We start from the raw sequence: 56474 nt of genomic DNA on the forward strand, positions 1-56474 counted from the left end.
TGCCGGGGTGCAAGTCCCGGCTGCCATTCCATAGTTCACGCATCGTACCCATTACACGGGGATATTATTCAACGTCATATCTGACTCAAGAAAACTGTATAAAGGCGCCGTCCATAGTTGCGACGCACAAACTATATTGAAACAAGTTTTTACGCGAGAGGAGGGACGTTCTAATCGCCTACTAGGAGGTGGAAGAATGCTAAGAACCGCTTTATTGCTTGCTTTGACAAGTTCTGCGCTCGCCGCTGGTGCGGCTTATGCGGCAGGCACCGCGAAACCGGACGTTTACACCGATGGCTCCAGCGTGATGGGCCCGCGCGACCCGTATACGGATGGGGGCAGGGCCATCACTGACAAGAGGGATGTATTCACCGAGGGTGGCCGAGTCATCGACAAGCGGGATACATTCACGGATGGTTCATAAATTTCGCGACGACACACACGCTATCTATAGTGAGGCGAGATGCCAACTGGCCTGGGATAGCCAAAGCGACTAGCTCCCACCTCCTTGAGCCCCCTTTCGGGGGCATTGTTTTTTTGGGATTAATGGGGAAGGGTTGGTGCTTGGCAGGCGCCGCTGTTTCGCCGGCGTAGCCGGCGACCTACTTCTTGTCCGAGCGACAAGAAGTAGGCAAGAAGCGCGTCGCCTGGCGGCTGGCCATCAACGATACGCTTCTTGTGTTCAAGGGGCTTTGGTCTCGCGAAACGTGGTTGCCCGTTCGAGCCTGCTACGCATAGTGATTCAGAACCTGTGCCTCCGATAACCGGCTTGTGTACGATCCCCATGTAGGGCTCGGGTACAGCGTTCCAATAGCGCCAGTGGTCGGACGCCTTCGGCTGCGCTGCGCGCGCGTCCTAGTCGGTTTGCGACGGGCATCATCGTCGCCAGTGCCGACGGTTCGGTTTCTCTGCTTCGCTGCGGCGCGGTTTGCCTGCGGCCTAGGTACTCAGACTAGGGCTCTGCGCGTAGCGCTGCCGAAGGCGATTACACGATGTCGGTAGCAGGAGGGACCACGGACAGTTTCGGGGCTCGTTCAATCATTGCTTGAAAGGGGCCTGTCCGTATTTTTGTGTGCGAGGCGGTTTTGAATTCTGTCAGCTTCGAGCGGCAGTAAATCGCTCGCCATACAGAATAGCAAACTGATTCATGGCGGACTTCCAGTCATAGGTCGTGCGAACGGACTTGGTCAGCACGTTGCGCAGCGCCAGCCACAGCAACTTGATCGCAGCTTCATCCGAAGGGAAGTGGCCCCGGGTCTTGATGATCTTGCGCAACTGCATGTTCAAGCTCTCAATGGCATTCGTGGTGTAGATCACACGCCGGATGTCGGGCGGGAACACGAAGAACGGTATGACGTGCTCCCAGGCGCGTCGCCACGACTGCACGATCATCGGGTACTTGGCTCCCCACGGGCCGTCGGCGAAGTCCTGCAGCGCCTGCCCGGCCTCTTGTTCGCTGGCCGCGCTGTAGATCGGACGCAGCGCCTGTGCCAGCACCTTGCGGTCCTTATAGTTGGCGTATTCCAGGCTGTTGCGGATCAAATGCACAATGCAGGTCTGCACCGTCGTGCGGGGATAGGCCGTGGCAACGGCCTCCGTCAACCCCTTGAGGCCGTCGACCACTGCGATCAGGATGTCCTGGCAGCCTCGGTTCTTGAGTTCATTGAAGACCTTGAGCCAGAACTTGGCGCCTTCGGTCTGCTCGACCCACAGGCCCAGCACGTCGCGCTGGCCATCTGCCTGGATTCCCAATGCCAAATACACGGCCTTATTGCTGACGATGCCGTCACTGCGGATCTTGACCCGCAACGCGTCGAAGAACACGACCGGGTACATGGCCTCAAGCGGACGGTTCTGCCAGGCGATGGTCTCGGCCATGACCTCGTCGGTGACCGAGCTGATGAAGTCCGGGGAGACTTCGGTGCCGTAGCTCTCGGCCAGAAACGCCTGGATCTCGCGCACGCTCATGCCGCGCGCGTACATGGCGATAATGCGCTCATCGAAGCCGGTAAAGCGCCGTTCGTGCTTCGGGATCAGAACCGGATCGAAACTGCCATCGCGGTCGCGTGGCAGTTCGACCCGCACCGGGCCGCGGTCGGTGATCACGGTCTTGCCGCTCAGACCGTTACGCGCATTGGACTGCTCGGCCGGCTTGGGCTCGCCTGGCTTGTAGCCCAAATGCATGCTCATCTCGGCGCTCATCGCCCGCTCGATGATGGCCTTGTTGAACGCCAGCATCAGATCCTGGACCTCGCCGGGCGTCATCGGCCCTTTAACCAACTCATCAAGCAAGCCGTCAGGCAAGGCAGGCAGCGGGCCGCTGCCTGAGACGCCACCGTACGTTTCTTCTTCATCGGCATATCCATGGTCATTACCTCTCATGATATGCCTCGTACACAAATTTCCGGATAGGTCCCTTGAAAGCCTACCGGCGGACGCGCACCACGCGGCAGGCAGCCAGGCACACTCTGAAGCCCATACCCGTACAACACCCGCAGCACACTACGATCAATATTCGCCCGCTAGGGCAAGTCAACGCGCTTTTTGGTTACTTTTTGTCGCTCGGACAAAAAGTGACTCGCCGGCTACGCCGGCGAAACAGCAGCGCCCGCCAAGCACGACAACCCCACCCCTACCCCATTCCCTCATTCTGTAGAAGAACCTCATAGCCCCAGGGTCTGTGTAATGCCCTCGCAGCCGCTTCCTCTCGCGGCCCCAGCCGAGACACCCATGCAGCCTCCGGGCTGCTAGGGAAATCCACTAGTCCATTCCAACGATTCCCCCGCGACGCGCCATCTCTACGCTGTCAGCACCGACACACGCCAACGCGTGGCTGGTCCATCCCGGCAAACAGCGCAGCGACCCGGGCACATCGGCCCTGCCCCTGCCGGACGATGCGGGCGACTTCCGTTCCGGCGCAGGCGTCGCCGGCAATTCCCCTTACAAGGAGCGAGACTTCAATGACATCCACTACACATCGGCTGCTGCGCGGCAGCGTGCTGGTCACCAGCATGGCACTGGCCGCGGCAGCGTGGGCAACGGTCACCCCGGAAGAACTCAAGCAGCTTGACGGCAACCTCACGCCCATGGGCGCGGAGCGTGCCGCCAGCAAGGACGGCGATGTCCCCGCCTGGACCGGCAAGTGGCAGGGCACCCCTCCCCACGTCAAGTACCAGCGTGGCGACCGCTATCCGGACCCGTATGCCGACGAGAAGCCGCTATTCGTCATTACCGCGCAGAACATGGCGCAGTATGCCGAACGGCTCAGCGAAGGCGAGAAGGCGCTGTTCAAGAAGTACCCCGACACCTTCAAGATGCCGGTGTACCCCAGCCATCGCGACTTCCGCTATGAGGACGCCGCCTACAAGGACATCCGCACCTACGCCACCACCGTCAGCATGACGAGAGATGCCAATGGCCTGAAGGATGCGGGCCCCCAGGTGCCCTACCCGATCCCGAAGACGGCCATGGAACTGCTGTGGAACCAGCGCTTTTCCGCGGCCATTGGCACCGAGAAGGCGCAGTACGACCAGGCCGTGGTCTATCCGAACGGATCGATCGCCTGGGGCCGCGTCTCCTACAGCATCTTTTCGCCGCGCAACAACGGCAAGTTCGACCCCAAGAACCCCCTCAACGAGCGCACCTTCTTCCGCACCGCCACCGACCTGCCCTTGCGTGACCGCGGCCAGGTGATCGTGGGCTATGCCGTCTGGGACCAGGAAGGCTCGGACACCAACCGCACGTGGATCTATAACCCGGGCACCCGCCGCGTACGCCAGGCGCCGGAGTACGGCTTCGACCAGCCCCAGGGCCCGGGCGGCTTCCGCACGGTGGACGACGACCGCCTGTTCAACGGCTCGGGCGAGCGCTACAACTGGAAGATCGTCGGCAAGAAGGAGATCTACATCCCGTACAACAGCTACAAGCTGATGAGCACTTCGGTCAAGTACAAGGACCTGCTGACCAATGGCCACGCCAACCCGGACGTCATGCGCTACGAGCTGCATCGCGTATGGATCCTGGAGGCAACGCTGAAGTCGGGCTTCCGCCACCAGTATGCGAAGCGTGTGCTGTATCTCGATGAGGACACCTGGCAGTCGCTGGCCGCCGACAACTACGATGGCCGCGGCCAGTTGTGGCGCACCAATCTCCAGGCCCTGGTCTACGCCTATGATGCGCGCCGCTTCTCTGCCGCCACCGCGTTCTACCACGACCTGATCTCCGGCGCCTACCTGGCCGACCGCCTGACCAACGAGGGCCCGATGGCAAAGCTCAACAGCAACCCGGAATTCAGCGAGGCACTCTTCTCGCCGGACGCCGCGCGCGGATCGGGCACCTGATCGTAGTGCATTGCGGGGCCGGGCAAACCCTTCGCCGGCCGGTTCTTCCCACAGCCGCCCTTGCCGCACGGCGAGGGCTTTTTTTGCTCGATTGCGGGGGGAGTTTCCTTGGCATGCGCCGCTGTTTCGCCGGCGTAGCCGGCGCGGGTTTTGTGGCTGTGACTGGCTCATCGTGCTTGGCATGCGCCGCTGTTTCGCCGGCGTAGCCGGCGAGTCACTTTTGTCTCGCGACAAAAGTAACCAAAAACGCGTTTTCGTGGTCGACGAACGGGCCGTGGTGGTGAAGACGGTACAGGGCATAGCCAGACTGCCTGCCGCGTAGATGATCAGGATAGAGACGTCAGATGAGCGAACCCGGATTACTTGGTGGCCCCTGCTAAGGGCGCCATCGGTCGGACGCCTACGGCTGCGCTGTGCGCGGCTCAGTGAGAAAACCGAAAAGGCAAACGGCGAGGGGGAGAAGCACCGCGCCAGCGACATGATGCCGCGCGCACACCGACTAGGAAGCGCGCGCAGCGCAGCCGTAGGCGTCCCACCACTGACCTCGTTGGAACGCTGTACCCGAGCCCTACATGGGGATCGTGCAAGAGCCGGTTATCGCAGGCACTGGTTCTGAATCACTATGCGTAGCAGATTCGAACGGGCAACCAAGCCTCGCGAGACCAAAACCGCTTGAAAACAAGAAGCGCATCGTTGATGGCCAGCCGCCAGGCGACGCGCTTTTCTGCTCTTTTGTCGCTCGGACAAAAGAGTAAGTCGCCGGCTACGCCGGCGAAACAGCGGCACCTGCCAAGAACGCCACGCCAATCCAGAATGCGGCGTGCAGCGTGCGACATGCGACGGCTATCGATACTCCCTCCGTATCGTTGCAAACCCAATCAGTATTGGACGCAGCCAGGCAGCCGCCCATACGATGCAAGCGAGTTGTCGACCGATACGAACGAGGACAGCGCCAATCCGGCGCAGAGGCCGCCTTCCCGGTGCCAGACAATGCCCCCCCGCCCCCTCTACCTGATCTACTGAAATCGAGCATGAACAAGCCTTGCATCATCTCTGTTGCGATCACGGGATCACTGCCGCGCAAGAAAGACAATCCGGCTGTGCCGATCACAGTGAACGAGCAAGTGGAATCGACCCAGGCGGCATTCGAAGCCGGCGCGACCCTGGTTCATCTCCACGTACGCAACGATGACGAAACTCCTACGTCAAATCCCGATCGTTTCGCGCTGGTGCTGGAAGGCATTCGCAAGCACGCGCCGGGCATGATCACGCAGGTGTCCACCGGTGGCCGCTCCGGGGCCGGCAATGAAAGAGGTGCCATGCTGTCGCTGCGGCCTGACATGGCATCCCTGGCAACCGGCTCGGTCAATTTCCCGACCCGGGTTTATGACAACCCGCCGGACCTGGTCAACTGGCTCGCCGCCGAAATGAAAGCCTACGGCATCAAGCCCGAAGTCGAGGCCTTTGACCTGTCGATGATCTTCCAGGCCGCAGCCATGCAGGCGGCGGGCGCGATTATCGGGCCCCTGCATATCCAGTTTGTCATGGGCATCAAGAACGCAATGCCGGTCGATCGCGAAGTGCTTGAATTCTACGTTCGTACCCTCAAGCGCCTTTCGCCTGATGCGACATGGACCGGCGCCGGCATCGGTCGCGATCAGCTGACGATGGCTCGCTGGTCTCTCGAACTCGGGGGGCACTGCCGCACCGGCCTCGAGGACAATGTGCGGATGGACAAGAACACGCTCGCCCCGTCCAATGCCGCGCTCGTGCGCCAGGTTGCCGAGCTTTGCGCTGAGTATGGCCGCCCTGTCGCCACCGCAGCCCAGGCTCGCCAGATCCTGAGTCTGGGCTGAACGCCATTCCCGCATCGCTCACCGTGGAGGTGACCCGCTTTTTCGGACAGTGCCTATCTTGAGTAAGCAGGAGGTGCACCATGCCGAAAACGCGCCCACCGTACAGTGCGGTCTTCCGTCAGCAAATGGTTGACTTGGTCCATGCAGGTCGCCGTCCGGAGGATCTGGCCAAGGAGTTCGAACCCACGGCCCAGACGATCTACAACTGGGTTGCCCAAGCGGATCGCGATGCCGGCGTTCGTCAGGACGGCCTGACCACGGCGGAGCGCCAGGAACTCACGCGGCTGCGCCGTGAGAACCGGCAACTCAAAATGGAGAGGGAGATACTTGCAAAAGCCGCGGCCTGGTTTGCCCGGGAGACCGACACGCTGCCCGACAAGGGTTCGAGTTCATGAAGGCAAATCAGGACCGCTTTCCGCTGTCCACCATGGCGCGGCTGCTTAAGGTCTCGCGCAGCGGCTTCCATGCATGGATGGAACGACGTCCGAGCGCTCATGCCGTGAGTGACAAGCTGTTGCTCGCGCAAATCCGTGAGATTCACGCCCGCTCGCGCGGTACCTATGGGATGCCACGTGTGCATGCCATGCTGCTGCGCCAAGGTATCCACGTCGGGCGCAAGCGCGTGGCGCGTCTGATGCGTGAGGCCGGCCTGCGCGGGGCTTGCCGGCCGCGCTTCATTTGCACCACCCACCGTGCGCCAGCGGGCAGACCCGCGCCCGATCTGGTGCAGCGACACTTCTCTGCCGATGCGCCAAATCAGCTGTGGGTCGCCGATGCGACATACATTCCGACCGTTGCCGGCTTTTACTATCTGGCTGTCGTGTTGGACGTGTACAGCCGGCGCATCGTAGGTTGGGCCATGGGTAGTCATCTGCGCACCGCACTGATGCTGCAAGCGCTGGACATGGCGCTGGCGCAGCGACATCCCAGCGCAGTGATTCACCATTCGGACCAGGGCTGCCAATACACGTCTGTTGCCTTCGGGCGACGTTGCCGCGAGGCCGGCGTTCAGCCTTCGATGGGCTCGGTGGGCGATGCCTACGACAACGCCATGTGCGAGTCCTTCTTCGCAACGCTCGAATGCGAGCTGCTGATGCGTTCGCGCTTCGCCACGCACGACGACGCCCGTCAGGCATTGTTCACCTGGATCGAGGGTTGGTACAACTCGCATCGCCTGCACAGCGCACTGGGATATCGGTCTCCGCAGGAGTTTGAAAAGCTTCCCGTCAATGGCATGAATCCGGCGCTACACCGGGCATACACTGCCCCATCACAAGGAGAAAACCCATCGACATAAAATTCCAATGCGAATCTGTCCGATGAAACGGGGCAACCCCACCGCACCTTTTGCCCCGAGCCCTCCAGGTCCCGCCGGTCCGAAGGACGGATTCCGACGTGCGCTTCAGAACATCAGTGGCCGCTGCGCGGCATCGAGTCCACCGTCGATGAACACCACGTTGCCATGCAGGTAGGCAGCATCCGGCCCGCACAGGAAGGCAATCAGCGCGGCCACCTCTTCAGGCCGGGCGCGGCGGCCCAGCGGCGGCACGAAATCGCGGATGGCATCGCCGTAGCGCGGATCCTTCAGCCCTGCCTGCAGCAGCGGCGTTTCCACCGCGCCCGGCGCGACCACGTTGAGGCGCACCCCCGCCTGGCCCCATGCGGCGGCGCGTTGCCGCGCGGCCGCCGTGACCGCGTGCTTGGAGCTGGCGTAGGCGATATAGCCCGCCTGATCGCGCGTGGCCTCGGCCTGCGCGGCGGCAGCCACCATGGCCAGCACGCCGGCCTCGTCGCCAGCAAGATAGGCATCGCGCAGCGGGCTGCCTTCCCACGACTGAAGCGTGGACGAGTTCGACGACACCACTACCGCCCCAGGGTCCGAGCCCTGGCGCAGCGCTTCGAACAGGCCGTCGAGCAAGGCCACCACGCCGAAGTAGTTGACCGATGCCACCAGCGTGGCAGGGTCGACATGCGGGCCCAGCCCGGCACAGCACACCAGCTGGTCGATGCGGCCGCCCGAGCGCGACAGCACGGCATCGAGAGCGCCAGCGCGCCCCTGCTCGGTAGACAGGTCGGCAAGGACGTCCGCGTCGCGCAGGTCCACGCCGATCACCCGGCAGCCGTCGGCCAGCATGCGCGCGCGCACCGCCGCGCCCATGCCGGACGCGGCGCCGGTAACCACCACCGTCCTCATGGTCAGCCCTCGAACACGTGCCGCAGCACCGGCGGCTCGATGTTGGCCAGGTTCATCTCGACCACGCGCCGCGCCACGCTGGACGGGCGCACCTGTTCCACATCCGTGTAGAACTGCTGGTACCAGTCGCGCATCTGGTAGATCGGCCCGTCACCTTCGCACAGCAGCGGGTTGTCGATGCGGATCTTGCTGTCCCAGATCGCCACGTCTTCGTAGAAGGCCGCACGCGCCTGCTCCACATAGGCTCGCGCCATGGCGCGGTTCTGTTCGTCGGACAGCCCGGGGATCTTCTTCACCAGCACGCCATAGCGCAGCACGAAGCTGTTCAGGTCGATCGGCACGTGGCAGTTGAGCAGGATCGAGTGGATCTGCTGGTCGCCCATCTGGCCGGTCATCTCGGTGATGTGGTACGCCGGCCCGAAGTAGGTGGACAGCGCCGTCAGGCGCGCATCGCCGGACAGGCGCGCACTGCGCCCGATCATCAGCTGCGTGGCCTTGTGGTCTTCGAACAGGTTGCCGAAATAGTCCACCGGCGCGCCATGCACTACGCCGAAATGCGCCATGTCGGAGATGTTGTCGACCAGCTCGCGGCAATTGGTGCGGATCAGCATGTCGTCGATGGCCCAGTCCGACCACTCCGGCGAATAGCAGGCGTCGATGCGCGGGATGGCCACTTGCGGCGGCGCCGGGCGGCCCTCGGGATCGTTCCAGATGAACAGCAGCCGGTTCTGCTCGCAGGTCTCCCAGGCGCCGACACGCGCCTTGGGCGGAACGCGCTTGCAGTAGGGGATGGACTTGCAGCCGCCGTCGCCGCCCCACTGCCAGCCGTGGAACGGACACACCAGGTTGTCGCCCTGCACGGTGCCGGTGCTGAGGTCTGCGCCCATGTGCGGACAGTGGCCGTCGATCACGCGGATGGCGCCGGTCGAGTCGGCAAACGCGGCCAGGCGGCGGCCGAAGATGTCCAGCGTGTGGGGCTTGCCGTCGCGGTAGGCGTCGGCCAGGCCCAGGCAGTGCCAGCCGCGCGCGTAGCGGTCCGCGGGCGGGCGTGATTCGATCTTGTAGCCGCTGATGCCGTTCGTGCTCATGGTGTCTCCTTGAAATCCCGTGGGAACTTCAAGATAAGAGCGTCCGGGCGGCGGCTCATCGTCCCATCGGACTACTGCAATGCGACCAGCAGCGCCAGCGCCGGGTCGTTGCCGGGGCCATGCACGCAACTGACGCCGGCGGGGTCGTAGATGCGGGCCACGCAGCCATTGCAGCTGTCGCAGGCCGAGCGCTGCACCGTGCCGCGCTGCCAGTTGGCCACCAGCGCGGGGTCATGGATCAGCACGCGTGCCAGCGCGATGCCGTCGAAGCCCTCTTCCATGAGCTGGGCCACATTGCCGATCGACTTGACGCCGCCGACGTAGGCCAGCGGCATGCGCACCGCCTGCCGCACCACGCGCGACGCCTCAAGGAAATACAGCTCGCGGAAGGCCAGCGCGCGCGGCGTGCGCTTTTCCAGCATGGTGATGCCGAAGCGGGCCAGCGCGGTCGGCGCGGCGGCCTTCATCTGCGCCGTCGGCATCGGGCTGCCGAACAGCGCCCACGGGCTTTCCACGTTGCGCCCGCCACTGAGCGTCAGCAGGTCGGCCCCCTCCGCCTCGAGAATGCGCGCGGTCACGGCGGAGTCCCCGGGCTGGTTGCCGCCCGGCACGCAGTCGCTGACGCTGAGCTTGCAGCACACCGCCAGCGCGCCACCGACGGCATCCTTCACCTGCCGCAGCACCGCCGCCGGGAAGCGGGTCCTGTTTTCCACGCTGCCACCGAACGGATCGCGCCGCCGGTTGCTCAGCGGCGACAGGAACTGGTTGAGCAGGTAGCCGTGCCCCATGTGGAGTTCGACTGCATCGAAGCCGGCCTCGCGCGCGAGCCGCGCCGCCTCGGCGAACTGGCAGGCGACCCGCGCCATGTCGGCCTCGCGCAGGGCGCGCTGGAAATACACGCCGTGCATCATGCCGAAGGCATTGAGGCCGGGCGAGGCACTGCCCGGCGCGCGGCTGCCGCCGTGGCGCATGGTGGTGAACGAGCCCGCGTGGGTGATCTGCAGGCAGGCCGCCGCGCCTTCGCGATGCACGGCGTCGGTCAGCACGCGCAAATGCGGCACCTGCTCCGCGCGCATGCTGATCTGGTGCGGGAAGGTCAGTCCGTCGTCGGCCACGGCCGCGTAGGCCACCGTGGTCATGCCCACGCCGCCCGCGGCAAGATCGCGGTGATGCCTGACCAGCGCCTGCGTGGGCAGGCCATGCGGGGTCATGCCTTCGTTCGCGCCCGCCTTGATGAAGCGGTTGCGCAGCGTGAGCGGGCCGATGCGCAGCGGCGTGAAGGCCGTTGCGGCGGCTGCCTGGGTATCGCGCATCATGTCTCTCCGGGTATTGCTTGCGTGGCTCAGGTTGCGTCCGATTTTAGCGCGGGCGCCGGCGCCACCGACTGGCCGCTTTCCGCCGACGCGGCAGTGCTGGCAGCGGCGCGCGCACGCTCCTCGTCCTCCACCCCCAGCCACGCCGCCAGCGCCGGCAGCAGCGATACCGCGCCGAACAGGTTCACCAGGAACATGAAGGCCAGCAGGATGCCCATGTCCGCCTGGAACTTGAGCGCGGCAAAGGCCCAGGTGCCCACGCCGATGCACATCGTCAGCGCCGTGAACAGCGCCGCCGAGCCGCGCTGGCGCATGGCCTCGGCAAAGGCCTGCGGCAAGGACTGCGCTTCCTCGCGGATCTGGTGCTGGATGCGCTCGTACAGGTAGATGCCATAGTCGACGCCTACACCAACGCCCAGCGTGATGACCGGCAAGGTCGACACCTTCAGGCCGATGCCGAGCCGCGCCATCAGCGCATTGCACAGCACCGACACCAGCGTCAGCGGCACGATGATGCACAGCACTGCGCGCCACGAGCGGAACGTCAGCAGGCACAGCAGCGTGATCGCGCCGAAGATCGCCAGCAGCATGGCCACCTCGGCCTCTTCCACGGCTTCGTTGGTCGCCGCCATCACGCCGATATTGCCGCCGGCCAGGCGGAACGCCACGTTGGGCGTCTTGTCGGTGGCGTTGAAGCGGCGGATCTCGCGGATGATGTGGGCAATCGTCGCGCCCTCGTGGTTGGCGGTGTAGATCAGCACCTGGATGGCCTGGCAGTTCGACGTATTCATGCCATTGTCCGGGTCGTAGGCCTTGGCGCCCTGGCTCAAGCCGTCGCTGCTGCGCGGCAGCGCCTCCCAGCGCGGGTTGCCTTCGTTGTAGGCGCCGATCACCACCTTGGCCAGCGACGACACGCTGACCACCGACTGCACGCCGGACACGCCGCGCATATGCATCTCGAAGCGTTCCACCGCGCTCATCACCCGGTAGTGCAGGCAGCCGTCGTCGAAGCCGGTCGGCTCCACCACCACCGTAAGCGCATCCGAGCCGATGTTGTACTGGCTCACGATCTTCGCGCTGTCGTGGTTATAGCGAGAATCCACGCGCAGCTCCGGCGCGCCGGTGCCGACATCGCCGATCTTCAGGCCGCGCGACTCGATGGCGCCGGCCGCCAGCAATGCCAGTGCAGCCACGAACACGCCGAGTGCGGGCGCCGGACGCGCCAGCGCGCCAAATTTCTGCCACAGCCCGCCATTGCCCTGCCCTGTCTCCCGCGCACGCCGTGCCTGCGCGCGCGCCAGCGCCGACGGCTCCAGCCGCGTGTACGACAGCAGGATCGGCAGGAATACCTTGTTGGTCACGATCATCAGCAGCACGCCCAGGCAGGCGGTAATGCCGAGCTCGCGCACGATGTCGATCTCGATGCGCATGATGACCATAAAGCCCAGCGCATTGGTCAGCAGCGCCACCGTGCCGGGGATGAACAGCTTGCTGAAGGCCGCGCCGGCGCTGTCCAGTGCATTGAGGCCCTGCACCACCTCCTGCTTCCAGGCATTGGTCATCTGCACCGCGTGCGAGACCCCGATCGAGAAGATCAGGAACGGCACCAGGATCGACATCGGGTCGATGCCGTAGCCCAGCAGCGGCAGCAGGCCCAGCAGCCAGCACACCGGCAGCAGCGCCACCGCCAGCGCCAGCACCGTGATGCGCAGCGAACGCGTGTACAGCCACAGCAGCAGCGCCGTGACGGCGAAGGCCAGCGCGAAGAAGCCCATCACGCCCGCGATCCCTTCCTCGACATCGCCCACCAGCTTGGCGAAGCCGACCACATTGATCTCGACATCGGTGCCGCTGAACTGCGCGCGGATCTTCTCGAGCTGGCGCGCCACGGAGCCGTAGTCGATGGTCTTGCCAGTGGCGGGATCGGTCTCGCGCAGCTCCGCGCGGATCAGCGCGGACTTCAGGTCGTTGCTGACCAGCCGGCCGATCTGCCCGGAACGCGCCACATTGCGGCGGACCTTGTCGAGTTCGTCCGGCGTGCCGGAGAAGCGCCCCGGCACCACCACGTCGCCGCGAAAGCCCGCTTCAGTCACCTCGGTGTAGCGCACGTTCGGCGTGAACAGCGAGAACACGCGCGAGCGGTCCACGCCGGGGATGAAGAACACTTCATCGGTGGCGTGGCGCAGCTTGTCCATGAAGGCGGCGTTGTAGATATCGCCATCGCCCTTCCAGCGCAGGCTCACCAGCACGGTATTGGCACCGGAGAAAGTGCTCGCGTACCTGGTGAACACCTGCATGTACGGGTGCTGCAGCGGGATCATCTTGTTGAAGCCGGGATCGAGCCGCAGGCGCGTGGCGGAGAGGCCAAGCGCCACGGTCACGGCCAGGCACAGCAACATCAGCAGGCGGCGCTGGCGCATCAGCACGCCGGCGCAGGCATCGACGAAACGGCCCAGGCGGCCGGGGGAGTGGGGGCGGGTCATGATCGTTCTCGCGTCCGGTCGGGCGGATTCAGTGATTGGCGGCGAGCGTGGCGCCAGCCAGGCCGCCATTGCCGCCGAGTGCCAGCGTGTCCTTGCCGGTCGGGGCCAGCGCGGCCAGGGTCTGCGGGCTGCCGGCCGGCAGCGCCGCGAAGTGGCGCCCGCCATCGGCGGACATCACCAGCATGCCGCCCTGCCCGGCCAGCACGATGCGGCCATCGGCCAGTTCGGCGCCACCGAAGAACGAAGTCCTGAGGCCGGTTTCCGCGGCCTGCCAGGTGGTGCCGGAGTCCTCGCTGCGCAGCGCGTTGCCGCGCATGCCGAAGGCCAGCCAGGCACCGTCGCGCAGCGGCAGCACGCCGTACAGCGAGCCGTCGTAAGGGGTCCTGAGCGGCTCCCAGTGGCTGCCGCCATCGGTCGAGCGCAACACCAGGCCGGCTTCGCCGACCAGCATCAGGCGCCCCTGCCCGTCGGCAGCGATGGCGTTGAGGTGGCGGTCCTGCATGGTCTTGTCCGCCGCCGCCTCCCAATGCCTGCCCTGGTCGTGCGACACCAGGAACCGGCCGAAGCTGCCCACGGCGAACCATGGGCCGCTGGCCTGTGCCAGGGCGCCGAGCAGGGGGTCGGACGATTGTTCGTCGAAGGCGACCTGCTGCCAGTGCGCGCCGCCGTCTTCGGTGCGCAGGATCAGGCCGCTGTGGCCGACCGCAATGCCCTGGCGGCCGTCGGCGAAGGCGACTTGCGTCAGCGCGGCGCCCTGCGGCTTGTCAACCGAGGCCTGGCGCCAGTTGCGCCCCAGGTCATCGCTGAGCAGGATCTTGCCGCGCTCGCCGACCGCGACCAGGCGGTCGCCGGCGCGGGCGATGCCGTTGATCTGCAGGCCGTCGGGGCGCAGCGTGGAGGCCGGGAATGGCGGCAGCGGGCGCGGCGCGAAGGCCCACACCGCGGTGGCCAGCACGGCCAGCGACATGGCGATGCCGATCAGTCGTTTCATGATGTCTCCTCCGTGTGGAGTGGTGGCAGGCGGCCTCGTGGCGGGCCGTCCATGCCGGGGCTGCCTTGCGCAGCGAACTGTTTCCTCCCCTCCCCAGCTTTCGGGAAAGGGGAGAAAGCAAGCGGCCCTTGTTACAGGACGTCGAACAACGCAGCGGCACCCATGCCGCCACCGATGCACATCGTCACCACTGCCTGCCGCACGCCGCGGCGCTGGCCCTCGATCAGCGCATGCGCGGTCATGCGGGCGCCCGACATGCCGAACGGGTGCCCGACCGAGATCGCGCCGCCGTTCACGTTCAGCCGCGCATCGGGAATGCCCAGCTTCTGCTGGCAGTACAGCACCTGCGAGGCAAAGGCCTCGTTCAGCTCCCACAGCCCGACATCCGCCACCGTCATGCCATAGCGCGCCAGCAGCTTCGGCACAGCGAACACAGGACCGATGCCCATCTCGTCCGGCGCGCAGCCCGACACCGTCATGCCGCGATAGCGGCCCAGCGGCCGCAGGCCGCGGCGGCGAGCTTCGTCGGCGCTCATCAGCAGCACCGCGGCGGCGCCGTCGGACAGCTGCGAGGCATTGCCCGCGGTGATGTACTCGCCCTCGGCCACCGCCTGCCCGCCGCTCCAGACCGGCTTGAGCGCGGCCAGGCTTGCGGCCGTGGTATCGGGCCGGTTGCATTCGTCCTGCGCCAGGCGCACGGTCTCGTGGCCGGTCAGCGCGCCGGACTTGTCGAACAGCGCGCGGCGCGTTTCCAGCGGCACGATCTCGTCGTCGAAGGCGCCGCGCCGCTGCGCCTCGGCGGTGCGCTGCTGGCTGCGCCAGGCGTAGGCGTCCTGCTCGGCACGGCTGATGCCGTAGCGGCGCGCCACCACCTCGGCGGTCTCGATCATCGCCATATAGGCGGCCGGCTGCCGTGCCAGCACCGCTTCGGACTGGGCGCGGTAGCTGTTCTTGTGCTTGTTCTGCGTGAGCGAAATGGATTCCGCGCCGCCGGCCACGATGATGTCGGCCTCGCCGCACTGGATCGCGCGCGCGCCCGCGGCGATCGTCATCAGGCCCGAGCCGCACATGCGGTCCATGGTCATGCCCGGCACGCTGTCGGGCAGCCCGGCGGCCACCGCGCACAGGCGGCCCAGGTTGTAGCCCTGGGTGCCCTGCTGCGCGGCCGCGCCGATCAGCACGTCGTCGATCTCGGCCGGGTCCACGCCCGCGCGCTCGACCACCGCGCGCACCACGTGGCCGCCCAGCACCGGGGCTTCGGTATCGTTGAAGGCGCCGCGAAAGGCCTTGCCGATCGGGGTGCGCGCAACGGCGACAATGACTGCTTCATTCATGCTTGATTCCCTATGGTCAGAAGTAGTAGCGGCTGATGGTGTCGGCCACGCAGGCGGGCTTGGCCTCGCCTTCGATCTCCACCGTCATGCGCACCACCGACTGCACGCCGCCTGGCAGCGTCTCGGCGCGCACCAGTTCGCCCACGCCGCGCACGCGCGCGCCGACGCGCACTGCCGCCGGGAAGCGGACCTTGTCGCAGCCATAGTTGACGCCAAACTTCATGCCTTCGACAGTGACCAGTTCCGGCAGGAACTGGTTGACCAGGGCCAGCGTCAGGTAGCCGTGGGCAATGCAGCCGCCGTAGGGGCCCCGCGCGGCGCGCTCCGGGTCGACATGGAGCCACTGGTGGTCGCCGGTGGCATCGGCAAACTGGTTGACCTGGTCCTGGGTGATGCGGGTCCAGGCGCTCTCGCCGAGGTGCTGGCCGACGGCGGCGTGGATGTCTTCGGCGGAGCGGAAAATACGTGGCATGTCTGGTTCCTACTCTTGTTCCCGATTCCGGCTGTGCTGCCCGGTCTTGCTTCCGTTCAGGCGCGCTGGCTGCTCACCGGCAGCACCTCGCCGGTCATGTACGAGGCATAGTCGCTGGCCAGGAACACCATCACGTTGGCCACCTCCCACACTTCCGCCGCGCGCCCGAACGCTTCGCGCTCGCTGAGCTGGCGCAGCAGGTCGGCCGGCGCCGACTTCTTCAGGAAGTCGTGCAGCGCGATGCTGGGCGCCACCGCATTGATGCGCACGCCGAACTCGGCGGCCTCCATCGCGCTGCAGCGCGTCAGGGCCATCACCCCGGCCTTGGCCGCGGCGTAGTGCGACTGCTCCTTCTGCGCGCGCCAGCCAAGCACCGACGCGTTGTTGACGATGGCGCCGCGCCGGCGCGCCTGCATGTGCGGCAACATCGCGCGCGTCATGCGGAAGGTGCCGGTGAGGGAAATATCGAGCACGCGCGACCACTCGGCATCGTCCATATCAACTAGGCGGCGCGAGCCGCCCAGGCCGGCGTTGTTGATCAGCACGTCGGTGCCGCCGAGCGCCTCTTCCGCGGCGGCCACGAGCGCGCGTACCTGTGCTTCGTCGGACACATCGCAAAGCTGGCCATGGACCGCCTGCAGGCCGGATTCCGCACGCAGGCGCGCTACCGCCTCGTCCAGCCGCTTGGGATGGATGTCGGAGATCATCAGCGCGCGGCAGCCCTCCTCCGCACACCGGCGCGCGGCGGCAAAGCCGATGCCGACGCCCGCGGCCGCGGTGATGAGTACGCTCTTGCCGGCAAGCAGCTGGTGGCCGGGCACATAAGCCGGTGCGGAGGGAGCTTGGTGGGCTTCGTGATTCAGGGTCATGACTGTCCTCGTGCTTCGCGCGGCATGCCAAGGCCGCGTTCGGCGATGATGTTGAGCTGGATTTCGTTGGTGCCGGCGTAGATGGTGTCGGCGCGCGAGAACAGCGCCATCTGCTGCAGGCGGGTGCGGCGTGCGTCGGCGGCATCGAGCACGTTGGCCAGCGGGCCCAGCACGTCGAGCGCGAGCTGGCCCAGGTCGCGGTGCCAGTTGGACCAGTAGTACTTGTAGATCAGCGCCTCGCGCTGCAGTGCGGTGCCGCCGTCCTGGCCCGCCTGCGCGGCGCCGGCCAGCATGCGCAGCGCATTGGCGCGCATCACGCGCAGTCCGGCCCAGGCGCGCGCGATGCGCTGGCGCACCAGCGCGTCGCGGCTGCTGCCGTTGTCGCGTGCGGCCTGCGCCACCCATTCCAGCTCGTGCGTGAACTGCATCTGCTGGCCGAGCGTGGAAATGCCACGCTCGAACCCGAGCAGCGCCATCGCGATGCGCCAGCCGTCGCCGGGCTCGCCCAGCACATCGGCCGCCGCGGCGCGCGCGCCGTCGAAGAACACCTCATTGAATTCCGCGCCGCCGCCCATCTGCCGGATCGGACGGATCTCGATGCCGGGCTGGTCCAGCGGCAGCATCAGGAAGATCAGCCCCTTGCTGCCGCGCGAGCCGGGCTCGCAGCGCGCCAGCACGAAGATCCAGTCGGAATCGTGCGCGAGCGAGGTCCAGACCTTCTGGCCGCTGACCAGCCAGTCGCCGCTGGCGGCATCGCGCACCGCGCGCGTGCGCACATTGGCCAGGTCCGAGCCTGCGCCGGGCTCCGAATAGCCCTGGCACCAGAACGTGGTGCCGTTGCGGATGCCGGGCAGCAGGCGCGCCTTCTGGTCCTCGCTGCCGAAGGCGATCAGGGTCGGGCCGATCAGGCCTTCGCCGATATGCCCCATGCGGCCCGGGCCGCCAGCGCGCGCGTACTCCTCGTGGAAGATCACCTGCTGCATCACCGGCAGGTCACGTCCGCCATGCGCGCGTGGCCAACCGAGGCCGGTCCAGCCGCCCTCGGCCAGACGCCGCTCCCATGCCTTGCACAGCTCGGGAAAGGCGTCTTCGTCGCCAGGACCGCCGCGGTGCTTCAGGCAGGCGAATTCGCCGGCCAGGTTGGCGGCCATCCACTGCGCCACCTCGGCGCGGAATGCCGACTCTTCATGGGCGGTCATGCTGTCCTCCAGGCTTGCGGGCCGTGGTCCGCGAGATAGGCGAGCGCGGCGCCGGCACCGCCCAGCCAGTGGCTGGCGGCCTGCGCGCGCTTGAAATAGAGCTGGGGGTCGTATTCCCAGGTGAAGCCGACCCCGCCATGCAGCTGGATGGCTTCCTGCGCGCTGAAGCGCAGCGCTTCGTCGGCCGCGACGGCGGCGGCGGCGATCTCAAGCCGGGCGTCGGCCATGTCCGCCGATTCCCATGCCGACGCCGCGCCGTACACTGCCGAGCGCGCCGCCTCGACCAGCACCATCATCTGCGCGCAGCGGTGCTTGACCGCCTGGAACGAGGCGATGGCGCGGCCGAACTGGATGCGTTCCGAGGCATAGGCAACGGTCAGGTCCAGGCATTGCTGGGCCGCGCCGAGCTGCTCGGCCGCCAGCATGAGCTTGCCGTGCCACCACGCCTGCGCCAGGCCTTGCGCCGCGGCGTCCCCGCGCGCCACGCAGGCGCTTGCGGGAACGATCAGCCCGTCCAGCCGCAGCGACGCCAGCGGGCGCGTGCGGTCGAGCGTGTCGAGAGGAGCCAGTGTGAGTCGTGCATCCTGCGCCAGCGCGGCGGGTTCCAGCATGAACAGCGCGGGCTCCTTGTTCTCCAGCCGGGCCGGCACCAGCAGCCAGTCGGCGCCGGCGGCATCGGCTACCTGCGCGGCGCTGCCGCGCAGCGCGAATCCGTCCGCGCCGGTCTGTGCAGTGATGGCAACCCCGTCGTAATGCCAGCCGCCATCGTCCGGCAGCACCGCGGCCGCACGGCACTCGCCCACAGCCAGCCGTTCCAGCCACGGTGCGCTGTGCGCGAGGCTGGCCTGCAGCCAGGGCGCCGCCACGCCGGCGTTGGACCAGAACGGCACGCAGGCCAGGCGCTGGCCCAGTTGCTCCTGCAGCAGCACCAGCCCGGGTGCGCCCAGGCCGGCACCGCCCACCGCTTCGGGCAGCGCGATGCCGCACCAGCCGAGTTCGCCCGCAAGGGCATGCCACAGCGCGTCATCATGCGCCGGCCCCGCCTCGGTCACGCGCCGCACCGCCGCCGAATCGCTGTGCCCGGCGAGGTAGTCGCGCGCGCTGTCGCGGACCATCTGGTGTTCGACAGAAAGGGAGAAATCCATGGCCGTCGTGCTCAGGTGCCGTAGACCGCCTGGGGCGGCTGCGCCTGCGCCAGCAGCCCGGCCACCGCAGCACCCAATTCGGCAGGCTGCCAGCGCGCGCCCTTGTCGGCCTTCGGGCCGGTGCGCCAGCCATCGGCCACGGACACCATGCCGCCGGCCGCCTCGAACATGCGGCCGGTCACCTGTGCCGAATCCGCACTGCCCAGCCACACCACCAGCGGCGCGACGTTGGCCGGATCGTAGTAGTCGAAGCCGTCTTCCGGCGCCTTCATCATGTCGGCGAAGACCTGCTCGGTCATGCCGGTGCGCGCGGCCGGCGCCAGCGCGTTGGCGGTGATGCCGTAGCGGCCCAGCTCGGCCGCCTGCACCAGCGTCAGCGCGGCGATGCCGGCCTTGGCCGCGGCGTAGTTGGACTGCCCGACCGAGCCTTGCAGCCCCGCGCCGGAACTGGTGTTGATGATGCGCGCGTCGACGGCGCGCCCGGCCTTGGCCGCGTCGCGCCAGCGCTTGGCCAGCAGGTTGGCCAGGCAGAAGTGGCCGCGCAGGTGAACGCGCATCACGTCGTCCCAGTCCGCCTCGGTGAGGCTCAGGAACATGCGGTCGCGGCAGATACCGGCGTTGTTGACCAGCACGTGCACCTCGCCGAAGGCTTCGACCGCGGCATCGACGATGCGCTGCGCGGTGGCCAGTTGCGTGATGTCGTCATCGCTGGCGAGAGCAGTGCCGCCGGCTGCGCGGATCTCCGCGCAGACCGCCTCGGCTGCTTCGCGCCGGATGTCGTTGACGACTACATTGGCGCCCTCGGCGCCGAACGCCAGCGCGTAGGCGCGGCCCAGCCCGCCGCCGGCGCCGGTGATGATGACGGTGCGTCCCTCGCAGATTCCCATGGCGCTCTCCTTACAGCCGTTCGATGATGGTGACGTTGGCCAGGCCGCCGCCCTCGCACATGGTCTGCAGGCCATAGCGCCCGCCGGTGCGTTCGAGTTCATGCAGCAGCGTGGTCATCAGGCGCGCGCCGGTGGCGCCCAGCGGGTGGCCCAGTGCAATCGCGCCGCCGTTGGGGTTGGTGCGCTCGGGCGCGTAGCCGGTCTCGGCCAGCCACGCCATCGCCACCGAGGCAAAGGCCTCGTTGATCTCGACCGCGTCGATATCCGACAGGCGCAGGCCGCTCCGTTCCAGCGCGCGCCTGGTCGCCGGAATCGGCGCGGTCAGCATCCACAGCGGGTCGTCGCCGAGCACGCTCATGTGCGCGATGCGCGCGCGCGGCTTGAGCTGGTAGCGCTTGAGCGCCTCTTCGGAAACGATCAGCAGCGCGGCGGCGGCGTCGGCGGTCTGGCTGGACACCGCCGCTGTCAGCGAGCTGCCCGGCATCAGCGGTTCGAGCGTGGCCATCTTTGCCAGCGTGGTATCGGGGCGCGGTGTCTCGTCCTTCTTCACGCCTTCGCACGGCACGATCTCGCGCGCAAAGCGACCGTCCTCGGTCGCCGCGGCCGCACGCTGGTGGCTTTCCAGCGCGTAGGCTTCCATGGCCTCGCGCGACAACTTCCAGTGGTCGGCAATGCGCTGCGCGGCGTGGAACTGCGATACCGGCGCATCGCCGAAGCGCGCCTGCCAGCCCTTGCTGCCCGAGAACGGATCGGGAAAGCCCAGAGCCTGCCCGGCCAGCATCGCCGACGAGATCGGGATCTGCGTCATGGTCTGCACGCCGCCGGCGATCACCACGTCCTGCGCGCCGCTCATCACCGCCTGCGCGGCAAAGTGCACGGCCTGCTGCGACGAGCCGCACTGGCGGTCCACGGTCACGCCCGGCACGGTCAGCGGCAGGCCGGCGGCCAGCCATGCGCTGCGCGCGATATTGCCGGCCAGCGGGCCGATGGTGTCGACGCAGCCGAACACTACGTCGTCGTAATCCTCGGCGGGAATGCCGTTGCGGCGCACCAGCTCGGCCAGCACGAAGCCGCCCAGGTCGGCGCCGTGCATGTGCGACAGTCCGCCCTTGCGGCGCCCGGTGGGCGTGCGCAGGGCATCAACGATATAGGCGTCTTTCATGATCATGTGCTCTCAATGGATTCAGGCGAAGATCGCTCCGGCGCCGATGTCATGGGCGCCGTCCAGGATGTGCGCGCCCACGCGCGCCTTGTGGAAGGCACGGTCGCCCCAGCTTCCGGCCAGCGCCCAGGCCCGTTTGGTGAAGATCTGCAGGTCCAGCTCCCAGGTGTAGCCCATCGCGCCATGCACCTGGATCGCCTGGCGCGCCGCGCTCCATGCGCAGCGCGCGGCCGCCACGCGGGCATGCGACACATGCAGGCCGGCATCGGGCCGGCCATGCGCCAGCGCGGCGGCGGCGCGCAGCAGCACCGGCTTGGCGAACTCGAGCTGGATCGCCACGTCGGCCAGCAGGTGCTTGACCGCCTGGTAGGCGCCGATGGCCTTGCCGAACTGCTTGCGCTGGGCGCTGTAGTCGATCGCCAGGTCGAGCATGCGCTGCGTGAGCCCCAGCTGCTGCGCGGCCACGCCGAGCGCGCCGCGGTTCAGGGCCGCGTCCCACAGGCCGGTGCCGGCGGGGATCAGTTCCGTGTCCGCGGCCGGCGTCCACGCCAGCTCGAACAGCCGGCGTGATGGATCGAGGCCGGTGCGCGCGGTCAGCGTGGCCTGGTCCGGCCGCAGCAGGTGGACCGCGCCTTCGTGCGCGCACAGGATGGCATCGGCGACATGGGCATCGGCCACCAGCCGCTCCTGCGGGTGCGCAACCGCAATGCGGGCATCGCCGGCGGCGATGCGCTCCAGGAGCGCGGCGCAGCGCTCGCGCGCCGAGACGTCCGGCGCAGCGGCCAGCGCATCGCGCAGCAGGCCGGCAGCCACCAGCGCAGTGTCGAGCAGCGGCTCCGGCAGCGCAAAGTAGCCGCATGCCTGCGCCAGCGGCGCCCATTCCACCTCGCCCAGGCCCAGGCCGCCCTGCTCCTGCGGCACCGTCACCGCGGTCAGCCCCTGCTCTGCAAGCTGGCGCCATAGCGCGTCGGAGCGGCCGCTCTCGGTGCCCCAGAGCTCGCGCGTCAGCTCGGGCGTCATCTCGGTCATCAGGAAGCGCCGGATCGCCTCGGCAAACTGTTCCTGCTCTTCGGTCAATGCGAAATCCATGGTGTTTTCCCCGGTGCCGTCATGCGCGCGGCATGCCGAGCAGGCGCTCGGCGACGATGTTGCGCTGGATCTCGTTGGTGCCGGCATAGATCGGCCCGGCCTGCGAGAACAGGAAGCCGTCCAGCCAGTGGCCAAGCGAACCCGGGGCCTGCCCCGCGGGCGCGACCTCGGCCGCCTGCCCCAGGATGGCCAGCGCGGTATCGTGCATATGGATGTCCAGCTCGGACCAGAACACCTTGTTCGTGCTCGACTCCGCGCCGATATGGCCGCCGCGCACCAGCCGGCTCGCGGTGGCATAGGTGGACAGCGTGTATGCCTCGGCGTCCATCCAGGCGCGCAGCACCGCGTCGCGCAGCGAGGGATCGCGGTCCGCCGCCTCGCGGTTGGCCTGGTACAGCCTGACCAGCGCGCGCGCGGTTTCCTGGAAGCGAGCGGGCGAGCGCAACATCAGGCCGCGTTCGAAACCGGCCGTGGCCATCGCCACCTGCCAGCCCGCGCCTTCGGCGGCCAGGCGGTTTTCCACCGGCACGCGCACGTCGTCGAAGAAGATCTCGGCAAAGCCGGTCTGGCCGTTGAGCTGGCGGATCGGGCGCACGGTGATGCCCGGCGTATTCAGCGGCACCAGCACGAAGGTCAGCCCGTGGTGGCGCGTCGAGGCCGGGTCGGTACGGAACAGCCCGAACAGCCAGTCCGCCCACACCGCGCGCGTCGACCAGATCTTCTGGCCGTTGATCACATAGTCGTCGCCATCGCGGATCGCGGTGCAGCGGATTGCGGCCATGTCGGAGCCGGCGTTCGGCTCGGACCAGCCCTGGGCCCAGATATGCTCGCCCGAGGCCATGCGCGGCAGGAAGCGCGCCTTCTGCGCCTCGGTGCCGAACTCCATCAGCGTGGGCCCGAGCAGGAAGATGCCGTTCTGGTTGACGCGCATCGGCGCGCCGGCGCGCCAGTACTCTTCCTCGAAGATCAGCCACTCGATCAGGTCGCAGCCGCGCCCGCCCAGCTCGGCCGGCCAGGTGACCATGCTCCAGCGGCCCTGGTTGAGCGTGGCTTCCCAGGCGCGGTGCTGGGCGAAGCCTTCCTCGGTGTCGAAGCTGGCCAGCGGCGTGCGCGGCACGTGCGCGGCCATCCAGTCGCGCACCTCGGCGCGGAAGGCGCGCTGGGCGTCGGTGTATTCAAGCTGCATCGCGCGCCCCTTGTGCGAAGCTCGCTTCGCGCCGTTCGACAAAGGCGGCGCGCGCCTCGCCGGAATCCGCGCTCATGTACGCCTGCAGCGTGAAGCCCTGCTCCCAGCGGTACTTGTCCTCCAGGTTGCCGTCCTCGACGCCGTTGAGCGCTTCCTTGGCGAGGTGCAGCATGGCCGGGCTCTTGGTGGCGATCTGGCGGGCCAGGGTCATGGCGGCATCGCGCAACTCCGCGCGGGACACCACGCGCTCGACCGCGCCAAGGCGATACGCCTCGGCGGCATTGATCATCTCGCCGGTGAAGTACATCGCCCTGACCTTCTGCACGCCGAACATGCGCTGCAGGTGCGCGCCGCCGCCCATCGCGCCGCGGTCGATCTCCGGCACGCCAAAGCGCGCGCACTCCGACGCGACGATGATGTCGGCGGCGCCGCAGATGCCGATGCCGCCGCCCAGCACGAAGCCGTGCACGGCCACGATGACCGGCTTGGGATTGCGGTGCACGGCGCGGAAGGTGGCGTAGTTGCCGGCGTTGACGTCAACGATGCGCTCCGGGTGCGCCGACAGCTCCTTGATGTCGACGCCCGCGCAAAAGCCACGGCCTTCGCCGCGCAGCACGATCACGCGCACGGCGGGGTCGGCGCCGAGGCGGTCGATGGCGGCGGCCAGCGCGTGCCAGCCGGCGTTGTCGAGCGCGTTGACGGGCGGATGGTCGATCACCAGTTCGGCAATGCCATCGGCGGTGTCGATACGGAAAGGCCCGGTCTTGTGATTCGTTTGCATGGTTTCCTCTGTCTCTAGATCAGGCCGCTGCAGCCAGTGCGGTCCCCGCCAGCGCCGCAAGCCGTGCCTGCGCCTGCGCGGCAATGCCGGCCACGATCTGCTCGCACGATTCGATCGCGCCGATGGCGGCAGCCGCCTGGCCGCTCGGCAGCACGCCCTCGTCCGGGCATCCCTCCACCATCGCGCGCTGGATCAGCACCGGCGCGTTGGCGGCCATCAGCGTCTGCGCGGCGCTGTAGTCCTGCTCGCGCATGGCGCGCCAGGCGGTGGCCAGCATCTGCGCGCTGCGCATACCGGTGCGCGCCTGCCATTTGCGCGCGGCCGCGAGCGCCAGCCAGGTGCGCCGCAAGGGACCTGCCTTCTCCAGTTCAAGCAGCAAGGGGTTGTCGATCATCCGCTGCGGCAGCCCGTCGATGGCCAGCGACACGCGGATCTGGCCCGGGTCGCGCACCTTGACGTAGCGCTCCAGCGTCTGCGCCGGCACCGGCGATTCGGCCGACATCAGGAAACGCGTGCCCATGGCCACGCCGGCCGCGCCGTATGCCAGCGCCGCGGCCAGCCCGCGGCCGTCGAAGAAGCCGCCCGCCGCCACCACCGGCACGCGGACGCTGTCCAGCACCTGCGGCAGCAGCAGCGTCGTCGGCGTGCCGCCGGTATGGCCGCCGCCCTCGCCGCCCTGCACGGTGACCACGTCCGCGCCAAGCTCGACCGCCTTGGCCGCGTGCTTGGCGGCGCCGACCGTCGGCATGCAGACGATCCCCGCCGCCTTGAGCCGGCCTACCATCTTCGCGTCCGGGCCGCGGCCGTAGCTGACCGCGCGCAGCCGGTGGCGGATCGCCATCTCGATGACCTCGTCCGCGTTGGGCTGAAACATGTGGAAGTTGATGCCGAAGGGCCGGTCGCTGAGTGCCTTGACGCGCAGGATCTCCTGCTCGACTTCGCCGGGCGGAATGGTGGCGCCGGCCAGGAAGCCGAACGCCCCCGCGTTGCCGCTGGCCGCGACCAGCTTTGCATCGGCCACCCAGCCCATCGCCGTCTGGACGATCGGGTAACGGCAGCCCAGCAGGTCGCACAGCACCGTGTGCAGGCTCGCGTTGCTCATGCCGGCGCTCATGCCTTCTCCTCGCCGCCAGTGCGTTGCGACGCCGCCATCGCACGCGCGTCATAGCCGCCGAGCTTGTCGCCGCTGACGAGTTCATTGTGCGCATGGGCGAAGTGGTGCCAGGCAAAGACCGCATCCATCGCCGTGCGCTTGCCCTGCAGGTCTTCCACATGGTTGACCGCCTGCTTGGTCAGCGTCAGGCCCAGCCGGGGCATCTGCGCGACCTTGGCCGCCATGCCGTAGGCCGTTTCCTCCAGCGCATCGCGCGGCACCACGCGGTTGACCATGCCCATGCGCTCGGCGCGTTCGGCGCTCATGCGCTCGCCCATGAACAGGAATTCCTTGGCGATGCGCGGGTGCAGCTCGTAGGGATGCGCGAAATACTCCACCCCCGGAATGCCCATGCGCACCACCGGATCGGCAAAGAAGGCATCGTCCGAGGCCACGATCAGGTCGCACACCCAGGCGAGCATCAGCCCGCCGGCGACGCACGCGCCGTGCACCATCGCGATGGTGGGCTTGGGCAGCTCGCGCCAGCGCCGGCACATGCCGAGGTAGACCTCCTGCTCGCGCGCATAGAGAAATTCGCCGCCGGGCTTGTTGACGTGGTCGTACCAGAGCGAGGCGCGCTCGAACGACTCGTTGATGTCGCGCCCCGGCGTGCCGATGTCGTGCCCGGCGGAGAAATGCTTGCCCGCGCCGCGCAGCACGATCACCTTGACCGCATCGTCCGCGGCGGCGCGCCGGTACGCGTCGTCCAGCGCATAGGTCATCTTCGAGTTCTGCGCGTTGTGGTACTGCGGCCGGTTCATGGTCACGGTGGCGATGCCGTCCGCGACGCTATAGAGGACTTCGGCGTTGGGGCCCAGGCCGACAGGATCGACGGCTGCGGCGGGTTCGATGGCTGGCGTTGTCATCTCGGCGTGTTCCCTTTCAAGCGCGTCCGGAAGGGTTGCCGCGCACGATCGTGGCGCGCAGGTTGTGCGGATCGAGCAGTGCGATCAGCTTCAGCTCTTCCGCCGTCGGCGGCGCCGTCTCGGGCAAGGCCTCGCCAGCGGCATTGGCCAGCGCAAAGCCGGTGGCCGCCTGTACCTGCCCGAGGCTCACGCCCGGGTGCAGCGAGCGCACGCGGATGGCATGGCCAGGTCCGCCGAAGTCCATCACGCACAGGTCGGTAACGATCACGCGCAGGTCGACAAAGCTGCGCATGCCCTCGATCTGGCGCGCGGGGTTGTACCCGGCGCTGCAGACCATGTCGACTTCGCCGCCGACAAACGCGCGCGTGCTGTGCCCGGGCACGAAGAAGGAATTGGCGTGGTGGATGCTGTTGCCGGGAAAGCCGCGCGCGCCCAGCAGCTGGGTCTTGGGCTGCGCATGCGTGCCGCCGAGGCACGAGATATTGGCCTGACCGAAGCGGTCGATCTGCGTCGGCATCACCAGCGCGTGGCGCCGTCCGCCCCACAGGCAGTCGAACACGCGCGAATAGCCCATCCAGCCGCTGGCGCGTACCTTGTAGCCGGGCTCGCGCGGGCCCAGCGGCACCGGCGTCTCGACCAGGTAGGCTTCGCCGTCGGTCATCAGCAGGCCCGGGTTGTGCGCAAGCCGCGCCAGGCCGGCGGCGATGCGCGGGCCGGTGCCGATACCGGTGGCCAGCACTTCGCCGTCGTCGGTCCAGGCGCGGGCGGCGGCGGCGATCATCAGCTCCGCGCGGGTGAATTCATAAGTGGCGCTCACGGTCGCTCCTTGGGTTGGCGGGTTCAAACGGCGGTTCAAAGGACGGGCAGCGGCAGGTCATGCACGTGGCCGAGGCCGCCGATGCGCTCCAGGTAGGCCGCCTCGCTGGCGCCCACCACCTCATCGCGATACTTGCGGAAACCGTCGTCGGCCTCGGCACTGGCGCAGTACGCCTTCAGCGCGGGCAGGTCCCAGCCATACGCGGGCGCGCAGGAAGTGGGATGGGCACCGGCGGGCGCGTGCACCACGCCCGTCACCAGCGAGCGTTCGAACGGGTTGTTGCGAGCGTGTGCCAGGTCTACTTCCTCGAGGCGGGGGTGCAACGTTTCGCAGCTCACATAGCAGCGCTGCGCAGCGCGCGCGAACCATTCGTCGAAGAACGGATCGGGGCCGTCGATGCGGGTGTTGCCAAGCACGTCGCTCTCGTTCACATGCAGCAGCGCGGCGTCGAGCGCGATGGCGGGCATCGCCACCAGCACCTCGCCGTCGGCATAGGGCGAGCGCACCGTTTTCAGCTGCGGGTTCTTCGCCAGCACGTCGGTGCCCAGCGCAGTGCGCGTCGGCAGAAACGGCAGCCGCGCCGCGGCCGCGCGCAGGCCGAGCTGCAGCATGCCTTCGTCGAGTTCGGTCACCTCCAGCAGGCCGCGCTCGCGTGCCTGGCGGAAGTACGGCTCCAGCGGAATCACGTCGAGCGAGACAAAGCCGAACACCAGCCGGCGCACTTTGCCGGCCGCGCAAAGCATGCCCACTTCAGGGCCGCCGTAAGCGACCACGGTCAGGTCTTTCAGCGGCGAGCGCAGGATCTCGCGCACCAGCGCCATCGGCTTGCGGCGCGGGCCCCAGCCACCGATGCCGATGGTCATGCCATCGGCGAGCTGGCCGACCACGTCGGCCGCGCTCATGGTCTTGTCGATTGTCTTGGTCATAGCGGTGTAGCGTTGTCTGGCGCTCTTTAGCGGTATCCGATGTTGAAGTCGTGTCCCCACAGGCTGACGCGCGTGGCTTCGTAGGCGGCGTGGTGGCCCCAGTCCACCACCAGCCCGCCGTGGCCGTATTCGAGGTCGAAGCCGCCGGGGGTCTTCATGTAGAACGAGGTCATGCGGTCGTTGCAGTGCTGACCCAGCGTGGCGGACAGCTTCACGCCGTGCTGCTGCACGCGATCGAGCGCGCGGCCCACCTCGGCCATGTCCGGCACCTCGGCCATCACATGGATGCAGCCGCGCTCGGACGGCATCTCGAAGATCGCCAGGCTGTGGTGGCGGCCGTTGGCGCAGTGCAGGAAGTGGATGCGCTTTTCCGGCTCGTCGGGATCGCTGGTAAAGCGCACGCGGAAGATGTCGGACAGGCCGAAGCCCATCACGTCACGCAGGAAGGCGTAGGTCTCGTCGAACGCCGGCGCCGGCAGCACGGTATGGCCGGCGCCCATCGGATCGGTGATGAAGCGCGGCACGCCGACCGGCGAGACGAAGCGCAGGAAGTCCGAGCGCATGCCCCACGAGATCTCGTGGCGGTTGCCCGACGGATCGGCGAACCAGGCCATTGCCTGCACGCGGCGCTGGGCCACTTCCGCGGCGCTGGCATGCATTACTTCCACGCTGGCCTGGCGCAGTGTCTCGAGCGCGTGCCGGTAGGCCTGCTCGTCGGCCAGTTCCCACCCGGACGCCAGGTAGCGGTCGCGCGCGCCCGGCACCACCAGGTAGCGGTAATCGCGTTCGTCCATCTTCACGTACAGGGCACCGCCGGGGGCACCGGAGCAGGTCATGCCGAGCACCTGCTCGGCATACTGCCGCCATTGCCCCAGGTCGGTGGACTCGACCACGATGTAGCCAAGCGCACGGATATCCAACATGCGGGTCTCCTCAGGTTCGTTGCCACTGCTGGCTGATGAGACCTATTCTTCCGTGCGCGGCTACCCGGCACATCGTCCAGTGGGACTAGCCGATCCGTTGCCGGATTCAGGCGGCGGCGGGGCGGACGATGTACTGGCTGGTGGGCACTACGTCGATCTTGTCGAAGTCGATGAAGCGCTCGCAGCTTGCCATCATGGCCTGCAGGTTGCGCTGGAACTTCTCTTCATCGCCAACTGCGTCGAAGAAGGCCTGCGGGTCGGTCATGGCCGCATCGGGAAAGCATTCCTCGACGATGGCGTCGTAGAGCGGCGCGGCGTAGGTGAGCGGCCGCACCACCATGTTCTGCACGTAGAGGAAGTTGTCCTGCGTCTCGACGGCCACCTCTGTGTGATCGTTGTGCCAGGTGTCCAGCCACGCCTGCGGCGTGAGCCGGGGCGGGCGCGTCAGGAAAGCCAGTTGCGCGAAACCCGGCGTGCGCTCGCCCGGCGCGGCCGGGAAGCGCGTATTGCGGATCGGCTGGGACTCCGTGACGAGATAGCTCGCCATGCGGCCGGTCGCTGCGTCGACCGCCTGGTCGAATGGCTGGCGCAGGCGATTGACGGCGCTGTCGATCCAGACCGAGACCAGCCCTTCCATCTGCGGGCGCGTATTGGTCTGGCGCAGGCCGGCCGCAGGCAGCACGGCGTCATCCGCCACGTTGACCTGCAGTCCGCGCGCGCCCAGCGCCAGCAGCTTGTCCGCGAGCGTCGTGCGCAGCCGGCGCGCGAAATCCGCCGGTTCGGTGCGCGCATCGCGCCAGACGATATAGATGACTTTTTCCATGCTCCACGCTCCCTGGTACAGGTGCCGGCCGTGGCCGGACAGGTTGAAGCGTGCGCGGAACTGGAACGAGCGCGGACCGCGTGCATCGCGCCCGTCCGACGTGCCATCCAGGTGCCGCGCCCGCTGGTCCTGTGCATGCTAGGCGCGTGGATGGCGACGCTCATCCTCCAATCGGACTACGCGATGGCGCTCAGCCGAGCGTCACCACACTGCTCAGCAGCATGCGCACCAGCGTGGCCTGCCGCGTCACTCCCGTCTTGGAGAAGATCGAGCGCAGGTGGGCGCGTGCCGTGTTCTTGCTGGTGCCAAGTGCCTCGGCGGCTTCGTCGAGCGTCATGCCGTCGGCAAGCACCAGCGCCAGCGCGGTTTCGGCGGGGGTCAGGTCGAACAGCTTGCGCACCACCTCGTGCGAGGCGCGCGACTTGCGCTCGGGATCGCGGATAAAGACGGCGCAGGCTGGCCGACGCCGGTTTTCTTCCGACCATTCACTGAGCGGAATGGTGCGGATCAGCACGCCGAGCTTGCTGCGGCCAGACGGGCGGGTGATCGACATGGCTTCGGCCAGCGCAGGCTCGCTGCCGTGGTGCCCCAGCTGCGCACGGCGCAGCAGGTACTGGAACTTGCGGCTCTCCTGGGCATAGGCGATCTCGAAGGTGTTCCCGTTGAGGCGGATGCCGTCGTTATCCGCCAGGATCTCGTCAGCCTCCGCATTCTTCTTGAGGATCGCACCGGCGGCGTCGAGGATCACCATGCCCACCAGCATGCGGTCGATCGCGCCCGCGTAGAGCGAGCGCTCGGATTCGACCACATCGAGCCGCGAATGCAGCCGGATCGCGCGTTTCAGGTGCGGCAGGATGGCGCCGCAGGTCGCCTTGTCCACTTCGGAGAAGTCCTGCGCGTCGTCCTGGCGGCAGATGCGCAGGCGGCACTCGACACCATCCTCGGTACGGATGTCCGCGCCCAGCAGGTAGCGGATGCCGAGCGGCTGCAGGAACTGTCGGTAGATCTCGCTGTGGCACCAGTTGCCGGCGCCCAGCGCTTCGTCGACCGTCACCGCGCGGTCGGTTGGCAGGTTGATGAAGGGATCGATGGCGTAGTAGTAGCTGTTGTAGGAAGCCTCCGCCTCCAGCGAAGTCCCGTGCGCCGAAGCATGCACCGCCAGGCCGCTGCGGTCGCTGGCGGGCGAGCGCAGGATAAAGCTCACATAGCTGGCGTCGAGTTGCTTGCGCAGCATCTCGAGCGCGTGGCCCCAGGGCACGGGTTCCATCGGCCCTTCATAGACCGCGGCCAGCAGCGCGCCGAACCGCGTGACGCTCAAGCCCGACTGCGCAAGCAAAGGCGCCGCCATTTCCCGCGCCTCAACGGTCGCCATCAACATTCCCTGTCTCCTGGTTCCACACCACGTGTGTGCCTGCCGGCGCTCTGCGGCACCTGGGGCAGCGCAAATTATAGGGACCGCTGCCCGCCAATATGCGGCCCTCGGTGTTTTCCCTGACCTGCAATCGGACGATGCCCGCAGCGCGTGCCGTCGATTCAATGCGTGCATCCCCGCAGTGCAACCGAAGGAGAGCAACCAAGATGGATTTCACCGACAAGACCGTGCTGGTCACCGGCGGCGGCGCCGGCATCGGGCTCGCCACCGCGCAAGCCTTTCTGGATCAGGGGGCGCGCGTGGCGATGCTCGAGATCGACGCGCAGCGCGCCGACCATGCCCACACGCTGCTGGGCAAGGCCGGCGCCGACGTGCTGGTGGTACAGGGAGATGCGGCAAATGCCGGCACCGTGCGCGAACTGGCCACGCAGATCGAGCAGCGCTTCGGGCGGCTCGACGTACTGGTCAACAACGTCGGCGACTTCCTGCGCATCGCCAAGCCGTTCGAGGACTACGCCGACGACGAGATCGCCAGCCTCTACGCCGCCAACCTCGGCCACGTCTTCACGGTCACGCGCGCCATGCTGCCGCTGCTGCGGCGCAGCGCCGGCGGCAGCATCGTCAGCGTGTCGTCGATCGAGGCCTTCCGCGGCATTCCGTACTGCAGCGTCTACGCCGCCTTCAAGGCCGCCATCACCGGCTTCACGCAGAGCCTGGCGCTGGAACTGGCGCCGGCGGGCATCCGCGTCAACCTGATCGCCCCCGAGACCACCGAAACCCCGCAGGTCCCTGTGTCGCAGATGGTCGCCGAGGAGCACCGGCACCATATCCCGCGCTGGATCCCGCTGGGCCGCTTCGGCACGCCGCAGGATATTGCCGACGGCATCCTGTTCCTGGCCAGCCCGCGCGCGGCCTGGATCACCGGCACGGCCCTGCACGTCAACGGCGGCGCCCTGGCCGCCGCCGGCTGGTACCGCGAGCCCAACGGGGCGTGGACCAACATGCCGGTCATCAACGGCAACGGCATGAACCTCTGACGGCCGCGTCACGCGGCCACACCACCCAAGCAAGGAGACAGGCATGAAGATACTCATCGTCGGCGGCAATGGCATGATCGGGGGCCACGCGGCCCTGCACCTGCGCAGCCGCGGGCACGAAGTCACCATCGCCGGGCGCAACCGCCCCGCGTCCGGCACGCCGCTGGGCGGGCTGGACTTCCTGCGCTGCGACTACATCGCCAACGACCTGCCCGCGGCGCAGCTCGGCGCCTTCGATGCGCTGGTATTCGCCGCCGGCAACGACGTGCGCCACGTGCCGCCCGGCGGCGACGAAGCGGCACACTGGGAGCGCGCCAACGTCGAAGGCGTGCCGCGCTTTTTCCGTGCCGCGCGCGATGCCGGCATCCGGGTCGCCGTGCATGTCGGCAGCTTCTATCCGCAGGCGGCACCGAGGCTGGCCGAAGACAACGCCTATATCCGCTCGCGCAAGCTGGCCGACGAAGGCGTGCGGGCACTGGCGACGGAGACCTTCCGGGTCAGCAGCGTCAATGCCCCGTTCGTGGTGGGCACGGTGCCGGGCCTGACGGTCCCGATGTTCAAGGCCTATACCGACTACGCCCGGGGCGGCTTTGCGCCGATGCCGGACTTCGCGCCGCCGGGCGGCGTCAATTTCATCTCGGCCATGTCGCTGTCGGAAGCGATCGAAGGTGCGCTGTTGCGCGGCGAGAATGGCAAGGCCTACCTCGTGGGCGACGAGAACCTGACCTTCCAGGACTACTTCGGCGCGTTCTTCCGCGATGCCGGCCGCGCGGTTCCGCCGGTCATCGACCAGGAGCATCCGTTGCTGCCCGACTCGGCGATCTGCTTCGGCCGCGGCAACACGCTCTACTACGAGCCGGATGCGGCCGAGACCGCCCTGCTCGGCTATCGCCGCCGGGACATCCTGCGCACGGTCAGCGAGATCGTGGCGCAGTACCAGTAAGCTGGCACAGCGGCGGCCCGCGCAAGCGGGCCGCCGCACCCGGCCTTACAGTCCGGAGATCAACTGCGCGTTATCGATGCGCAGTTCCGCGCCATTGATGAAGCGCGACGCGTCCGAAGCCAGGAACAGCACCAGGTTGGCCACATCCTCCGGCTCGCACATGCGCGCCATCGGGTCCGTGCCGATGCCCAGCGCCGCCGGATCCAGGTCTGGAACCAGCGCCTGCGTCATCGGTGTCCAGATGCCATCGGGGTGGATGGAGTTGCAGCGGATGCGATAGCCGTTGCGCTTGCAGTGCACGGCCACGCTGCGCGTCAGCGCGGTCACGGCACCTTTCGCGCCGCTGTACGCGCACATCATCGGCAAGCCGCCCAGCGCAGCCACGGACGACATCACGATGATGGAGCCTCCGGTCGCGTTGCCCTTCATCGCCTCCACGCCGAACTTGCAGCCGAGGAAATAGCCGTCGGCATTGACGCGCATGACCTGCCGCCAGCAGTCGAGCGAGGTCTCCTCGATCGATCCCAGCGGACAGATGGCCGCGTTGTTGACCAGCACGTCGAGCCGGCCGAAGCGGTCCAGCGCGGCGGCCATGGCCCGGCGCCAGTCCTCTTCACTGCCGATGTCGTGGCGTACGAACAGCGCCGCGTCGCCGATTTCCCTGGCGAGCGCCTGCCCGGCCTCCTCGTTGACATCGCCGAGCACGACGCGCGCGCCTTCCGCCGCCAGCAGCAGCGCATCCGCGCGCCCTACCCCGCTGGCCGCGCCGGTGATCAGCGCGACCTTGTCCCTGACCTGATTCATCGTTTCTCTCCTTGGGTGATCCGTCTTCAGGCGGCGTCGGGAATCTTGCCGGCCAGCACCGCGCGCAGCGCGGCTTCGCCATACACCGCCGCCACGGTTTCATCGAGGATGGGATTGCCGCGCAGCTCGCTGCCGCCATCGACGGCGATACTCTGGCCGGTGACCCAGCCCGATTCCGGCCCGGCCAGGTAGCGCACCGCGCTGGCGATGTCGTCCGGCTCGCCGGCGCGGCCCAGCGGCATCTGCGCGACGAACTTGTCGAGCATGGCCGGGTTGTCGAACATCGGCCCGGTCGCGCCGGAGCGGGTCAGGCCCGGCCGCACCGCGTTGACGCGGATGCCGCAGCCGGCCAGTTCCTCGGCCGCCGCGCGCACGAAGGCTTCCAGGCCCGCCTTGGCGGCGCAGTACGCCGACAGCCAGCGGCAGGTCATGCGCGCCGCGTTCGACGAGATGCAGACGATGGCGCCGCCATGCGGCGCCATCAGCGGCGAGGCGTGGCGCACTGCCAGGAAGGCGCTGGCGATATTCAGTTCCAGCTCCGCCATCAATGACGCGGTGTCATGCATCAGCATGGGACGGAAGCCGCCACCGCCGACGGTCGCCACGACGATGTCGAGCCGGCGCCCCAGTTCCCAGGCCTGCCGGAGCGCGGCCTGCACGTCATCCTCGCGGCAAGCGTCGCCGACGTTGATCTCGACCGTGGCGCCGGCCACTTGCGCAAGCAGGTCGCGCCGCGCCGCTTCCAGCGCTTCGCGCCGCCGCCCCATCAGCACTACCGCCGCGTCATCGCGCAGCAGCGCCAGCGCGCTGGCCGCGCCGATGCCACCTGCACCGCCGGTAACGAGTGCCGTCTTGCCTTCCAGTACACGATTCGTCGTCATCATGCCTCCCGCATCGGCAGGTCCTGCGTCCAGTCAACCACCAGTTCGCGCGCAGCGATGCGCCACTGGCCCTGCGATCGCTCGAAACGGTCCTGGTAACGAATGCCCCAGTCCAGCTTGCGCGGCACGCCGTCCTGCTCATACAGGTGGTTGGCCACGCAATAAGTCTCGCCCGTCGCGGTATCGCCGTTGATCTCCACCAGTTGCTGGTGCACGTGGTGCTGCGTGGCGCTGTACTGGCCTAGCGCCGACATGCCCTTGGCAATTGCTTCTGGTCCGTCCAGGCGGAAGCCGGGCCCGGTCAGCCGCGCATCCTGCGTGAAGAGTTCCGCGAGGCTCGGGAAATCGCGCCGGTCCACCGCCCGCGCGTAGCGGCAGGTCAGCGCGTGAATGGCTTGCTTGTGCTCCAGTTCGGACATGGCCGGTCTCACTCCTTGGTTGTGACCGGCCGGTGCAAGGTCCACGGCCGGTCGTTGGGATGGCGACTATCGTCAGCCCTGCCGCGCAGCGGGCCATCGTCCGCGTGGAGTAAGCGGGACGAATGCCGCTTAGTCCGAACGAAGGATGTACCGTGGCCTCGCCCGCCCCAAGCTTCGACGAGCACGGGCGGCCCGAACGGCGCCCGCGCATCACTGATACAGGAGACAGACATGAAGCAGGCGGAACAGGCCATCGTCGCGGTCGTCACGGGCGGCTCGCGCGGGGCCGGCAAGGGCATCGCCCTGGCGCTCGGCGCGGCTGGCGCCACGGTGTATGTGACCGGGCGCACGGAGCAGGAAGGCAGCGCGCCGCTGCCCGGCACCATCCACGCCACGGCGCGCGAGATCGACGCGCTGGGCGGGCGCGGCATCGCGGTCGCATGCGACCATCGGGACGATGCGCAGGTGGCGCGGCTGTTTGCGCGCGTGCGCGAGGAGATGGGGCGAATCGATATCCTGGTCAACAACGCCACCTTCCTCCATGACGAGCTCATCATGCCGGGGCCGTTCTGGGAGAAGCCGCTGGAGATGGCGGGGATTCTCGATGTAGGCCTGCGATCCGGCTACGTGGCCAGCTGGCATGCGGCGCCGATGATGGCGGCGCGCGGGCGGGGGTTGATTGTTTTCACGTCTTCCTTCGGTGCCAATTGCTATATGCATGGGCCGGCCTATGGGGCACAGAAGGCGGGGATCGACAAGTTCGCACACGACATGGCGGTTGACCTGCGTCCGCATGGGGTCGCGGCGGTATCGGTCTGGATGGGGCCGCTGCGCACCGCACGCACGCTGCGTGTGTGGGAACAGCATCCGGACAAGTACGCGTCGTTCGCGCCGGTAGCGGAAACGCCGGAGTTCACGGGGAAGGTTATCGATGCGCTGTATCGCGATCCTTCGCTGATGGAAAAATCGGGCCAGGTGTTGATCGCGGCGGAAGCGGCTCAGGGGTATGGGATTGTCGATGCTGATGGCGTACAACCGCCGTCTTACCGGCAGGCACTGGGCGGGCCGCCGGGGGTGCATCCGGCGATTGTGGAGTAGAGGGGGATTGGGGGGCGTGTGGTTGGGGTTGGGTTTACGCTCCTGGCATGCGCTGCTGTTTCGCCGGCGTAGCCGGCGAGTTACTTTTGTCTCGCGACAAAAGTAACCAAAAACGCGTTCTCGTGGTCGACGAAAGGCCCGTTGGGGTGAAGACGGTACAGGGCATAGCCAGACTGCCTGCCGCGTAGATGATCAGGATAGAAGCGTCAGATGAGCGAACCCGGATTACTTGGTGGCCCCTGCTAAGAATGCCATCGGTGGGACGCCTGCGGCTGCGCTGCGCGCGGCTCGGGAGCAAAACAAAAGACGAGTGGCGTCAGCACCAGCGCCAGCGCCGTTGATACCCCCCGCATACCGACCAGGACGCGCGCGCAGCGCAGCCGTAGGCGTCCCACCACTGACGCTGTTGGAACGCTGTACCCGAGCCCTACATGGGGATCGTACAAAAGCAGGTTATCGCGGGCACGGGTTCCGAATCACTATGCGTAGCAGGTTCGAACGAGCAACCACGTCTCGCGAGACCAAAGCCCGCTTGAACCATAGAAGCGTATCGTTGATAGCCAGCCGCTCAGGCGATGCGTTTCTTGCCGCGCATGCCAAGAACGACAGCGCGATCCCAACCACAAAGCCCCGCCGGCTAGCCCAGGCGCAACAGAGACGCCTGCCAAGGACGAAAACCCATTCATTGCCCTTGCGACAACAACCCCGTCGCAAACACCGTCGACCGGATCAGCCACGCTCCATCGATCCGCACATACTCATCCTCATAGCGCCCCGTCAGAAACGTCCGCGATCCGTTGGCATCATCCAGCGCCAGGTACGCCAGATCCCAGCTCCCCCGCGCCGTATCGGCATCGAGCACCCGAATATCCGCCTGCCCCGCAAAATGCATTTCCCGCAGCGTAGGCCGGCACGCCAGCTCCGCAAAGCACTGCACCAACGCTTCCCGCCCGGCAAAGCCCCCAATCCGGTCATAGTGGATATGCGCGTCGTCCGGCACGAAGCAGGCCCGCATGGCATCGGTATCCTTGTCATCGCACGCCCGCAAATAGCGCAGCTTGAGCGCCCGGATCGCATCTGCGGCTTCCAGCCGCGCAAGGCGCTCGGCAATACTGGCAATCTCGTTCATCTCCAATCCCCCGCTTCTCAGGCTTCCCGCAACTGATACTTCAAGACCTTGCCCGCCGCGCTCACGGGCAGCGAAGTCACGAACTGCACCTCGCGCGGCACCTTGTAGTTGGCCATGTGCCTGCGCGCCCAGACGATCAAGGTCTCGGCGTCCAGCCGTGCGCCATGACGCAACACCACGTAGGCGCGCCCGACTTCGCCGAGCCGCTCGTGCGGCACGCCGACGACCGCGACCTGCGCCACCGCCGGATGGGCCACCAGCAGCTTTTCCACTTCCGCCGGGTAGCAGTTGAAGCCGCCCACGATGAACATGTCCTTGATGCGATCCGTGATGCGCAGGTAGCCACGCGGGTCGAGCGTGCCGACGTCGCCCGTATGCAACCAGCCATCGGCATCGATGGCTTCCGCGGTAGCCTCAGGCAGGCCGAAGTAGCCCTGCATCACGTTGTAGCCACGCACCAGCACCTCACCAGCCTCACCCATTGCAACCGGCTGGCCCTGCGCATCGACGCAGCACAGCTCGATCCCGGGCATGGCGCGCCCCGATGTACTGGCAACCGTTTCGGCATCGTCGCCCGCGCGGGTCAGCGTGGCAAAGCCACACGACTCGGTCAGGCCGTAGCCGGTGATGACCGTGTCGAAACCCAGTTCGTCGCGCATGCGCTGGATCAGCACCGGCGCGATCGCCGAAGCGCCGGTCACGGCAACGCGCAACGAGGACAGGTCGAACTCGCGCAGGCGCGGCGCATTCAGCAGCGTCTGGTACAGCGTCGGCGGCCCCGGCAGCACCGTGATGCGCTCGTTCTCCACGCGCGTCATCACGGCTTCGGCGTCGAATACCAGGTGCGGCAGCACGGTGGCCCCGCGCGACAGTGCCGCAAGCCAGCCGGCCTTGTAGCCGAAGGTATGGAAGAACGGGTTGACGATCAGGTGGCGGTCGCCGGCCCGCACGCCCGTGATCGCCGCCCACCCGTCGACGGCACGCAGGTTCTGCGCATGCGCGGTCATCACGCCCTTGGGCCGCCCGGTGGTGCCGGAGGTGAACATGATGTCCATGAGCGTGTCGCCGCGCACGCCGGCTTCGCGCTGCGCGAATGCGGCCGTGTCCACCTGCTGCGCCAGTTCGAGGAAGTCATCCCACGCCAGCTCGCCGTCGCCCGGCGCCGTACCCCGCCCCGGCCGCAGGATCACCAGGCGCTCCAGCGTGGCCGGCCGGTGCGGCGCCAGCATCTGCGGATAGCACTCGCCGAGGAAATCGTCGACGCAGAACAGCAGACGTGCGCCGCTGTCGGCCAGCACGGCCGCGGCTTCCGCGCCCTTCATGCGCGTATTGAGCGGCACCAGCGCCGCGCCCACGCTGTGCGTCGCCAGCGCGGCGATGATCCATTCCGAGAAATTCGGCGCCCATACCGCGACCCGGTCGCCCGGCTGCACACCGAGCGCCATCAGCGCCCGGCCCGCCTGGACCCGGCACGCATCCAGCCCGGCGTAGCTCAGACGCAGCCCGTCTTCCTGGATGGCGGTGCGTTCGCCGTGGCGCTGCGCCGCGCGCCGCACCAGTTCGGGAATGGTCGCGGCAGGGTCCTCGTGCCCGGCGGCGTCGAGGCCGGCGGACGCCGCAATGGCATCAATGGTGTCAGAGGCAGTCATGTCAGTCCGGGAACTTCAGGTGGATCTCGTCGCTCGCCGCGCGCGCCTGGCAAGCCAGGGTCCAGCCAGCCTCCAGGTCGGCGCGGTCGAGCACATGGTTTTCGCCGAGCGACACGTCGCCCCGCGTCACCTGGCACATGCAGGCGCCGCACAGCCCGGCGCGGCAGGAATTGGGCGCCGGCACGCCGGCGCGCTGCAGGGCGTCGAGCACGGTTTCGTCCGGCGTCACGCTGACCTGGTGGGTCGCGCCGTCGAGCTCAACGGTCAGTGCCGCGCCCCGCATGGCGGGCGCAGGGGTGGCCGCATCCATCACGGCTGGTTGCGCTGGCGGTATTGCCACCGGCACATCCGGCAGGGACAGGAAGCGCTCCACGTGGAGCTTGCCGCGCGGCACGCCGAGTTCCTGCAGCGCAGCCTGGGCCGCGTCCATGAACGGGGCCGGGCCGCACACAAAGCATTCCGCCAGGCTCCAGGGCCTCACCAGTTCTTCCAGCTGGCGCTGCGTCGGCGGCCCCTGCACGCTGTCCAGCCAGTGGACCACGCGCAGCCGGCCCGGATGGCTGCGCGCCAGCGCCGCAATCGTTTCGGCGAAGATGATGGAGCGCTCGTCGCGGTTGGCATAGACCAGCGTCACCGCGCCGCGCCCGTGGCGCAGCGCCGCCTTGGCGATCGACAATACCGGCGTGATGCCGCTGCCGCCGGCCAGCAGCAGGAAATCGCCATGCAGCGTGGGCGGCGTGAAGACGCCGGCCGGCGCCATCACCTCGACCGTGTCGCCCGCGCCAAGATGGTCGCAGATCCAGTTGGACACGCGCCCGCCCTGCACGCGCTTGATCGTCACGCGCAGGGCGTGGTCGACCTCGGGCGTGCTCGACAGCGAATAGCAGCGCTGCAGCGGCTTGCCGTCGACGGGCACGCGCAGCGTCAGGAACTGCCCCGGACGGTAGGCAAAGGTATCGCGCAAGCCGTCGGGCAGCGCAAAGACCAGCGAATGCGCCTGCTCCGTTTCCGTGACGACTTCGGCGATCTGCAGCCGATGGTATTGCACTGGCGCCATGGATGTCCTTCTATAGCTGAGGTGCGGCGTCAGGCCACGCCCATGATGGTCTGCGCGTTGTCGATACGCAGTTCCGCGCCATTGACGAAGCGCGATTCGTCGGAGGCCAGGAACAGCACCAGGTTGGCCACGTCGCGCGGATGGCACATGCGCTGCATGGGCTCGGCGCCGCCGATTTCCTCGGGCAGGGCTGCGGCGCCGCCAGGCAGGAAGGCCGCGGTCATCGGCGTCATGATGCCGTCCGGATGGATCGAATTGCAGCGCACCTTGTAGCCGCTCTGCTTGCAGTGGCCCGCCACCGCGCGCGTAAGCGCGGCCACCGCCCCCTTGCTGGCGCTGTAGGCGCAGAACGCGCCCATGCCGCCCAGCGCCGCCACCGACGACATATTGACGATGCTGCCGCCGCCCGCCTTCATCGCGGCAACGCCGTACTTGCAGCCGAGGAAATAGCCGTCGGCGTTGATGCGCAGCACGCGCTGCCATTGCTCCAGCGTGGTGTCCTCGACCGTGCCGAGCATCAGGATGGCCGCATTGTTGACCAGCACATTCGGTGCGCCGAAGCGCTGCCCGGTGCGCGCCATCACCTGCTGCCAGCCGGCTTCGCTGGCAATGTCGTGCTGCACGAACAGCGCGGTCTCGCCGATCTCGCGCGCCAGCGCGTGGCCGGCTTCCTCGTTGAGGTCGGTCAGCACCACGCGCGCGCCTTCGCGCGCCAGCAGCAGGGCATCTTCCTTGCCGACGCCGCTGGCGGCCCCGGTGACGATCGCGATCTTGCCTTCAGTACGTCGGCTCATGGGACATCTCCTTGTTGGTGTGTGCCCGCCGCCCACCGGTGGGCTGTTGTGTCAGGTGGCTCAGGCCGGGCACGGCGCGCCCAGCGGCGCCGACGTGGTATAGGCGCCGTCGACATAGACCAGCGGCGACACCTCGCCCGCCAGCCGCACCTCGCGCAGCCGTCCGATGAAGATCGCGTGCGTGCCGTAGTCGAAGCGGCCGTCCTGCAGGCACACCAGGTTGGCCTGGGCGTCGCGCAGGCACGGCACGCCGAGCAGGTCGTCTTCCCACTCGCCGCTGGTGAAGCGCTCCTCGCCCTTGAGGCGGCCGCTGCAGTCCACCGCGATATCGCGGTGGTCGGCGGCCAGCAGGTTGATGCAGAAATCCGCGCCGGCATCGAGCGGCGGATAGATCGACGAATTCCGGTTGATGCAGATCAGCAGCGAAGGCGGATCCGCTGACAGCGAATCGACCGCGGTCACGGACATCGAATAGCGGCGCTCGCCATGGCGGCAGCTGATGACCGCCACCGAACGCGCCATGCGGCGCATCGCCTTCAGCATGTCGTCGCGCAGCGCGGTGCTGGTTTCGGGATTGGCGCTCATGAGGCCTCCTGTACGGTTTGAGCGTGGGGCACGGCGGCCGGCTGCGGCGCGCGCTGCGAAAGCAGGTCGGCCGCGATAAAGCCGAAGGTCATGGCGGGGCCCAGGGTAGAGCCCGCGCCGGGATAGCTGGTGCCCATCATCGAGGCACTGGTATTGCCGATGGCGAAGAGCCCGGTGATTGCGCTGCCGTCCTCGCGCAGCACGCGCGCGCCGGCGTCGGTCACCAGGCCGCCCTTGGTGCCGATATCGCCGGCGTCGAGCCGCACCGCATAGAACGGCGCCTTGCCGATCGGGGCCAGGCACGGGTTCGGCCGCACCGTTGGGTCGCTGTAGTAGGTGTCGAAGACGTTGTCGCCCTTGCCGAACTCTTCGTCGACGCCGGTGGCGGCGTAGCGGTTCATGCGCGCGACGCTGTCGGCAAGCCCGTCGGCATCGACGCCGATCTGGCTTGCCAGTTCGGCCAGCGAGCCGGCACGCACCAGGATGCCGGACAGATCGGTCGGAATGCTGCGGTCCGGCATGACCGAGCCCGGCAGGATCGGCCCGCACGGATACTTGTGCCGGAACGTGGCGTCGAACACCATCCACGCCGGCACGCTGCAGCCGGTCTTTTCATGGTCGCGATACATGGCGGGCACGAACTCGGAATACGGCGCGGCCTCGTTGACGAAGCGACGGCCCAGCCCGTTCACCACCAGGCAGCCCGGCATGGCGCGCTCGATGAAAAGCGCGCGCTGCTTCTCCTCACCCTGCACATGCACCGTGGGCGCGCCCCAGACATGGGACATCAATGCCACGCCGGCGCCGGCAGCCTGTCCGGCGCGGATGGCGTCGCCGGTATTGTTCGGCGGCGTGGCGCTCCAGTCGGACCTCGTCGGCTGCGGCAGGTACTGCTCGCGCATGGCCTGGTTGCGCTCGAAGCCGCCGGCGGCGAGGATCACGCCACATGATGCGCGGATCTCCACCGCGCGCCCGCCCTGCAGCGCGCGCACGCCGCGCACCGCGCCGTCTTCCACGATCAGGTCCTGCAGCGCGGTATCGAGCCACAGCGGAATCGCACGGTCCATCATCGCCCGTCGCAGGCCGCCGGCCAGGCTGTTGCCGAGCGTGAGGCGGCGATCGCGCCGGGTCTTGCGGCGCCAGCCAATGTCCAGCCAGTAGCGAGCGAACTGGCGCACCGCCAGGCCGAACCAGCCGGGTGAGCGGCACAGCAATGCGTGCGCCTCGCCCGAAGTCACGGCCACGCGGCCGCCCACCAGCGTGCCTGGCGACGGCGGACGCAGCCGGTCGAATTCCTCGCGCAGCCGTGCGCCGTCGAACGGCATCGGGTCAAGCGCGCGGTAGCCGGGCATTGCGCCCGGTTCCTTCTGGAAGTAGTCCGCGTAGCGCGGCAGCGTGTAGTAGCGCACGCCGGCCTGTTGCTCGAGGTACTGCAGCATGCGCGGCGCGTGCTCGAGGTAGGCGCGGATGCGCTGCGGGTCGCCATGCTCGCCGGTGCAGGCGAGCACGTACTCGAGCGCCTTGGCATAGTCGTCCGCCCCGCCGGCCGGCGCGATATGGTGGTTCATCGGAATCCAGATGCCGCCGCCGGACACCGCCGAGGTGCCGCCGTACTGGCTGCTCTTTTCCAGCACCACCACCGACAGCCCGCGGTCGGCGGCGCGGCAGGCGGCCAGCATACCGCCGGCGCCCGAGCCGACCACCACCACGTCAAACTCCGTCGGCTGCATGCGCGCTGTGCTCTGGGTCATGATGGGCTCCCTTGCCTTGGCGGCTTCAGATGAAGAAGTCGGTGTTGGCGCGACCCATCATCACGCCGCCAAGGTTCTGGCCGAAGCGGTCCAGGTTGTTGGCGTAGTGGGCACGTGCGGCGTGCAGGTCCAGGAAGCGGCGCACCATCGGGTTGCTGCGGTAGATGCCGTTGCCGCCGGCGTAGCGCAGCAGGCCGTTCGCAAGCTGCGCGCAGCGTTCGGCCACCTGCGACGACTGGTAACGGAAATGCAGGCGGCGCGGCGTCGGCAGTTGGCCGCCTTCGCGCGCGACGGCGAGCAGTTCGTCGAAGTTGCGTTCGAGGATGGCGCGCATCTCGTCGACGGCCACCTGCGCATTGGCGCAGGCCAGTTGCGCGCCGCCGTCCTCCGCGGTCTTGCTGCCGCCGTTGCTGCTGACGCGGCCGTCGGCGTAGCCGATGAAATCGTCGAGCGTGCCTTCCAGCGCGCCGATGCACGCGGTGCACACGGCGCGCACGAAGATCTGCGCGAACGGCAGGCGGTACAGCGGCGTGTCGTTGATCGCCAGGCCCGGGCTGGTGCCCATGGCGCCATCGACGGCGCGGTGGGTACGGTAGTCCGGCACGAACACGTCATCGACCACGATGTCGTGGCTGCCGGTGGCACGCAGGCCCAGTACGTCCCAGTTGCGCACGATCTTGTAGTCGGAGCGCGGCAGCAGGAAGGTGCGGTAGTCATGGGCACCGCCCGGTTCGGCCGGCGGCACCAGGCCGCCCAGGAAGATCCAGTCGCACAGCTCGCTGCCGCTGGAGAACTTCCAGTGGCCGGAGAAGCGGTAGCCGCCTTCGACCGGCGTGACCTTGCCGACCGGCATATAGGTCGAGGCGATCAGCGTGGCGGGATCGTTGCCCCACACCTCCTTCTGCGCGCGTTCGTCGAACAGCGCGAGCTGCCAGTTGTGCACGCCGACCACGCCGTAGACCCAGGCCGTGGACATGCAGCCCCTGGCCAGGGCCATCTGGATGCGGAAGAAGGTCTGCGGGTCCAGCTCGTAGCCGCCGTAGCGGCGCGGCTGCAGCACCTTGAAGAAACCCGCGGCCTGCATCTCGGCGATGGTCTCGGCGGGGATGCGCCCTTCGGCTTCTGCCTGTCCGGCGCGCCCGGCCAGCGCGGGAATCATCTGCTCGGCACGCGCGATCAGGCTAGCGGCCAGGTCCTTGGGGTTGTTGTGGTGAGGCACCGCGGGTCTCCTTGTGGTCTTGTCTTGTGCTGGCGTTGATGTTTGCACCGGGTGGGCCGGGTGCCATCGTCTGATGGGACTAGCTGTCTTTGCGATCTGGCGTGTGGCACTTCGTGGCGGCGCTGGCCCTCTCCCGCAAGCCGGAGAGGGTCTCGCCCCCACGGGAAGCAAACGCTTGCGCGCTCAGGCCACCGCGCTCAGCTTGCGGCCCTGCTTGCGGAAGTGCGGAATCACGTGCTCGCCGATATTGCGGATGGTTTCGAGCTGCGCCCATTGCGGCACCGTGCCCATCTGGCAGATGAACAGGATCTCGTCGGCACCGGCGTCGATCAGGCGCTGCACGTAGCCGATGCAGTCATCCACGGTGCCGTAGGCGTGGTTCGGGTTCAGCATCATCATCGACGGGTCGCTGAAGTCCACCGAGACCTTCTCGGATGCGAACCTGGTGTTGATGACGGCCTTGCCCTGCGCGTCAGTAGCGGTGACATGCTCGTCGTCCCACTTCGACGGGTCGGGGCGCTCGCCGCCGGCGTACCAGTACGACAGCGATTCCATGAAATAGCGCTGCCCCTTGATGCCGATCTTGCGCGCGGCCAGGCCATCGTCGAGCACGATGGTCGGGCACAGTGCCGCCAGGTGCTGGTGCGGGCGGAAGCCGACCTGGTCCTCGGCCTTGCGGCTCGCCCACGCGCTGCGGTAAATCTCGTTCTTCTTGGCGACATCCTCGGGGCCGCCGAAGCCGAGCACCAGCGCGCCCATGCCGCGCGCGCCGGCGCGTTGCAGCGTGTCGGCATTGGTGCAGGCCAGGTACATCAGCGGGTGCGGGTCCTGGCGCGGCTTCGGGTGGATCGGACGGCGCGGGATCTTGATGAACTCGCCGTCGTGCTCGATCTCGTCCTGCGTCAGGATCTTCGGGATCAGGTACATCGACTCGTCGATCATCGGGTACAGGCTGTTCAGGTCGTAGCCGAAGGTGCCGGCCTCCTGCTGGGTGCCGCCCTTGCCCACGCCGAAGTGCACGCGGCCGCCGGAGAGGATGTCGAGCGTGGCGATGCGCTCGGCCACCTTGACCGGATGGTTCATCGCGGGCGGCAGGCATACCACGCCGTGGCCGATGCCGATGCGCTGCGTGCGGCCGGCGACGAAGGCCAGGAACGTTTCGGGCGCGCTCATATGCGCGTAGTTGGTCAGCGCGGTGTGCTCGACCGCCCAGACCACGTCAAAGCCCATGTCCTCGGCCAGCACCACCTGTTCCATGATTTCATCGAACACCTTGTGGTCGCCGGCGCGCGAGGCATCGACGGTCTGTGCTTCATAGATCAGCGAAAAACGCATTGCAGTCCCCTTCCCTGGCATTGATGGTTCAGGACCGCCGCCGGGACGCCGCCGGATGCCGCGCCTCGGGCCGGAAGCGGCCTGTGTGCTTGCAGTGTGGTCGGCGCAAGGCGTTGCAACATCGTCTGATTGGATTATGAGCACTCGATGGCGCATCCCTATCATTGGCCGCGGGCCTCAGTTCAACATCACGCCCGTTCATCGAAGGGACCAAGGACATCATGCAAGCCAGACTATTGCTTTACCCCGTCGCGGATATCGACACCGCGCTGCCGTTTTTCACCGAAGGGCTCGGGCTGCCTGTGAAGTTTCGCGACGGCGACCGCTATTGCGCGCTCGATGCGGGGGCTTTGACGCTGGCGCTTGTGGCCGGCGAAGAGAGACTGGTGGAGCAGCCGGCGCTGGCGTTCAGGGTGGGGGAAGGACAGGAGATCGACGCAGCCATTGCGCGGCTGGTGGATGCGGGTGCCACCGTGACGATGCCTGCGGCGCCGGGTCCGCATGAGACGCGCGCGGTGCTGCAGACCCCGCAGGGTTTTGCACTGGTGCTCAGCGGGAAGCGTTGATTGGTGTGTCGTGCTTGGCAAGCGCTGCTGTTTCGCCGGCGTAGCCGGCGGGGGCTTTGTGGCTATGACTGGCTCGTCGTGCTTGGCGGGCGCCGCTGTTTCGCCGGCGTAGCCGGCGACCTACTTCTTGTCCGAGCGACAAGAAGTAGGCAAGAAGCGCGTCGCCTGGCGGCTGGCCATCAACGATACGCTTCTTGTGTTCAAGCGGCTTTGGTCTCGCGAGGCTTGGTTGCCCGTTCGACCCTGCTACGCATAGTGATTCAGAACCAGTGCCTGCGATAACCGGCTCTTGTACGATCCCCATGTAGGGCTCGGGTACAGCGTTCCAACAGCGTCAGTGGTCGGACGCCTTCGGCTGCGCTGCGCGCGCGTCCTAGTCGGTCGGCCACAGGCATCAACGTCGCTGGCACCGAAGGTCTGTTCCCTCGCGCATGGCGATGCGCGCGAGCAAACTGCTGGGGGATGAGTTGGCTGCGGCCTGCGTGCCCAGGCTACTGAGCCGCGCGTAGCGCAGCGAAGGCGATGATGCGATACCTGCCAGGAGCAGGGACCACGGACAGTTTCGGGGCTCGTTCAATCAGCGCTCTAATCCTGCCCACGGACGTGCACCACGCGGCAGGCAGCCAGGCAGACTCTGAAGCCCATACCCGTACAACACCCGCAGCACACTACGATCAATATTCGCCCGCTAGGGCAAGTAAACGCGCTTCTTGCCTACTTCTTGTCGCTCGGACAAGAAGTAGGTCGCCGGCTACGCCGGCGAAACAGCGGCGCATGCCAGGAACGACAACCAACTCCATCCCAAGAACCAACCTTCATCCCAACGAAATCACACTACTCAACAGCATCCGCACCAACGTAGCCTGACGGGTCACGCCAGTCTTGGAGAAAATCGCCCGCAGATGCGCGCGTGCCGTGTTCTTGCTGATGCCCAGTTCATCAGCGGCTTCATCAAGCGTAAGCCCATTGGCAAGCTGCAGCGCCAGCTGCGTTTCCGCCGGCGTGAAATCAAACAGCTGGCGCACCACGTCGTGGGAAGCCTGCGAGCGCCGCTCCGGATCACGGATAAACACCACGCACGCCGGACGCTTGCGATTGTCCTCCGACCACTCGCTGAGCGGGATCGTGCGGATCAGCACGCCCAGCCGGGCGTTGCCCGACGGGCGCGTGATCGACATCGCTTCCATCAGCGCCGGCGTGGTGCCCAGGTGGCCCATCATCGCCTGGCGCAGCAGCCGCTGGAACTTGCGGTTCTCCTGGCCGTATTCCACGTCCAGCCCGCCCTTGGAGATGCGGATGCCGTCCCTGGCGCCAAGGATCTCGTCGGCGGCGGCGTTGGTCTTGATGATGGTGCCGGATTCGTCGAGGATCACCATGCCGACCAGCATGCGGTCGATGGCGCTGGCATAGACGGTGCGCTCCGATTCCACCACGTCGATGCGCGAGTGCAGATCCACCGCGCGCTTCAGATGCGGCAGCAGCGCCGTGCACAAGGCCTTGTCCGCGGTGGAGAAATTCGGGCTGTCGATATTGCGGCACAGGCGGAAGCGGCATTCCACGCCGTCATCGGTGCGCAGGTCGGCACCGAGGATGTAGCGGATGCCAACGTCCTTCAGGAACTGCTGGTAGATCTCGCTCTGACACCACACGCCCGGCCCGAGGTGTTCGTCGATCGTCACCACGCGGTCCGACGGCAGGCCGATGAAGGGATCGAGCGCGTAGTAGTAGTTGTTGTAGGAGGTCTCGCCCGCAAGCGTCGAGCCCCCGTGCTCGGACACATTGACCATCAGCCCGGGCCGGTCGGTGGCCGGCGAACGCAGGATCAGCGTGGCGTAGTTGGCGTTGAGCTGGCGGCGGATGTGCTCCAGCGCCTTGCCCCAGGGCACCTGCTCCATCGGGCCCTGGTAGATGTCGCCCAGCAGCGCGCTGAATTCCGACAGCGACACCGTCGTTTGCGCGAACAGGTGTGCGGCGGCCTGGTTGTGGCTAACCTCCATCAGCATTTCCTCTGTCTCCATTGTGGCGTGCGCAGCGCCCCGGGCATGCCGGACGGCTGGCCTGCTGCGGGCTCTCTGGCCCTTTTTTGTGCCCCGATTATAGGGACGGCAAGGGGTCGCGGCTTGCCCCTTGCCTTCATGGTTTGCCCTAGTCGAAACCGGCTCCGGGTGCGGGCCGGACTAGTCTCGCGGGACAGGGCAAATCGTCACGCGCCCGCGGCGCGAAGACATACTCCAAACAGACTAAGGACAGACCCAGGCTTACCTGGCCAAGGGCAAACCCTAGCCATCGCATGGCGCCCCTGCGCCCTACCCAAACAGACGATGCCACGCCGGCGTGCCGCCGCTAAAAGACAGCCATGGGCGTCGATCCGCGCCGCCCTCTTTCCACGGAGAACGACCACCATGGCGGCAAACCCGCGGCTGCAGGCCGCAGTAATCACCGGAGCGGGCGGCGGCATCGGCCGCGCGCTGGCACAGGCCCTGGCCGCGCAGGGATATGCGCTGGCGCTGGCGGATATCGACGCCGAAGCGCTCGAAGCGACGCGCGCGGCGCTTGCTGCCCAGGGGGCGACCGTGATCGCCATTCCTACCGATGTGTCCGACGCGCGGCAGATCGAGCACTTGTGCGCCGAGAGCTTCCTGCGCCTGGGCCATATCGACCTGCTCATCAACAACGCCGGCGTGCTCGCCACCGGCCGTTGCTGGGAACTGGCGCCGGAGGTGTTCGAGCGCGTGCTGCGCGTCAACCTGTGGAGCGTGCTGCACGCGCTGCGCTGCTTCGTGCCGCGCATGGCGGCGCAAGGCTCGGGTCATATCGTCAATATCGCGTCAATGGCCGGCCTGGCCGTCGGACCATGGCTGGCGCCCTACACGCTGTCCAAGCAGGGCGTGGTCGCACTGAGCGAAGGGCTGGCGCTGGAACTGCAGGCGGCCGGTATGCCGGTCAAGGTGTCCGTGGTCTGCCCCGGCCCGGTGGCCACCAGCATCGCGGCGGACCTGAACGGCGCCGGGCCGGAGGAAGTGAACCAGATGAACGGTGCGCTGCGCGGCGGCATCGCCGCCGGCCTGCCCCCTGACGAGGCCGCGCGCGTGATCCTGGATGGCGTGGCGGCCGGACAGTTCTGGATCCTGCCGCACGAGCAGGCCGTGCACGCGGCGATGGCGCGCGCGCAAGGCATTGCCGCCGGCACACCGCCGGCATTCTCGCTCTGAAGCAGACTTCCCCAATACATAGCAGGAGACAAGATGCCGCTCGATCCCCAGGCCCGCGCCATGCTGGAGGCCATGGCCGCCATGCCCCGCCCCGACTTCACAACGCTGCGCGCCGCCGACTACCGCGCCGCGCTGGCGGCCATGCCTGGCTTCGCGCCCGGCGACGCCATCGCCGCGCAACAGGACCTCACCATCGAGGGTGCCGACGGGCCGCTGCCGGCCCGCCTTTACCGGCCCGACCATCGGTCCGATGACAGCGCGGGGCTGCCGCTGGTGGTCTATTTCCACGGCGGGGGCTTTGTCCTGTGCGGACTCGATTCGCACGACAACATCTGCCGCACCCTGGCGCGCCGCAGCGGTGCGCTGGTGCTGTCGGTGGACTACCGCCTGGCCCCCGAGGCACGCTTCCCGGCCGCCGCCGAAGACGCTGTCGCGGCCGTGCGCTGGTCCGCCGCGCATGCGGCGCAACTGGGCGCCGACCCGGCCCGGATCGCCGTGGCCGGCGACAGCGCCGGCGGCAACCTTGCCGCCGTGGCATGCCAACAACTGCGTGGCAGCGGCATCGCGCTGCGGCACCAGCTCTTGCTCTACCCCTACCTGGACTGCACCGACGCCGCCACCGGCAGCGCCAGCTATCGCGCATGCAGCGAGGGCTACTTCCTCAGCGCGGCGGAACTGGACTGGTACCGCGCCCAATACCTGGCCCATCGCGCGGACGCCGCCGACGTTCGCGCCAGCCCGCTGCACCAGCGCGACCTGCACGGCTTGCCGCCTGCCACCATCATCACCGCCGAATTCGACCCGCTGCGCGACCAGGGCGAAGCCTATGGCGAGGCCTTGCAGCGCGCCGGCGGCAGCGCCACCGTGCGGCGCTGGCCCGGCCAGTTCCATGGCTTCATGAGCATGCAGGGCGCAATCGACGCCGCGAGCGATGCGCTGGATGCGACGGCGGCGGCACTGCGCCAGGCCTGGAGTGACAACAGCAGTGCTAGCCGCCAGGAGGCAGCATGAGCGCGGCCAACGTACTGCCGCCGATGGCCGACGCTATGTCAGACGTACTGGCGGCACTGGCCGCGGGCCAGCGCGTGGTGGTGATCGAAGACGAAGCCGACGAAGCCACCGGCTGCGTACTGGTTGCGGCCGAGCGCGCCACCGAGGCCGACGTCAACTTCATGGCCGCCGAGGCGCGCGGCCTGGTGTGCATGGCGATCACCGAAGCGCGCCGCCAGCGGCTGCAGCTGCCGCCGATGGCGGCCAACCAGCGCCAGCGCGAACGCTACACGGTGTCGATCGAAGCGGCCACGGGCGTCAGCACCGGCATTTCCGCCGCGGACCGGGCCCTGACGCTGCGCGTGGCGGCAGCCGCGCATGCGCAGCCGCACGACCTGGTGCAGCCGGGCCATGTTTTCCCGGTGGTGGCACAGCCGGACGGCGTGCTGCGCCGCGCCGGCTTCGCCGAGGCCTGCTCCGACCTGCCCAGGCTGGCAGGACGCGTTGCGGCCGGTTCGTATGCCATGCTGCTCGACGATGACGGCGACCTGCTGCGCGGCCCCGGCCTGCTGGCCTTTGCCCGGCGCCACGGCCTGCCGGCGGTTTCGATCAGCGGGCTGATCCACCACCGCCTGCTGACCGAAGGCTCACTGCGCCGCACGCACACGCGCGAACTCGACACGCCTTACGGGCGCTTCACGGTGCATGCGTACCATGACGCGCCGGTCGACGCGCTCCATCTCGCGCTGGTGCTGGGTGCGCCCGATCCGCGCCAGCCCGTGCTCACACGCGTGCAGACCGTGGAAATGCAGCGCGACGTGCTGGCCTTCGGCACGCCGGCTCTGCCCGCCTGGAACCTGGAACGGTCGCTCGCGCGCATCGGCGCCGAGGGCTGCGGCGTACTGGTGCTGCTCGATGAACGCGAGTCGCCGCAGCAGCGGGTGGAGCGGCTGGCGGCGCCGCCGTCGGCCGCACCCGCGCCGGCGTTCGCGCAAAGGGCACTGGGCGTCGGGGCGCAGATCCTGCGCGACGTGGGCGCGCACAAGCTGCGACTGCTCAGCCATCCGGTGCCGTACCGTGCCGTCACCGGATTCGAGCTGGAGGTTACCGAGTTTGTCCCGCCGGCCTGATCAGGCCAGGCCCGCCAAAACAATCGGCAAAGCTGCGGGTGAAACGGTCCACATCGCTGTCGGCAAGGTGGTTGATGCCACCGGCCAGGCGCCGGCCGCCGCCGGTCTCGAAGCCGCGGCAAAAGTCCACCGCGCTGGTAGCGCTGTGCGCCGGCACCCGCACGCTGACGGCAAAGCCGCCGCCGGACTTCGGCGACAGCAGGCCAATCACATCGCCGGGGCGCCCGCGCACCAGCTCATTGGCCAGCACACCGATCGCGCGCCGCGCCCATGGCGCGTCGGGCAGCACCAGCAGCGCGGCACCGGGCACCTCATGCGCGGGCGACAGCCGCCGCGCGTGCGCCATGTCTTCCTCGTAGCCGTCGCACAGGGCCGCATAGGCGCCGCATTGCGCCGTGAATGCCAGGGGGTCCTCGAAGGGCAGCATGTGGAGCGCCAGTTCGGCGGGATCGAAATGCAGATCCGCCAGGCACTCGCCATAGGCGTTGTAGTTCAGGCAAGTGCCCAGGCGCTCCAGCATGGCGATCTGGCCAGCATCGAGCCCTGACTGCGCCGCCAGCGCCCGGGCCACGGCAGCCAGGTTGTCGCCGAACGCGGCGGTGATTGCCCAGCGCCGGTGGCGCCCGCCGAGGTGGCGGTCGACCAGGATGCTGGTGCAGACCTCGGGTCCCTCGTCGATATGGGTGCGCAGGCAGCCATGGGCCGGCACTTCGCCGGCATGGTGGTGGTCGAAGTACTCCACGCTGGCACCGGCCGCGAGCAAGCGCAGCAGGCCGTCGCGGTTCTGGTCGAGCGAGATGTCGAGCGCGGTCACCGAATCGCCCGGCACGGCGTCGATGCGGTCGAGCAGCCGGATATCGCGCTTGACGCCGGTGACCAGGGTCACGTCGCCAGGGTTAGCCAGGCGCAGCTGCTGCTGCGCGCACAGGCCATCGGCGTCGCCGTTGAAGGCAATGTAGCGGGTCATGGCAATGGCTCAGGGGTCGTGGGGTCAGGGCATAAAATCGCCGCCGTTGGCATCCAGGGAGGCGCCGGTGATCGCCCGGGCATAGTCCGACACCAGGAACAGCGCCGCGCGCGCGCAGTCATCGTCCGTCGGCATGTGGCCCAGTGCGATCTGCGAAGCCACGGGTGCGATGATAGCGTCCTCGCTGACGCCTTGCTCGGCTGCGGCATGGCGCACGTAGCCCTGCACTGGCGCGCCCCACATCCAGCCCATGAACACGCTGTTGGCGCGGATGCCGTGCGGACCGAGTTCGCGCGCCAGGTACTTGACCGCCACCGCCAGCGCGCCCTTGGACGCCGCGTAGCCCGATTCGCCGGGCATCGGCTTGCGCGTGGCCTGGGTGTTGATCATCACGATGGCGCCGCCGCCCTGCGGTTTCATCAGCGCCGCCACCTCCTGCGTCAGCGTCATGGTGCCGAACACGTTGGTGTCGAACACCTGGCGCCAGACATCCAGGTCTGCGGCCTCCACCGGCTCGGGGAAATTGCCGTGCTGGAAGGCGCTGTTGACCAGCGCGTCGATCCGGCCGAAGCGGCGCATGGTCTCGGTGGCCAGGTGGCGGGACTGGGTGCGGTCGGTGATATCGGTCACGACCTTGAGCACTTCGCAGTCGGCACCCAGGGCGTCGATACGGGTCTGGGCTTCGTCCAGTTTCGCCGCGGTGCGCGCGGCGATGGCCACGGCGCGGGCGCCTTCGCGTGCGGCTTCCACGGCGAGCTTGATGCCCAGTCCCGGGCCGATGCCGGACACGATGACGATTTTGTCTTTTAGTAGCATGGTGTTGTCTCCTTCAGAGTTTTTTTGGATCTTTTGGGTTCTTCGCGGGATTGTGGTGATGACGGGGTTGTCGTTCTTGGCTAGCGCTGCTGTTTCGCAGGCTTGGCCGGCGGGGTTTCGTGGTGGTGACTGGCAACCCCCAATCCACCAAAACCCCAATCCCCTCAATTGCGATTCAAAATATGCCTTCCCCGGTAGCCAGCGAAGTCGCGCTCAAGCTGCACCTGGCTCAGGCCGAACTGTTCCGGCGTATAGGCATGCGCCGCCCGCTGGTTGCGCGGATTGCCTTCCATCCATGCCCACATTCCCGCGCGCGCGGCTTCGGTCAGCGGCATGCCTGCAAAGCGGTAGACCGCGCGGGCCACGCCGAAAGGATCGCACACCGTGTCCTCGAAACGCACGTCAAGAAAACGGTCGGCCGGCAGCCCGTCGCGCACGGCCATGGCGTGCTCGGTGCCGCGCCGCAACTGCTCGCTCCACTGCTGCCCAACGGTGACGGCATCGGGAGCATCGGCGTACATCTTCCACAGCGTATGCGCCATGCTGGCCATCGACGGTATCGTCTGCGTAGGATCGCGGTGGGTCAGGACGACCTGCGCGCCCGGGAACACCTTGAACAGGATCTCAAGCGTATGCAGGTGCTGCGGCGTCTTCAGTACCCACCGCTGCGCCGGTGCCTCGCCACGCTGCCGCTTCTGCCATTGCAGGAACTGCAGCATGGTCTTCAGGTAGGCATAGACTTCGGTGCGGTCCTGGCGCTGCAGCCACGCAGTGTAGGCCGGCACGTTGGCGTAGGAATCCATCGCGCACAGGAAGGAATGCTCCATCAGCATGAATTCCTCGTCGGCCGCCATGGCGTCCAGCGGGTGGATGGCGAGGATGTCCGGGATGAAGCGGATCATCTGCGCGACTTCCTCGCGCGCCAGCGCAATGCGCTGGCCGGGGTCGCCCACGTCCTCGCCGGGCAGCGGCGCCGGGTAGCGGGTTTCCCACCACGCCGCGGAACAGAAGCGCGCGTCCGTGGCCAGCATGCGCTGCAGCAGCGTGGTGCCGGTGCGCGGCAGGCCGACGATGACCAGCGGGTCTTCCACGCGTTCCTGCAGGATCTCCGGATGGCGCTTGCAGTAGTCCTGAATCACCAGCCGGTTCACCAGTTGCGCCTGCAGCTTGCCTTCCAGCAGTTGCACGCCCTGCGGCGACAGCCTGGCCTCGCGCGCCAGCGAGCCGGACAGCACCTCCAGTGCCTCGCGGTAGTTGCCCGGGCCGAAGTCGGTCAGTCCACCGGCCTGCTGGCTGGCCTGCGCGAGCAGGCGCTCCACATTGATTGCATTCATGCCTTGTTCTCCCTGAGGTTCTCCCTGAGCGATACAAGCTTGACCACACGCGTGCGCGGATGCACCGGCTGCGCCGCCCCGACCCAGCGCCAGCACATGGTGCCGTTGCCATGGCCGGCAGTCTCCAGCCAGTTGGGCAGGCCCGGGTCGCGCGCGCCGAGGATGACGGTGACGCCGCCGTTGGCATCGAGGCGGGCGCTGTGCTTGTTGATGCAGATATCGTGGTAGCGGTAGTCGAGCGATTCCATCCAGTAGTTATTGACCTGGAAATTCCAGAACTCGCACGCCGGCACCTGCTCGACCTCGATCACCAGCGCCTCGTCGTCCGCCAGCTGCCAGCTGGAGTGGTAATAGAAGATGTTGGGATCGCCGCCGGCCGCCTGGCACACCGCCTGGTCCGCCGGCAGCAGGGCATTGACATGGCCGCCGTAGCCCTGCGCCCAGTCGGCGAACACGCGCGCGGTGCCCTCGACAAAGCCCGCGGCGCGCAGCAGGCCGGCGTGCAGGCGCTCCGCGCTGATTGCGGGCGGCTTGCCGCTGCCGTCGAGACGCTCGATATGCAGCTCGGCCGGCGTCTCCGCCTTGCGGTCCAGGAAGGTCTGCCGCACCACCAGCGCATTGGTGGCCGGCTCCATCCGCACCCAGTTGCCGTCGTGCGGGCGCGCGCTGAGGATGAGCTCGAAGCTGCCGTCCGCGTCCACCGCCAGCTTGTTGCTGTCGATAAAGCCGGTCTGGATCATGCGCCCGTCGGTTTCGTAGCCGCCTTTCTGCGTGCCGAAGCTCAGGTAGGCCACCGTGCCGCGGCGGCCGCGCACGCGGTACTCCGCATTGCCGTCCAGCCGCGCGTAGCGATAGAGATTGTCCGGATTGTCCGCGCCGATCTTGGCGGTTTCGTGCGACGGCGAGAAAAAGCCGGGAAACGCCGGATCGGCGAATTCCACATGCATCTCCAGCGCAATGCGCAGCAAGCGGCTCAGGTAGCGGAAGCCCTCGGCGCGCGTGAGCGCGTCGGATGGCGCCTCCGGGCGCAGGATCTGCTGTCCGCTGCGCCTGAGCACTTCGCAAAACTCGGCCCAGGTCTGGCCGCTCAGCAACTGGTCTTCGGCGGAGGTCGCCATCTGCCTGCTCCCGTGGTTCGTCGGCGAAGCAACGATACCCAGTGCAGGGCAGGCTCAGCCTCGTCCGGGCGGACTAGGAAATGCGCGCCCCGTCCCGCCATTTCTTAGTCCGCCCGGACGAAGTGGCGCAGGGCCCCGGCTCGCTACCTTTTGCCCATGCCAGGCCACCGCAAGATCCCTGCACGGGGCCGGCGCAACCAAGAGGAGATCCCGATGTTGACCCACCTGGAGCAACTGGAGGCGGAGAGCATCCACATCATGCGGGAGGTGGTGGCGGAATGCGAAAACCCCGTCATGCTCTATTCCATCGGCAAGGACAGCGCCGTGATGCTGCACCTTGCGATGAAGGCCTTCCATCCCGCGCAGCCGCC

General features: G+C 67.8%; 48 protein-coding genes and 2 pseudogenes (1 of these 50 only partly in view). 11 read left to right on the plus strand and 39 right to left on the minus strand.

All coding sequences use genetic code 11. From position 1 onward, the window contains the following. Window positions 1-1095 precede the first annotated feature (1095 nt). A pseudogene (locus CupriaWKF_RS29265) lies at window positions 1096-2354 on the minus strand (IS256 family transposase). A gap of 606 nt (window positions 2355-2960) precedes the next feature. On the opposite strand from CupriaWKF_RS29265, the gene CupriaWKF_RS29270 reads away from it, so the two are divergent. The 3 genes and pseudogenes from CupriaWKF_RS29270 to CupriaWKF_RS29280 all read left to right on the plus strand — a co-directional run. Continuing rightward, the gene (locus tag CupriaWKF_RS29270; RefSeq protein WP_276101911.1) at window positions 2961-4340 is read left to right on the plus strand and encodes a DUF1329 domain-containing protein; all 1380 of its coding nucleotides are present in this window, start codon (window positions 2961-2963) and stop codon (window positions 4338-4340) included. Window positions 4341-5371: 1031 nt separating this feature from the next. Beyond that, window positions 5372-6196 (plus strand): 3-keto-5-aminohexanoate cleavage protein, encoded by an 825-nt coding sequence (locus tag CupriaWKF_RS29275; protein WP_276101912.1) that lies wholly within the window; start codon window positions 5372-5374, stop codon window positions 6194-6196. 80 nt (window positions 6197-6276) lie between these two features. Then, window positions 6277-7415, plus strand: a pseudogene (locus CupriaWKF_RS29280) (IS3 family transposase); the annotation flags it as partial. A gap of 183 nt (window positions 7416-7598) precedes the next feature. Here the strand turns inward: CupriaWKF_RS29280 and CupriaWKF_RS29285 are convergent. The 22 genes from CupriaWKF_RS29285 to CupriaWKF_RS29390 form a co-directional block, all read right to left on the minus strand. Beyond that, on the minus strand, window positions 7599-8390 hold the full coding sequence (locus CupriaWKF_RS29285; protein ID WP_276101913.1) for an SDR family oxidoreductase: 792 nt from the start codon (window positions 8388-8390) through the stop codon (window positions 7599-7601). Window positions 8391-8392: 2 nt separating this feature from the next. After that, the gene (locus tag CupriaWKF_RS29290) at window positions 8393-9478 is read right to left on the minus strand and encodes a Rieske 2Fe-2S domain-containing protein (RefSeq protein ID WP_276101914.1); all 1086 of its coding nucleotides are present in this window, start codon (window positions 9476-9478) and stop codon (window positions 8393-8395) included. 71 nt (window positions 9479-9549) lie between these two features. Further along, complete coding sequence (locus tag CupriaWKF_RS29295) at window positions 9550-10791, minus strand: NADH:flavin oxidoreductase (protein WP_276103274.1); 1242 nt, start codon at window positions 10789-10791, stop codon at window positions 9550-9552. 29 nt (window positions 10792-10820) lie between these two features. Next, a complete protein-coding gene (locus CupriaWKF_RS29300) occupies window positions 10821-13274 on the minus strand; it encodes an efflux RND transporter permease subunit (protein WP_276101915.1) in 2454 nt (817 codons plus the stop codon). Between the two features lie 28 nt (window positions 13275-13302). Continuing rightward, window positions 13303-14265: a YCF48-related protein gene (locus CupriaWKF_RS29305; RefSeq protein ID WP_276101916.1), complete on the minus strand. Its 963-nt coding sequence runs from the start codon at window positions 14263-14265 to the stop codon at window positions 13303-13305. Window positions 14266-14396: 131 nt separating this feature from the next. Then, window positions 14397-15599 (minus strand): acetyl-CoA C-acyltransferase, encoded by a 1203-nt coding sequence (locus CupriaWKF_RS29310; protein WP_276101917.1) that lies wholly within the window; start codon window positions 15597-15599, stop codon window positions 14397-14399. A gap of 16 nt (window positions 15600-15615) precedes the next feature. Then, entirely contained in the window at window positions 15616-16071 is a 456-nt protein-coding gene (locus CupriaWKF_RS29315) for a MaoC family dehydratase (RefSeq protein WP_276101918.1), read from the minus strand. Between the two features lie 56 nt (window positions 16072-16127). Further along, window positions 16128-16940 (minus strand): SDR family oxidoreductase, encoded by an 813-nt coding sequence (locus tag CupriaWKF_RS29320; protein ID WP_276101919.1) that lies wholly within the window; start codon window positions 16938-16940, stop codon window positions 16128-16130. Further along, complete coding sequence (locus CupriaWKF_RS29325; protein ID WP_276101920.1) at window positions 16937-18139, minus strand: acyl-CoA dehydrogenase family protein; 1203 nt, start codon at window positions 18137-18139, stop codon at window positions 16937-16939. Before CupriaWKF_RS29325 ends, CupriaWKF_RS29320 begins: the two co-directional genes overlap by 4 nt. Further along, window positions 18136-19284 (minus strand): acyl-CoA dehydrogenase family protein, encoded by a 1149-nt coding sequence (locus tag CupriaWKF_RS29330; protein WP_276101921.1) that lies wholly within the window; start codon window positions 19282-19284, stop codon window positions 18136-18138. The genes CupriaWKF_RS29325 and CupriaWKF_RS29330 overlap by 4 nt, the downstream gene beginning before the upstream one ends. Window positions 19285-19295: 11 nt before the next feature. Beyond that, window positions 19296-20171, minus strand: coding sequence for an SDR family oxidoreductase (locus CupriaWKF_RS29335; protein ID WP_276101922.1), 876 nt, complete (start codon window positions 20169-20171; stop codon window positions 19296-19298). A gap of 10 nt (window positions 20172-20181) precedes the next feature. Continuing rightward, window positions 20182-21333, minus strand: a complete 1152-nt coding sequence (locus CupriaWKF_RS29340; protein ID WP_276101923.1) for an acetyl-CoA C-acetyltransferase — start codon at window positions 21331-21333, stop codon at window positions 20182-20184. Between the two features lie 21 nt (window positions 21334-21354). After that, window positions 21355-22422, minus strand: a complete 1068-nt coding sequence (locus CupriaWKF_RS29345; protein WP_276101924.1) for an acyl-CoA dehydrogenase family protein — start codon at window positions 22420-22422, stop codon at window positions 21355-21357. A 19-nt stretch (window positions 22423-22441) separates the two neighbouring features. Next, on the minus strand, window positions 22442-23608 hold the full coding sequence (locus tag CupriaWKF_RS29350; protein ID WP_276101925.1) for an acyl-CoA dehydrogenase family protein: 1167 nt from the start codon (window positions 23606-23608) through the stop codon (window positions 22442-22444). Then, window positions 23598-24389, minus strand: coding sequence for an enoyl-CoA hydratase family protein (locus CupriaWKF_RS29355; RefSeq protein WP_276101926.1), 792 nt, complete (start codon window positions 24387-24389; stop codon window positions 23598-23600). Before CupriaWKF_RS29355 ends, CupriaWKF_RS29350 begins: the two co-directional genes overlap by 11 nt. A gap of 19 nt (window positions 24390-24408) precedes the next feature. Beyond that, on the minus strand, window positions 24409-25491 hold the full coding sequence (locus CupriaWKF_RS29360) for a nitronate monooxygenase (RefSeq protein ID WP_276103276.1): 1083 nt from the start codon (window positions 25489-25491) through the stop codon (window positions 24409-24411). Between the two features lie 8 nt (window positions 25492-25499). Next, window positions 25500-26408, minus strand: a complete 909-nt coding sequence (locus CupriaWKF_RS29365) for an enoyl-CoA hydratase (protein ID WP_276101927.1) — start codon at window positions 26406-26408, stop codon at window positions 25500-25502. A gap of 16 nt (window positions 26409-26424) precedes the next feature. Next, window positions 26425-27225, minus strand: coding sequence for a ketoacid CoA transferase (locus tag CupriaWKF_RS29370; RefSeq protein ID WP_276101928.1), 801 nt, complete (start codon window positions 27223-27225; stop codon window positions 26425-26427). A 35-nt stretch (window positions 27226-27260) separates the two neighbouring features. Beyond that, on the minus strand, window positions 27261-28151 hold the full coding sequence (locus tag CupriaWKF_RS29375) for a CoA-transferase (RefSeq protein ID WP_276101929.1): 891 nt from the start codon (window positions 28149-28151) through the stop codon (window positions 27261-27263). 26 nt (window positions 28152-28177) lie between these two features. Next, window positions 28178-29074, minus strand: a complete 897-nt coding sequence (locus CupriaWKF_RS29380; protein WP_276101930.1) for a VOC family protein — start codon at window positions 29072-29074, stop codon at window positions 28178-28180. Between the two features lie 106 nt (window positions 29075-29180). Next, a complete protein-coding gene (locus CupriaWKF_RS29385) occupies window positions 29181-29897 on the minus strand; it encodes an EthD domain-containing protein (protein WP_276101931.1) in 717 nt (238 codons plus the stop codon). A gap of 190 nt (window positions 29898-30087) precedes the next feature. Then, complete coding sequence (locus CupriaWKF_RS29390) at window positions 30088-31275, minus strand: helix-turn-helix transcriptional regulator (RefSeq protein ID WP_276101932.1); 1188 nt, start codon at window positions 31273-31275, stop codon at window positions 30088-30090. Between the two features lie 200 nt (window positions 31276-31475). Between CupriaWKF_RS29390 and CupriaWKF_RS29395 the strand changes: the two genes are divergently transcribed. Next, window positions 31476-32306 carry an SDR family NAD(P)-dependent oxidoreductase gene (locus CupriaWKF_RS29395; protein ID WP_276101933.1) on the plus strand — a complete coding sequence of 277 codons (831 nt, stop codon included), beginning with the start codon at window positions 31476-31478 and terminating at the stop codon, window positions 32304-32306. A 43-nt stretch (window positions 32307-32349) separates the two neighbouring features. Continuing rightward, window positions 32350-33249: an NAD-dependent epimerase/dehydratase family protein gene (locus CupriaWKF_RS29400; RefSeq protein WP_276101934.1), complete on the plus strand. Its 900-nt coding sequence runs from the start codon at window positions 32350-32352 to the stop codon at window positions 33247-33249. A gap of 45 nt (window positions 33250-33294) precedes the next feature. Here the strand turns inward: CupriaWKF_RS29400 and CupriaWKF_RS29405 are convergent, their stop codons facing one another. From CupriaWKF_RS29405 to CupriaWKF_RS29415, 3 genes are read right to left on the minus strand one after another with little or no spacing between them, the layout of a single operon-like run. Continuing rightward, window positions 33295-34053, minus strand: coding sequence for an SDR family oxidoreductase (locus CupriaWKF_RS29405; RefSeq protein WP_276101935.1), 759 nt, complete (start codon window positions 34051-34053; stop codon window positions 33295-33297). 26 nt (window positions 34054-34079) lie between these two features. Continuing rightward, window positions 34080-34937, minus strand: coding sequence for an SDR family oxidoreductase (locus CupriaWKF_RS29410; protein ID WP_276101936.1), 858 nt, complete (start codon window positions 34935-34937; stop codon window positions 34080-34082). Further along, entirely contained in the window at window positions 34934-35353 is a 420-nt protein-coding gene (locus tag CupriaWKF_RS29415) for a nuclear transport factor 2 family protein (protein ID WP_276101937.1), read from the minus strand. Before CupriaWKF_RS29415 ends, CupriaWKF_RS29410 begins: the two co-directional genes overlap by 4 nt. A gap of 231 nt (window positions 35354-35584) precedes the next feature. Between CupriaWKF_RS29415 and CupriaWKF_RS29420 the strand changes: the two genes are divergently transcribed. Further along, entirely contained in the window at window positions 35585-36451 is an 867-nt protein-coding gene (locus CupriaWKF_RS29420; protein WP_276101938.1) for an SDR family NAD(P)-dependent oxidoreductase, read from the plus strand. 682 nt (window positions 36452-37133) lie between these two features. On the opposite strand, the gene CupriaWKF_RS29425 is transcribed toward CupriaWKF_RS29420, so the two are convergent. From CupriaWKF_RS29425 to CupriaWKF_RS29460, 8 genes are all read right to left on the minus strand, one after another. Beyond that, entirely contained in the window at window positions 37134-37580 is a 447-nt protein-coding gene (locus tag CupriaWKF_RS29425; RefSeq protein WP_276101939.1) for a nuclear transport factor 2 family protein, read from the minus strand. Window positions 37581-37597: 17 nt separating this feature from the next. Next, window positions 37598-39229: a FadD3 family acyl-CoA ligase gene (locus tag CupriaWKF_RS29430; protein WP_276101940.1), complete on the minus strand. Its 1632-nt coding sequence runs from the start codon at window positions 39227-39229 to the stop codon at window positions 37598-37600. A gap of 1 nt (window position 39230) precedes the next feature. Further along, a complete protein-coding gene (locus CupriaWKF_RS29435; RefSeq protein ID WP_276101941.1) occupies window positions 39231-40286 on the minus strand; it encodes a ferredoxin--NADP reductase in 1056 nt (351 codons plus the stop codon). 29 nt (window positions 40287-40315) lie between these two features. Beyond that, a complete protein-coding gene (locus tag CupriaWKF_RS29440) occupies window positions 40316-41080 on the minus strand; it encodes an SDR family oxidoreductase (protein WP_276101942.1) in 765 nt (254 codons plus the stop codon). A 60-nt stretch (window positions 41081-41140) separates the two neighbouring features. Then, on the minus strand, window positions 41141-41665 hold the full coding sequence (locus CupriaWKF_RS29445; protein ID WP_276101943.1) for a flavin reductase family protein: 525 nt from the start codon (window positions 41663-41665) through the stop codon (window positions 41141-41143). After that, window positions 41662-43416, minus strand: a complete 1755-nt coding sequence (locus CupriaWKF_RS29450) for an FAD-dependent oxidoreductase (protein WP_276101944.1) — start codon at window positions 43414-43416, stop codon at window positions 41662-41664. The genes CupriaWKF_RS29445 and CupriaWKF_RS29450 overlap by 4 nt, the downstream gene beginning before the upstream one ends. Before the next feature lie 25 nt (window positions 43417-43441). Beyond that, complete coding sequence (locus CupriaWKF_RS29455) at window positions 43442-44635, minus strand: flavin-dependent monooxygenase (RefSeq protein ID WP_276101945.1); 1194 nt, start codon at window positions 44633-44635, stop codon at window positions 43442-43444. Window positions 44636-44818: 183 nt separating this feature from the next. Beyond that, on the minus strand, window positions 44819-45970 hold the full coding sequence (locus tag CupriaWKF_RS29460; protein WP_276101946.1) for an LLM class flavin-dependent oxidoreductase: 1152 nt from the start codon (window positions 45968-45970) through the stop codon (window positions 44819-44821). 221 nt (window positions 45971-46191) lie between these two features. On the opposite strand from CupriaWKF_RS29460, the gene CupriaWKF_RS29465 reads away from it, so the two are divergent. Then, entirely contained in the window at window positions 46192-46536 is a 345-nt protein-coding gene (locus CupriaWKF_RS29465; protein ID WP_276101947.1) for a VOC family protein, read from the plus strand. An 815-nt stretch (window positions 46537-47351) separates the two neighbouring features. Here CupriaWKF_RS29465 and CupriaWKF_RS29470 read toward each other — a convergent pair. Then, window positions 47352-48539 carry a helix-turn-helix transcriptional regulator gene (locus CupriaWKF_RS29470; RefSeq protein ID WP_276101948.1) on the minus strand — a complete coding sequence of 396 codons (1188 nt, stop codon included), beginning with the start codon at window positions 48537-48539 and terminating at the stop codon, window positions 47352-47354. A 399-nt stretch (window positions 48540-48938) separates the two neighbouring features. Here CupriaWKF_RS29470 and CupriaWKF_RS29475 point away from each other — a divergent pair, with 399 nt between their 5' ends. Genes CupriaWKF_RS29475 through CupriaWKF_RS29485 form a run of 3 tightly spaced genes read left to right on the plus strand, consistent with a single transcriptional unit; the run spans window position 48939 to window position 51868 of the window. After that, window positions 48939-49748 (plus strand): SDR family NAD(P)-dependent oxidoreductase, encoded by an 810-nt coding sequence (locus CupriaWKF_RS29475; protein ID WP_276101949.1) that lies wholly within the window; start codon window positions 48939-48941, stop codon window positions 49746-49748. Between the two features lie 33 nt (window positions 49749-49781). Then, a complete protein-coding gene (locus CupriaWKF_RS29480) occupies window positions 49782-50759 on the plus strand; it encodes an alpha/beta hydrolase (RefSeq protein WP_276101950.1) in 978 nt (325 codons plus the stop codon). Then, window positions 50756-51868, plus strand: coding sequence for a 3,4-dihydroxy-2-butanone-4-phosphate synthase (locus CupriaWKF_RS29485; protein ID WP_276101951.1), 1113 nt, complete (start codon window positions 50756-50758; stop codon window positions 51866-51868). The genes CupriaWKF_RS29480 and CupriaWKF_RS29485 overlap by 4 nt, the downstream gene beginning before the upstream one ends. On the opposite strand, the gene CupriaWKF_RS29490 is transcribed toward CupriaWKF_RS29485, so the two are convergent. From CupriaWKF_RS29490 to CupriaWKF_RS29505, 4 genes are all read right to left on the minus strand, one after another. Then, window positions 51843-52835: an acetyltransferase gene (locus CupriaWKF_RS29490; protein ID WP_276101952.1), complete on the minus strand. Its 993-nt coding sequence runs from the start codon at window positions 52833-52835 to the stop codon at window positions 51843-51845. The genes CupriaWKF_RS29485 and CupriaWKF_RS29490 overlap by 26 nt on opposite strands. A gap of 24 nt (window positions 52836-52859) precedes the next feature. After that, the gene (locus CupriaWKF_RS29495; RefSeq protein WP_276101953.1) at window positions 52860-53651 is read right to left on the minus strand and encodes an SDR family oxidoreductase; all 792 of its coding nucleotides are present in this window, start codon (window positions 53649-53651) and stop codon (window positions 52860-52862) included. 164 nt (window positions 53652-53815) lie between these two features. Further along, entirely contained in the window at window positions 53816-54985 is a 1170-nt protein-coding gene (locus tag CupriaWKF_RS29500; RefSeq protein ID WP_276101954.1) for a sulfotransferase, read from the minus strand. Further along, complete coding sequence (locus CupriaWKF_RS29505) at window positions 54982-56103, minus strand: DUF1214 domain-containing protein (protein WP_276101955.1); 1122 nt, start codon at window positions 56101-56103, stop codon at window positions 54982-54984. The genes CupriaWKF_RS29500 and CupriaWKF_RS29505 overlap by 4 nt, the downstream gene beginning before the upstream one ends. Window positions 56104-56316: 213 nt before the next feature. Here CupriaWKF_RS29505 and cysD point away from each other — a divergent pair, with 213 nt between their 5' ends. Continuing rightward, window positions 56317-56474, plus strand: the beginning of a protein-coding gene (cysD, locus tag CupriaWKF_RS29510; protein WP_276101956.1) for a sulfate adenylyltransferase subunit CysD. Its footprint extends 739 nt past the window's final position; the window shows 158 of its 897 coding nt (coding positions 1-158); its start codon is at window positions 56317-56319; the stop codon falls past the right edge of the window.

Source organism: Cupriavidus sp. WKF15 (genome assembly GCF_029278605.1).
Classification (GTDB): domain Bacteria; phylum Pseudomonadota; class Gammaproteobacteria; order Burkholderiales; family Burkholderiaceae; genus Cupriavidus.

What these genes read in the sequence shown, in the direction of transcription:
- CupriaWKF_RS29270 (WP_276101911.1), top strand. Translation starts at nt 2,961, where the DNA reads ATGACATCCACTACACATCGGCTGCTGCGCGGCAGCGTGCTGGTCACC.
- CupriaWKF_RS29275 (WP_276101912.1), top strand. Translation starts at nt 5,372, where the DNA reads ATGAACAAGCCTTGCATCATCTCTGTTGCGATCACGGGATCACTGCCG.
- CupriaWKF_RS29285 (WP_276101913.1), bottom strand. Translation starts at nt 8,390, where the DNA reads ATGAGGACGGTGGTGGTTACCGGCGCCGCGTCCGGCATGGGCGCGGCG.
- CupriaWKF_RS29290 (WP_276101914.1), bottom strand. Translation starts at nt 9,478, where the DNA reads ATGAGCACGAACGGCATCAGCGGCTACAAGATCGAATCACGCCCGCCC.
- CupriaWKF_RS29295 (WP_276103274.1), bottom strand. Translation starts at nt 10,791, where the DNA reads ATGCGCGATACCCAGGCAGCCGCCGCAACGGCCTTCACGCCGCTGCGC.
- CupriaWKF_RS29300 (WP_276101915.1), bottom strand. Translation starts at nt 13,274, where the DNA reads ATGACCCGCCCCCACTCCCCCGGCCGCCTGGGCCGTTTCGTCGATGCC.
- CupriaWKF_RS29305 (WP_276101916.1), bottom strand. Translation starts at nt 14,265, where the DNA reads ATGAAACGACTGATCGGCATCGCCATGTCGCTGGCCGTGCTGGCCACC.
- CupriaWKF_RS29310 (WP_276101917.1), bottom strand. Translation starts at nt 15,599, where the DNA reads ATGAATGAAGCAGTCATTGTCGCCGTTGCGCGCACCCCGATCGGCAAG.
- CupriaWKF_RS29315 (WP_276101918.1), bottom strand. Translation starts at nt 16,071, where the DNA reads ATGCCACGTATTTTCCGCTCCGCCGAAGACATCCACGCCGCCGTCGGC.
- CupriaWKF_RS29320 (WP_276101919.1), bottom strand. Translation starts at nt 16,940, where the DNA reads ATGACCCTGAATCACGAAGCCCACCAAGCTCCCTCCGCACCGGCTTAT.
- CupriaWKF_RS29325 (WP_276101920.1), bottom strand. Translation starts at nt 18,139, where the DNA reads ATGACCGCCCATGAAGAGTCGGCATTCCGCGCCGAGGTGGCGCAGTGG.
- CupriaWKF_RS29330 (WP_276101921.1), bottom strand. Translation starts at nt 19,284, where the DNA reads ATGGATTTCTCCCTTTCTGTCGAACACCAGATGGTCCGCGACAGCGCG.
- CupriaWKF_RS29335 (WP_276101922.1), bottom strand. Translation starts at nt 20,171, where the DNA reads ATGGGAATCTGCGAGGGACGCACCGTCATCATCACCGGCGCCGGCGGC.
- CupriaWKF_RS29340 (WP_276101923.1), bottom strand. Translation starts at nt 21,333, where the DNA reads ATGAAAGACGCCTATATCGTTGATGCCCTGCGCACGCCCACCGGGCGC.
- CupriaWKF_RS29345 (WP_276101924.1), bottom strand. Translation starts at nt 22,422, where the DNA reads ATGGATTTCGCATTGACCGAAGAGCAGGAACAGTTTGCCGAGGCGATC.
- CupriaWKF_RS29350 (WP_276101925.1), bottom strand. Translation starts at nt 23,608, where the DNA reads ATGCAGCTTGAATACACCGACGCCCAGCGCGCCTTCCGCGCCGAGGTG.
- CupriaWKF_RS29355 (WP_276101926.1), bottom strand. Translation starts at nt 24,389, where the DNA reads ATGCAAACGAATCACAAGACCGGGCCTTTCCGTATCGACACCGCCGAT.
- CupriaWKF_RS29360 (WP_276103276.1), bottom strand. Translation starts at nt 25,491, where the DNA reads ATGAGCAACGCGAGCCTGCACACGGTGCTGTGCGACCTGCTGGGCTGC.
- CupriaWKF_RS29365 (WP_276101927.1), bottom strand. Translation starts at nt 26,408, where the DNA reads ATGACAACGCCAGCCATCGAACCCGCCGCAGCCGTCGATCCTGTCGGC.
- CupriaWKF_RS29375 (WP_276101929.1), bottom strand. Translation starts at nt 28,151, where the DNA reads ATGACCAAGACAATCGACAAGACCATGAGCGCGGCCGACGTGGTCGGC.
- CupriaWKF_RS29380 (WP_276101930.1), bottom strand. Translation starts at nt 29,074, where the DNA reads ATGTTGGATATCCGTGCGCTTGGCTACATCGTGGTCGAGTCCACCGAC.
- CupriaWKF_RS29385 (WP_276101931.1), bottom strand. Translation starts at nt 29,897, where the DNA reads ATGGAAAAAGTCATCTATATCGTCTGGCGCGATGCGCGCACCGAACCG.
- CupriaWKF_RS29390 (WP_276101932.1), bottom strand. Translation starts at nt 31,275, where the DNA reads ATGTTGATGGCGACCGTTGAGGCGCGGGAAATGGCGGCGCCTTTGCTT.
- CupriaWKF_RS29395 (WP_276101933.1), top strand. Translation starts at nt 31,476, where the DNA reads ATGGATTTCACCGACAAGACCGTGCTGGTCACCGGCGGCGGCGCCGGC.
- CupriaWKF_RS29400 (WP_276101934.1), top strand. Translation starts at nt 32,350, where the DNA reads ATGAAGATACTCATCGTCGGCGGCAATGGCATGATCGGGGGCCACGCG.
- CupriaWKF_RS29405 (WP_276101935.1), bottom strand. Translation starts at nt 34,053, where the DNA reads ATGAATCAGGTCAGGGACAAGGTCGCGCTGATCACCGGCGCGGCCAGC.
- CupriaWKF_RS29410 (WP_276101936.1), bottom strand. Translation starts at nt 34,937, where the DNA reads ATGATGACGACGAATCGTGTACTGGAAGGCAAGACGGCACTCGTTACC.
- CupriaWKF_RS29415 (WP_276101937.1), bottom strand. Translation starts at nt 35,353, where the DNA reads ATGTCCGAACTGGAGCACAAGCAAGCCATTCACGCGCTGACCTGCCGC.
- CupriaWKF_RS29420 (WP_276101938.1), top strand. Translation starts at nt 35,585, where the DNA reads ATGAAGCAGGCGGAACAGGCCATCGTCGCGGTCGTCACGGGCGGCTCG.
- CupriaWKF_RS29425 (WP_276101939.1), bottom strand. Translation starts at nt 37,580, where the DNA reads ATGAACGAGATTGCCAGTATTGCCGAGCGCCTTGCGCGGCTGGAAGCC.
- CupriaWKF_RS29430 (WP_276101940.1), bottom strand. Translation starts at nt 39,229, where the DNA reads ATGACTGCCTCTGACACCATTGATGCCATTGCGGCGTCCGCCGGCCTC.
- CupriaWKF_RS29435 (WP_276101941.1), bottom strand. Translation starts at nt 40,286, where the DNA reads ATGGCGCCAGTGCAATACCATCGGCTGCAGATCGCCGAAGTCGTCACG.
- CupriaWKF_RS29440 (WP_276101942.1), bottom strand. Translation starts at nt 41,080, where the DNA reads ATGAGCCGACGTACTGAAGGCAAGATCGCGATCGTCACCGGGGCCGCC.
- CupriaWKF_RS29445 (WP_276101943.1), bottom strand. Translation starts at nt 41,665, where the DNA reads ATGAGCGCCAATCCCGAAACCAGCACCGCGCTGCGCGACGACATGCTG.
- CupriaWKF_RS29450 (WP_276101944.1), bottom strand. Translation starts at nt 43,416, where the DNA reads ATGACCCAGAGCACAGCGCGCATGCAGCCGACGGAGTTTGACGTGGTG.
- CupriaWKF_RS29460 (WP_276101946.1), bottom strand. Translation starts at nt 45,970, where the DNA reads ATGCGTTTTTCGCTGATCTATGAAGCACAGACCGTCGATGCCTCGCGC.
- CupriaWKF_RS29465 (WP_276101947.1), top strand. Translation starts at nt 46,192, where the DNA reads ATGCAAGCCAGACTATTGCTTTACCCCGTCGCGGATATCGACACCGCG.
- CupriaWKF_RS29470 (WP_276101948.1), bottom strand. Translation starts at nt 48,539, where the DNA reads ATGCTGATGGAGGTTAGCCACAACCAGGCCGCCGCACACCTGTTCGCG.
- CupriaWKF_RS29475 (WP_276101949.1), top strand. Translation starts at nt 48,939, where the DNA reads ATGGCGGCAAACCCGCGGCTGCAGGCCGCAGTAATCACCGGAGCGGGC.
- CupriaWKF_RS29480 (WP_276101950.1), top strand. Translation starts at nt 49,782, where the DNA reads ATGCCGCTCGATCCCCAGGCCCGCGCCATGCTGGAGGCCATGGCCGCC.
- CupriaWKF_RS29485 (WP_276101951.1), top strand. Translation starts at nt 50,756, where the DNA reads ATGAGCGCGGCCAACGTACTGCCGCCGATGGCCGACGCTATGTCAGAC.
- CupriaWKF_RS29490 (WP_276101952.1), bottom strand. Translation starts at nt 52,835, where the DNA reads ATGACCCGCTACATTGCCTTCAACGGCGACGCCGATGGCCTGTGCGCG.
- CupriaWKF_RS29495 (WP_276101953.1), bottom strand. Translation starts at nt 53,651, where the DNA reads ATGCTACTAAAAGACAAAATCGTCATCGTGTCCGGCATCGGCCCGGGA.
- CupriaWKF_RS29500 (WP_276101954.1), bottom strand. Translation starts at nt 54,985, where the DNA reads ATGAATGCAATCAATGTGGAGCGCCTGCTCGCGCAGGCCAGCCAGCAG.
- CupriaWKF_RS29505 (WP_276101955.1), bottom strand. Translation starts at nt 56,103, where the DNA reads ATGGCGACCTCCGCCGAAGACCAGTTGCTGAGCGGCCAGACCTGGGCC.